The sequence below is a fragment of the Streptomyces africanus genome, assembly GCF_002150735.1.
GTDB classification, from domain to species: Bacteria; Actinomycetota; Actinomycetes; order Streptomycetales; family Streptomycetaceae; genus Streptomyces; species Streptomyces africanus.
Map to the genome: position 1 here is coordinate 1 of NZ_MUKA01000080.1, position 55,710 is coordinate 55,710.

52 protein-coding genes and 1 pseudogene (1 of these 53 only partly in view) are annotated in these 55,710 nt (G+C 71.8%); 30 read left to right on the forward strand and 23 right to left on the reverse strand.

Features of this window, described 5'->3' with window-relative positions; translation table 11 throughout:
* From CCL05_RS12665 to CCL05_RS12715, 11 genes are all read left to right on the forward strand, one after another.
* A partial coding sequence (locus CCL05_RS12665) for an ABC transporter ATP-binding protein (RefSeq protein ID WP_086560610.1) occupies positions 1-690 on the forward strand: 690 nt, incomplete at its 5' end.
* Entirely contained in the window at positions 687-1,457 is a 771-nt protein-coding gene (locus CCL05_RS12670) for an MlaE family ABC transporter permease (RefSeq protein WP_010036858.1), read from the forward strand. The genes CCL05_RS12665 and CCL05_RS12670, both read left to right, overlap by 4 nt.
* 3 nt (positions 1,458-1,460) lie before the next feature.
* Positions 1,461-2,264, forward strand: coding sequence for an MlaE family ABC transporter permease (locus tag CCL05_RS12675; protein WP_086560611.1), 804 nt, complete (start codon positions 1,461-1,463; stop codon positions 2,262-2,264).
* A gap of 8 nt (positions 2,265-2,272) precedes the next feature.
* A complete protein-coding gene (locus CCL05_RS12680) occupies positions 2,273-3,514 on the forward strand; it encodes an MCE family protein (RefSeq protein WP_086560612.1) in 1,242 nt (413 codons plus the stop codon).
* Positions 3,511-4,548, forward strand: coding sequence for an MCE family protein (locus CCL05_RS12685; protein ID WP_086560613.1), 1,038 nt, complete (start codon positions 3,511-3,513; stop codon positions 4,546-4,548). Before CCL05_RS12680 ends, CCL05_RS12685 begins: the two co-directional genes overlap by 4 nt.
* A complete protein-coding gene (locus CCL05_RS12690; RefSeq protein ID WP_425275911.1) occupies positions 4,545-5,711 on the forward strand; it encodes an MCE family protein in 1,167 nt (388 codons plus the stop codon). Before CCL05_RS12685 ends, CCL05_RS12690 begins: the two co-directional genes overlap by 4 nt.
* Entirely contained in the window at positions 5,708-6,832 is a 1,125-nt protein-coding gene (locus CCL05_RS12695; RefSeq protein WP_086560614.1) for an MCE family protein, read from the forward strand. Before CCL05_RS12690 ends, CCL05_RS12695 begins: the two co-directional genes overlap by 4 nt.
* Positions 6,829-8,133 (forward strand): MCE family protein, encoded by a 1,305-nt coding sequence (locus CCL05_RS12700; protein WP_086560615.1) that lies wholly within the window; start codon positions 6,829-6,831, stop codon positions 8,131-8,133. Before CCL05_RS12695 ends, CCL05_RS12700 begins: the two co-directional genes overlap by 4 nt.
* Positions 8,130-9,407 carry an MCE family protein gene (locus tag CCL05_RS12705; protein ID WP_086560616.1) on the forward strand — a complete coding sequence of 426 codons (1,278 nt, stop codon included), beginning with the start codon at positions 8,130-8,132 and terminating at the stop codon, positions 9,405-9,407. Before CCL05_RS12700 ends, CCL05_RS12705 begins: the two co-directional genes overlap by 4 nt.
* On the forward strand, positions 9,404-9,892 hold the full coding sequence (locus CCL05_RS12710; protein WP_244204256.1) for a hypothetical protein: 489 nt from the start codon (positions 9,404-9,406) through the stop codon (positions 9,890-9,892). Before CCL05_RS12705 ends, CCL05_RS12710 begins: the two co-directional genes overlap by 4 nt.
* Before the next feature lie 67 nt (positions 9,893-9,959).
* On the forward strand, positions 9,960-10,736 hold the full coding sequence (locus CCL05_RS12715) for a hypothetical protein (protein WP_086560618.1): 777 nt from the start codon (positions 9,960-9,962) through the stop codon (positions 10,734-10,736).
* 22 nt (positions 10,737-10,758) lie between these two features.
* On the opposite strand, the gene CCL05_RS12720 is transcribed toward CCL05_RS12715, so the two are convergent.
* Both CCL05_RS12720 and CCL05_RS12725 read right to left on the reverse strand, forming a co-directional pair.
* On the reverse strand, positions 10,759-11,106 hold the full coding sequence (locus CCL05_RS12720; protein ID WP_086560619.1) for a MazG-like family protein: 348 nt from the start codon (positions 11,104-11,106) through the stop codon (positions 10,759-10,761).
* A gap of 44 nt (positions 11,107-11,150) precedes the next feature.
* The gene (locus CCL05_RS12725; RefSeq protein WP_086560620.1) at positions 11,151-11,708 is read right to left on the reverse strand and encodes a DoxX family protein; all 558 of its coding nucleotides are present in this window, start codon (positions 11,706-11,708) and stop codon (positions 11,151-11,153) included.
* A 165-nt stretch (positions 11,709-11,873) separates the two neighbouring features.
* Between CCL05_RS12725 and CCL05_RS12730 the strand changes: the two genes are divergently transcribed.
* From CCL05_RS12730 to CCL05_RS12740, 3 genes are all read left to right on the forward strand, one after another.
* Positions 11,874-12,200 carry a hypothetical protein gene (locus CCL05_RS12730; protein ID WP_020269661.1) on the forward strand — a complete coding sequence of 109 codons (327 nt, stop codon included), beginning with the start codon at positions 11,874-11,876 and terminating at the stop codon, positions 12,198-12,200.
* 61 nt (positions 12,201-12,261) lie between these two features.
* Complete coding sequence (locus tag CCL05_RS12735) at positions 12,262-13,248, forward strand: aldo/keto reductase (RefSeq protein WP_086560621.1); 987 nt, start codon at positions 12,262-12,264, stop codon at positions 13,246-13,248.
* Positions 13,249-13,396: 148 nt separating this feature from the next.
* Complete coding sequence (locus CCL05_RS12740; RefSeq protein ID WP_086560622.1) at positions 13,397-14,539, forward strand: D-alanyl-D-alanine carboxypeptidase family protein; 1,143 nt, start codon at positions 13,397-13,399, stop codon at positions 14,537-14,539.
* A gap of 280 nt (positions 14,540-14,819) precedes the next feature.
* On the opposite strand, the gene CCL05_RS12745 is transcribed toward CCL05_RS12740, so the two are convergent.
* Positions 14,820-15,578, reverse strand: a complete 759-nt coding sequence (locus tag CCL05_RS12745) for an SDR family oxidoreductase (RefSeq protein ID WP_086560623.1) — start codon at positions 15,576-15,578, stop codon at positions 14,820-14,822.
* A gap of 133 nt (positions 15,579-15,711) precedes the next feature.
* Here CCL05_RS12745 and CCL05_RS12750 point away from each other — a divergent pair, with 133 nt between their 5' ends.
* On the forward strand, positions 15,712-17,352 hold the full coding sequence (locus tag CCL05_RS12750; RefSeq protein ID WP_086560624.1) for an alkaline phosphatase D family protein: 1,641 nt from the start codon (positions 15,712-15,714) through the stop codon (positions 17,350-17,352).
* Between the two features lie 7 nt (positions 17,353-17,359).
* Here the strand turns inward: CCL05_RS12750 and CCL05_RS12755 are convergent, their stop codons facing one another.
* The gene (locus CCL05_RS12755; RefSeq protein WP_086560625.1) at positions 17,360-18,394 is read right to left on the reverse strand and encodes a Gfo/Idh/MocA family protein; all 1,035 of its coding nucleotides are present in this window, start codon (positions 18,392-18,394) and stop codon (positions 17,360-17,362) included.
* Positions 18,395-18,479: 85 nt separating this feature from the next.
* Between CCL05_RS12755 and CCL05_RS12760 the strand changes: the two genes are divergently transcribed.
* Positions 18,480-19,799: a multidrug effflux MFS transporter gene (locus tag CCL05_RS12760; RefSeq protein WP_086560626.1), complete on the forward strand. Its 1,320-nt coding sequence runs from the start codon at positions 18,480-18,482 to the stop codon at positions 19,797-19,799.
* Complete coding sequence (locus CCL05_RS12765; RefSeq protein WP_425275912.1) at positions 19,730-20,926, forward strand: serine hydrolase domain-containing protein; 1,197 nt, start codon at positions 19,730-19,732, stop codon at positions 20,924-20,926. Before CCL05_RS12760 ends, CCL05_RS12765 begins: the two co-directional genes overlap by 70 nt.
* 27 nt (positions 20,927-20,953) lie before the next feature.
* Here CCL05_RS12765 and CCL05_RS12770 read toward each other — a convergent pair whose 3' ends face one another.
* A complete protein-coding gene (locus CCL05_RS12770; protein WP_158102446.1) occupies positions 20,954-22,192 on the reverse strand; it encodes an ABC transporter substrate-binding protein in 1,239 nt (412 codons plus the stop codon).
* Positions 22,193-22,345: 153 nt separating this feature from the next.
* On the opposite strand from CCL05_RS12770, the gene CCL05_RS12775 reads away from it, so the two are divergent.
* A complete protein-coding gene (locus CCL05_RS12775; RefSeq protein ID WP_086560628.1) occupies positions 22,346-23,332 on the forward strand; it encodes a small ribosomal subunit Rsm22 family protein in 987 nt (328 codons plus the stop codon).
* Here the strand turns inward: CCL05_RS12775 and CCL05_RS12780 are convergent.
* Together CCL05_RS12780 and CCL05_RS12785 are read right to left on the reverse strand one after the other, a co-directional pair.
* On the reverse strand, positions 23,278-24,669 hold the full coding sequence (locus tag CCL05_RS12780; RefSeq protein WP_086560629.1) for a S28 family serine protease: 1,392 nt from the start codon (positions 24,667-24,669) through the stop codon (positions 23,278-23,280). The genes CCL05_RS12775 and CCL05_RS12780 overlap by 55 nt on opposite strands.
* Before the next feature lie 116 nt (positions 24,670-24,785).
* Positions 24,786-24,995 carry a DUF6243 family protein gene (locus CCL05_RS12785; protein ID WP_208641477.1) on the reverse strand — a complete coding sequence of 70 codons (210 nt, stop codon included), beginning with the start codon at positions 24,993-24,995 and terminating at the stop codon, positions 24,786-24,788.
* A 108-nt stretch (positions 24,996-25,103) separates the two neighbouring features.
* Between CCL05_RS12785 and CCL05_RS12790 the strand changes: the two genes are divergently transcribed.
* Positions 25,104-25,745, forward strand: coding sequence for a TetR/AcrR family transcriptional regulator (locus tag CCL05_RS12790; protein WP_086560631.1), 642 nt, complete (start codon positions 25,104-25,106; stop codon positions 25,743-25,745).
* Here CCL05_RS12790 and CCL05_RS12795 read toward each other — a convergent pair.
* Positions 25,724-26,680, reverse strand: coding sequence for a glycerophosphodiester phosphodiesterase (locus tag CCL05_RS12795; protein ID WP_086560632.1), 957 nt, complete (start codon positions 26,678-26,680; stop codon positions 25,724-25,726). The genes CCL05_RS12790 and CCL05_RS12795 overlap by 22 nt on opposite strands.
* 210 nt (positions 26,681-26,890) lie before the next feature.
* On the opposite strand from CCL05_RS12795, the gene CCL05_RS12800 reads away from it, so the two are divergent.
* Positions 26,891-27,625, forward strand: coding sequence for a bifunctional DNA primase/polymerase (locus CCL05_RS12800; RefSeq protein ID WP_086560633.1), 735 nt, complete (start codon positions 26,891-26,893; stop codon positions 27,623-27,625).
* Positions 27,626-27,654: 29 nt separating this feature from the next.
* Here the strand turns inward: CCL05_RS12800 and CCL05_RS12805 are convergent, their stop codons facing one another.
* From CCL05_RS12805 to efeO, 4 genes are all read right to left on the reverse strand, one after another.
* The gene (locus tag CCL05_RS12805) at positions 27,655-28,656 is read right to left on the reverse strand and encodes an SCO2278 family lipoprotein (protein WP_086560634.1); all 1,002 of its coding nucleotides are present in this window, start codon (positions 28,654-28,656) and stop codon (positions 27,655-27,657) included.
* Positions 28,657-29,024: 368 nt separating this feature from the next.
* Entirely contained in the window at positions 29,025-29,870 is an 846-nt protein-coding gene (gene efeU / locus CCL05_RS12810; protein ID WP_086560635.1) for an iron uptake transporter permease EfeU, read from the reverse strand.
* Positions 29,871-29,875: 5 nt separating this feature from the next.
* Positions 29,876-31,120, reverse strand: coding sequence for an iron uptake transporter deferrochelatase/peroxidase subunit (efeB, locus tag CCL05_RS12815; RefSeq protein WP_086560636.1), 1,245 nt, complete (start codon positions 31,118-31,120; stop codon positions 29,876-29,878).
* A 14-nt stretch (positions 31,121-31,134) separates the two neighbouring features.
* Positions 31,135-32,283, reverse strand: a complete 1,149-nt coding sequence (gene efeO / locus CCL05_RS12820) for an iron uptake system protein EfeO (protein ID WP_086560637.1) — start codon at positions 32,281-32,283, stop codon at positions 31,135-31,137.
* Positions 32,284-32,473: 190 nt separating this feature from the next.
* Here efeO and CCL05_RS12825 point away from each other — a divergent pair, with 190 nt between their 5' ends.
* Positions 32,474-33,118, forward strand: a complete 645-nt coding sequence (locus CCL05_RS12825; RefSeq protein ID WP_086560638.1) for a PhzF family phenazine biosynthesis protein — start codon at positions 32,474-32,476, stop codon at positions 33,116-33,118.
* A 67-nt stretch (positions 33,119-33,185) separates the two neighbouring features.
* Here the strand turns inward: CCL05_RS12825 and map are convergent, their stop codons facing one another.
* Positions 33,186-34,043: a type I methionyl aminopeptidase gene (map, locus tag CCL05_RS12830; protein WP_086560639.1), complete on the reverse strand. Its 858-nt coding sequence runs from the start codon at positions 34,041-34,043 to the stop codon at positions 33,186-33,188.
* 58 nt (positions 34,044-34,101) lie between these two features.
* Here map and CCL05_RS12835 point away from each other — a divergent pair, with 58 nt between their 5' ends.
* Complete coding sequence (locus CCL05_RS12835; RefSeq protein WP_086560640.1) at positions 34,102-34,332, forward strand: hypothetical protein; 231 nt, start codon at positions 34,102-34,104, stop codon at positions 34,330-34,332.
* An 83-nt stretch (positions 34,333-34,415) separates the two neighbouring features.
* On the opposite strand, the gene CCL05_RS12840 is transcribed toward CCL05_RS12835, so the two are convergent.
* A complete protein-coding gene (locus CCL05_RS12840) occupies positions 34,416-35,018 on the reverse strand; it encodes a hypothetical protein (protein WP_086560641.1) in 603 nt (200 codons plus the stop codon).
* 186 nt (positions 35,019-35,204) lie between these two features.
* On the opposite strand from CCL05_RS12840, the gene npdG reads away from it, so the two are divergent.
* The gene (gene npdG / locus CCL05_RS12845) at positions 35,205-35,924 is read left to right on the forward strand and encodes an NADPH-dependent F420 reductase (protein WP_086560642.1); all 720 of its coding nucleotides are present in this window, start codon (positions 35,205-35,207) and stop codon (positions 35,922-35,924) included.
* 73 nt (positions 35,925-35,997) lie between these two features.
* Complete coding sequence (locus CCL05_RS12850) at positions 35,998-36,177, forward strand: hypothetical protein (RefSeq protein ID WP_086560643.1); 180 nt, start codon at positions 35,998-36,000, stop codon at positions 36,175-36,177.
* A 4-nt stretch (positions 36,178-36,181) separates the two neighbouring features.
* Here the strand turns inward: CCL05_RS12850 and CCL05_RS12855 are convergent, their stop codons facing one another.
* The gene (locus tag CCL05_RS12855; protein ID WP_086560644.1) at positions 36,182-36,982 is read right to left on the reverse strand and encodes a site-2 protease family protein; all 801 of its coding nucleotides are present in this window, start codon (positions 36,980-36,982) and stop codon (positions 36,182-36,184) included.
* Positions 36,983-37,085: 103 nt separating this feature from the next.
* Here CCL05_RS12855 and CCL05_RS12860 point away from each other — a divergent pair, with 103 nt between their 5' ends.
* Positions 37,086-37,823, forward strand: coding sequence for a DUF6578 domain-containing protein (locus CCL05_RS12860; RefSeq protein ID WP_086560645.1), 738 nt, complete (start codon positions 37,086-37,088; stop codon positions 37,821-37,823).
* Between the two features lie 692 nt (positions 37,824-38,515).
* Positions 38,516-41,800: an AfsR/SARP family transcriptional regulator gene (locus CCL05_RS12865; protein ID WP_086560646.1), complete on the forward strand. Its 3,285-nt coding sequence runs from the start codon at positions 38,516-38,518 to the stop codon at positions 41,798-41,800.
* A gap of 21 nt (positions 41,801-41,821) precedes the next feature.
* On the opposite strand, the gene CCL05_RS12870 is transcribed toward CCL05_RS12865, so the two are convergent.
* From CCL05_RS12870 to panB, 3 genes are all read right to left on the reverse strand, one after another.
* On the reverse strand, positions 41,822-42,637 hold the full coding sequence (locus tag CCL05_RS12870; protein WP_086560647.1) for an ABC transporter permease: 816 nt from the start codon (positions 42,635-42,637) through the stop codon (positions 41,822-41,824).
* Positions 42,634-43,653, reverse strand: a complete 1,020-nt coding sequence (locus CCL05_RS12875) for an ATP-binding cassette domain-containing protein (RefSeq protein WP_167409553.1) — start codon at positions 43,651-43,653, stop codon at positions 42,634-42,636. The genes CCL05_RS12870 and CCL05_RS12875 overlap by 4 nt, the downstream gene beginning before the upstream one ends.
* A gap of 132 nt (positions 43,654-43,785) precedes the next feature.
* A complete protein-coding gene (gene panB / locus CCL05_RS12880; RefSeq protein ID WP_086560649.1) occupies positions 43,786-44,661 on the reverse strand; it encodes a 3-methyl-2-oxobutanoate hydroxymethyltransferase in 876 nt (291 codons plus the stop codon).
* 201 nt (positions 44,662-44,862) lie between these two features.
* Between panB and CCL05_RS12885 the strand changes: the two genes are divergently transcribed.
* The 4 genes and pseudogenes from CCL05_RS12885 (at position 44,863) to CCL05_RS12900 (ending at position 49,779) form a co-directional block, all read left to right on the forward strand.
* Positions 44,863-46,464: an MFS transporter gene (locus tag CCL05_RS12885; RefSeq protein WP_086560650.1), complete on the forward strand. Its 1,602-nt coding sequence runs from the start codon at positions 44,863-44,865 to the stop codon at positions 46,462-46,464.
* Between the two features lie 64 nt (positions 46,465-46,528).
* Complete coding sequence (locus CCL05_RS12890; protein WP_086560651.1) at positions 46,529-47,167, forward strand: TetR/AcrR family transcriptional regulator; 639 nt, start codon at positions 46,529-46,531, stop codon at positions 47,165-47,167.
* 277 nt (positions 47,168-47,444) lie between these two features.
* Positions 47,445-48,405: pseudogene (locus tag CCL05_RS12895) on the forward strand (endonuclease/exonuclease/phosphatase family protein); the annotation flags it as partial.
* Positions 48,406-48,561: 156 nt separating this feature from the next.
* Positions 48,562-49,779 (forward strand): MFS transporter, encoded by a 1,218-nt coding sequence (locus tag CCL05_RS12900; RefSeq protein ID WP_086560653.1) that lies wholly within the window; start codon positions 48,562-48,564, stop codon positions 49,777-49,779.
* Positions 49,780-49,912: 133 nt separating this feature from the next.
* Here the strand turns inward: CCL05_RS12900 and CCL05_RS12905 are convergent, their stop codons facing one another.
* The 5 genes from CCL05_RS12905 to CCL05_RS12925 form a co-directional block, all read right to left on the reverse strand.
* Complete coding sequence (locus CCL05_RS12905) at positions 49,913-50,479, reverse strand: O-methyltransferase (protein WP_425275913.1); 567 nt, start codon at positions 50,477-50,479, stop codon at positions 49,913-49,915.
* A 19-nt stretch (positions 50,480-50,498) separates the two neighbouring features.
* Positions 50,499-51,206 carry a haloacid dehalogenase type II gene (locus CCL05_RS12910; protein ID WP_086560655.1) on the reverse strand — a complete coding sequence of 236 codons (708 nt, stop codon included), beginning with the start codon at positions 51,204-51,206 and terminating at the stop codon, positions 50,499-50,501.
* 128 nt (positions 51,207-51,334) lie between these two features.
* Positions 51,335-53,089 (reverse strand): NAD+ synthase, encoded by a 1,755-nt coding sequence (locus CCL05_RS12915; RefSeq protein WP_167409554.1) that lies wholly within the window; start codon positions 53,087-53,089, stop codon positions 51,335-51,337.
* Between the two features lie 77 nt (positions 53,090-53,166).
* Positions 53,167-55,110, reverse strand: a complete 1,944-nt coding sequence (locus tag CCL05_RS12920) for a S53 family peptidase (protein WP_086560657.1) — start codon at positions 55,108-55,110, stop codon at positions 53,167-53,169.
* A gap of 159 nt (positions 55,111-55,269) precedes the next feature.
* Positions 55,270-55,710, reverse strand: partial view of a DUF305 domain-containing protein gene (locus CCL05_RS12925; RefSeq protein ID WP_086560658.1) — the 3' portion only. 177 nt of this gene lie beyond the right edge of the window; only the last 441 of its 618 coding nucleotides appear in the window; its start codon lies off the right edge, out of view — the gene reads right to left on this strand; it ends in the stop codon at positions 55,270-55,272.

The window sequence follows — 55,710 nt, forward strand, 5'->3', positions numbered from 1 at the left end:
AAGCTCTTCGGCGTGCTGTTCCAGGACGGCGCGCTGTTCGGCTCGATGAACCTGTACGACAACATCGCCTTCCCGCTGCGCGAGCACACCCGTAAGTCCGAGAGCGAGATCCGGCGCATCGTGCTGGAGAAGATGGACATGGTCGGTCTGATCGGGGCGGAAGGGAAGCTGCCCGGTGAGATCTCCGGCGGGATGCGGAAGCGGGCCGGGCTGGCCCGGGCCCTCGTCCTCGACCCCGAGATCATCCTCTTCGACGAGCCCGACTCGGGCCTCGACCCGGTCCGCGTCGCCTACCTCAACCAGCTCATCGTCGACCTCAACGCCCAGATCGACGCGACCTTCCTGATCGTCACGCACGACATCGCCTCGGCCCGCCAGGTGCCGGACAACATCGGGCTGCTGTTCCGCCGCGAGCTGGTGATGTTCGGGCCGCGCGAGGAGCTGCTGGCCAGCGACGAGCCCGTCGTACGGCAGTTCCTGAACGGCCGGATGCAGGGCCCGATCGGCATGGCGGAGGAGAAGGACGCGGCGCAGGTCGAGCAGGAGCTCGCGCAGATCGACGACAGCGCGCACGTCCAGGAGCTGACTCCCCGCCTGCTGCCGGGAGCAGGCATCACCCGGCCGCCCCGCTGGCAGGCGATCGCACGGCGCGAAGCCCAGCTCCACCACAAGGAGGTGGCCGGCGCATGAGCCTGTCACCGGTCGGGGCGCTGCGGCACTCGGGCAGCCTCTTCGCGATGGCGCTGGACGTCGTCCGGACGATCCCCCGACGGCCCTTCCAGGCGCGGGAGTTCATCCAGCAGACCTGGTTCGTCGCGAGCGTCACGATCCTGCCGACGGCCCTGGTCTCCATCCCGTTCGGGGCGGTCATCGCGCTCCAGATCGGCAGTCTGACCCGGCAACTCGGCGCCCAGTCCTTCTCCGGGGCCGCCTCCGTGCTCGCCGTGCTGCGCGAGGCCTCGCCGATCGTCACCGCGCTGCTGATCGCGGGCGCCGGCGGGACGGCGATCTGCGCCGACCTCGGGGCCCGGAAGATCCGCGACGAGATCGACGCGATGCAGGTGCTCGGCATCGACCCCATCCACCGGCTGGTCGTCCCCCGCGTGCTGGCGTCGATGCTGGTGGCGGTGCTGCTCAACGGCCTGGTGTCGGTGGTCGGCGTGGCGGGCGGCTACTTCTTCAACGTCGTCCTCCAGAACGGCACCCCGGGCGCCTACCTGGCCTCCTTCACCACGCTCGCCCAGCTCTCCGACCTCTGGGCGGCCGAGGTCAAGGCACTCGTCTTCGGCGCGATCGCCGGGATCGTCGCCTCCTACAAGGGGCTGACCGCGAAGGGCGGACCCAAGGGCGTGGGCGACGCCGTGAACCAGTCGGTGGTGATCACCTTCATGTTGCTGTTCGTGACCAACTTCGTGATGACCGCCGTGTACTTCCAAGTCGTTCCCCAGAGGGGCTGAGGCATGGCGCTGTTGAAAGGCCTGGAGGAGCTGGGCGCCCAAATCTCCTTCTACGGGCGCTCGCTGGCGTGGACCGGCCGCACCCTTCGCCGCTACAAGAAGGAGATCCTGCGGCTGCTCGCCGAGGTGAGCTTCGGCCGGGGCGCGCTCGCCGTCGTGGGCGGCACCGTCGGCGTCATCGCCTTCCTGTCGTTCTTCACCGGCACGGAAGTGGGGTTGCAGGGGTACGCCGCGCTCAACCAGCTCGGCACCTCCAACTTCGTGGCGTTCCTCTCGGCGTACTTCAACACCCGTGAGATCGCTCCGCTGGTGGCCGGGCTAGCGCTCTCCGCGACCGTCGGCGCCGGGTTCACCGCCCAGCTCGGCGCGATGCGGATCAGCGAGGAGACCGACGCGCTGGAGGTCATGGGCGTGCCCTCGCTGCCGTTCCTCGTGACGACGCGGATGATCGCCGGGTTCGTGGCCGTCGTCCCGCTGTACGTGATCGGCCTGCTGTCCTCGTATCTGGCCGCCCGCACCATCACCACCGGCTACTACGGGCAGTCGGCCGGCACCTACGACCACTACTTCCAGCAGTACCTGCCCCCGGCCGACGTGCTCTGGTCCTTCGGCAAGGTGCTGGTCTTCGCCGTTCTGATCATCCTGGTGCACTGCTTCTACGGCTACTACGCGAGCGGCGGCCCGGCGGGCGTCGGCGTCGCGGTGGGCCGTGCGGTGCGGACCTCGATCGTGGCGATCAACGTCCTGGACTTCTTCCTGTCGCTGGCGATCTGGGGCGCCAGCACGACCGTACGGATCGCGGGGTGAGCCGCCGTATGAGGGTGCTGAGACTGCGGTTGTACGGCGTCGTCTTCATCGCCGTGCTCGCGTTGCTGCTGTCCCTGTCCGTCGCCGTCTACCGGCAGGCGTTCACGCCGGTCGTGCGGATCACGCTGGAGGCCGACAGCCTCGGCAACCAGCTCGATCCGCGGGCCGACGTCAAGCTGCGCGGGCTGCTGGTCGGCGAGGTGCGCGAGGTGCGGGCCGACGGGACGAAGGCGACGCTCGACATCGCGCTGAATCCGGAGCACGTCGCCCGGATCCCATCCGACGTGCACGCGCGTCTGCTGCCCAAGACGCTGTTCGGCGAGAAGTACGTCGACCTGGTCACGCCGCGCGGCTCATCGAGCCGCCCCATTCGCGCCGGGGACGTCATCACCCAGGACCGCACCCGCGTCGGCATCGAGGTCCAGCAGCTGATGAACGACCTGCTGCCGCTGCTGCGGACCGTGCAGCCCGGCAAGCTCAACGCCACGCTCTCCGCGTTCGCCACCGCCCTGGAGGGACGCGGCGACCGGATCGGCGACAACCTCACGCGAGTGGAGGCCTACCTGCGCCGCCTCAATCCGCACCTGCCGTCCCTGAAAGAGGACATCGCACGCTTCGCCGACGTCGCCGAGGTCTACGGCGACGCCGCGCCCGACCTGATGGAGATCCTGCGCAACACCGTCACCACCAGCCGCACGATCGTCGAGCAGAAGGACCGGCTGGCGGCTGCGCTGAAGACCACGGCGACCGTCGCGGGCACCGGCGAGGACTTCCTCGACGCCAACGGCGACCGGCTGATCACCCTCGGCCAGGTCTCCCGCCCCACGCTGGAGCTGTTCGCCCGCTACTCCCCGCAGTACCCCTGCCTGCTGGCCGGTCTGGTCCGGCAGGAGAAGGCGTCCGAGGAGGCCTTCCGGGGCGGAAAGATGCACATCACGCTGGAGGTCGTACGGGCGCAGGGTGCCTACGAACCGGGTGAGGAACCGCGCTACGGCGAGCGGTCCGGCCCCAACTGCCGTGACCTGCCGCACCCTCCGGTGCCGGCGCCCGGCGCCCACCTCGACGACGGTTCCAAGAAGCCGGGTACGGCCTCGGGCGGCCCGCTCGGCGTCTCCGCCACCCGGGCCGAGCAGCGGGCCGTCGGCTCGCTCATGGCGCCGGTGCTGGGCGTGCCCGCGGACGAGGTGCCGCCAGTCGCGACGCTGCTGTTCGGGCCGATGGCGCGCGGGACGGCGGTGAGCGTCGCATGAGCACCACAGGAGCCCGGCAGACCGCCGCCCCGCTGATCAAGTTCAGTCTCTTCGCGCTCGTGACGGTGCTGGCCACGGCCCTGCTCGCCGCCACCATCGTGAACATCTCCTTCACCCCCGAGCGCGAGTACCGCGCGGTCTTCAGCGACGTCACCGGGCTGGAGGAGGGCGACGACATCCGGGTGGCCGGAGTGCGGGTCGGCGAGGTCGAGGGCATCCGGATCAAGGACCGGACGCTGGCCGAGGTCACCTTCACGGTCAGCCAGGACCGGCCGCTGCTCACCAGCACGGGCGCCGTCATCCGCTACCGCAACCTGGTCGGGCAGCGCTACGTCGCGCTGACCGAGGGCGCCGGCGACGGCACCCGGCTGCGCCCCGGCGGCACGATCCCCCTCGCGCGCACCCAGCCCGCGCTCGACCTGAACGCGCTGCTGAACGGCTTCAAGCCGCTGTTCGCCGCGCTCAGCCCGAAGGACGTCAACCAGCTCGCCACCGAGATCATCAAGACCCTCCAGGGCGAGGGCGGCACCGTCAACAGCCTGCTGACGCACACGGCGTCGCTCACCACGACACTGGCAGGCCGCGACAAGCTGATCGGCTCGGTGATCGACAACCTCAACACCGTGCTGAAGACGCTCGACAAGCGCGGCGCCCGCTTCTCCGGACTGCTCAAGCAGCTGCGCCGGGTCATCTCGGGCCTGTCCGCCGACCGCAAGCCGATCGGGCAGTCCCTGGTGAGCATCGGCGATCTGACGGAGGCCACCTCGGGCCTGCTGAAGGACGCGCGCCCGCCGCTCAAGGACGACATCGGGGAGCTGACCGACCTCACCGGGACGCTGAACGACAACGAGAAGACCGTGGAGGGCGTGCTGAAGAGGCTGCCGAACAAGCTGGGCGAGCTGACGGGGACGGCGTCCTACGGCTCGTGGTTCAACTTCTACCTGTGCGACTTCGACGGCCGGATCGTGCTGCCGAAGACGAAGCAGGTGCTCACGCCCGAGATGCACGTGGCGAGGGCGAGGTGCGGGGCATGAGCCGCACGCGCCGCCCGGAGCCGCTGGTCAAGGTGCGGGTGGAACCACCGAAGCTGCCTCGCGTGCGACTGCCGGAGGTACGGCTCCTGCCGCGCCGCAAGCCGCGCCCGCAGCCGCTGATCAAGGTCCGTGTCGAGCCGCCGAAGCTGCCGAGGATACGGCTGCGCCGTCCGCACCTGGGCCCCTTCCGCGAGCGGAACCCCATCGTCATCGGCGCGGTGGGCCTCACCGTCCTCGCGCTGCTGACCGTGGCCGCGTTCAACGCCGACCGCCTGCCGGTGATCGGCGACGGCGAGACGTACAGCGCCGCCTTCGCGGAGGCGGGCGGCCTCAAGCCGGGCGACGAGGTGCGGATCGCCGGGGTCAAGGTCGGCAAGGTCGAGGGGGTCGACCTGGACGGCGACCACGTCAAGGTCACCTTCAAGATCAAGGACCGGTCCGGGTTCGGCACCGAGACCGGCGCGTCGATCCGGGTCAAGACGATCCTCGGCGCGAAGTACCTCGCCCTGCACCCCAAGGGGCGAGGCCAGTTGGAGCCCGGCAGCGAGATCCCGCTGAAGCGGACCGTCCCCGCGTACGACGTCGTGCAGGCGTTCAGCGATCTCACCACCACGACGGAGAAGGTCGACACCGACCGGCTGGCGAAGGCGCTGGACACCATCTCCACCACCTTCGAGGACTCACCGCAAGAGGTACGGGCCTCCCTCAAGGGCCTGTCGAAGATCTCCCGGACGGTGGCCTCGCGCGACAAGGCCCTCGGGGAGCTCCTCGACCACGCGAACGGCGTGACGGGCGTACTCGCCGACCGGTCGGGCGACTTCACCGCCCTGGTCGAGGACGGCGACAAGCTGTTCAAGGAGATCAGCAAGCGGCGGGCGGCGATCCACAAGCTGCTGAAGACCTCCGCCGCGCTCGGCATCCAGCTCTCCGGCCTGGTCCAGGACAACGAGAAGGAGATAGGGCCCGCGCTCAAGGGCCTCAACACCGTGGTGAAGATGCTCGAACGGAACCAAGCCGGCCTGGAGCGGAGCATCAAGCTCCTGGCCCCCTACGTGCGGGTCTTCACCAACACCCTCGGCAACGGCCGCTGGTTCGACTCCTACGTCCAGAACCTGGTCGCCGCCCCGGTGGTGCCGCGGACGCGGACGGGAGGCGCGCGATGAGCGACCGCTGGAAGAAGTGCGCGGCCCTGCTGACCGCCCTGGCCCTGATCGCCGCGCTCACCTACGTCCTGTGGCCGCGGACCGAGCTGGCCCGCGTCACGGCGTACTTCCCCCGCACCGTCGGCATCTACCCCGGCTCGGACGTCCGCGTGCTGGGCGTGCGGATCGGCCAGGTCAGGAAGATCACGCCGGAGGGCGGCCGGGTGCGGGTGGAGCTGGAGTACGACGCCGACCGCAAGGTCCCGGCGGACGCGCAAGCGGCGATCATCAACTCCTCGGTGGTCAGCGACCGTTACGTGCAGCTGCTGCCGGTGTACCGGAGCGGTCCGGTGCTGCGGGACGGGGACGAGATCCCCGAGTCGCGTACGGCCGTACCGGTCGAACTGGACCGCGTCTTCGACAGCCTGCACACCACGGCCGAGGCGCTCGGCCCCGAGGGCGCCAACAAGGACGGCGCCCTGTCACGGCTGCTCGGCGTCAGCGCCGACAATCTCGACGGCCAGGGGAAGAACCTCCACCGGACGGTCGCGGACCTCTCGGAGGCGGTCACGACTCTCTCCGACGGCCGCACGGACCTGTTCGGCACGGTCCGCAACCTCCAGGTGTTCACGGCGGCGCTGGCGGCCGACGACAAGAGCGTGCGGTCGTTCAACAGCAGCCTCGCCAAGGTCGCCGGGCAACTCGCGGGCGAGCGCAAGGACCTGGCGGCGGCGCTCAAGAACCTCGGCACGGCCCTCGGTGACGTGTCCGCCTTCGTGAAGAAGAACAAGAAGTCCCTGACCTCGAACGTGGAGGGCCTGAGCAAGGTGACCAAGGTGCTCGTCACCCAACGGGCGGCGCTGGAGGAGCTGCTGGAGGTCGCGCCGACGGGCATGTCGAACCTGAACAACGCCTACAACCCCGCCGCCGGCACCCTCGACACCCGCAACAACCCCGACCACCCGCAGGATCCGGCCTCCCTGCTGTGCTCGATCCTGAAGACGACAGGGGAGAAGACCGACTGCAAGGACCTGAGGGACCTCTTCGACTCCCTGCCCGAAGTGCCCGAAGTGCCCGAGGGCACCGCGGCCACCGGCACGGTCGACCGCACCCTCGGCGGAATCCTGGGGGCGCGCGCATGAGGCCACTGCGCAAGGGCGGGGCCGTCGCGTGGACGGCCGTCGGGACGCTGCTGCTGTCCGGCTGCGAGTTCAACGGCTGGTACGACGTCCCGCTCCCCGGCGGAGCCGCCGCCGACGGCCACGCCTACCACGTCACCGTCGAGTTCCGCGACGTCCTCGACCTGGTGCCGCAGTCGGCCGTCAAGGTCGACAACGTCACCGTCGGCGCGGTGGAGAAGGTGGAGCTGGCGGGCTGGCACGCGAGGGTCCGCCTGCGGGTCGCCGACTCGGTGAAGCTGCCCGCCAACGCCGTCGCCGGGCTGCGGCAGACCAGCATGCTCGGCGAGAAGTACGTGGCGCTGGCCGGGCCGCCGGACAGCACGCCGGTCGGCCGGCTCCGCGACGGTGATGTGATCCCCCTGTCCCGCAGCGGCCGCAACCCGGAGGTCGAGGAGGTGCTGTCCGCGCTGTCCGCCCTCCTCAACGGCGGCGGCGTCGCCCAGCTCAAGACGATCACCACGGAGCTGAACAAGGCCCTGGAGGGCCGGGAGAACCGGGTCAGGTCCCTGCTCAAGGAGCTCGACACCTTCATCGGCGGCCTGGACGACCAGCGCCGGGACATCGTCCGCGCGCTGAAGGCCGTGGACCGGCTGGCCAAACGGCTGGGCAAGGAGAAGACGACGATCGCCGACGCCGTCGACGCGATGCCGCCCGCCCTGAAGGTCCTGGCCGACCAGCGCCGCGACCTGACGAGGATGCTCACCGCCCTGTCCAAGCTGGGCAGGACCGGCACCAAGGTGGTCAACGCCTCCCACGACGACACGGTCGCCAACCTCAAGCGGCTGCGGCCGATCCTGCGGCAGCTCAACAAGGCGGGCAGCGACCTGCCCAACTCCCTGGAGCTGCTGACGACATACCCGTTCCCGCGCAACGTGGTGGACGCCATCAAGGGCGACTACGTCAATCTGCACATCACGGCGGACCTCGACCTGCCCGGGATCTACGGCAACCTGACGGACGAGCCGGGCGGCGGGAGCGGCGGGAACACTCACATACCGGAGCTTCCCGAGGCCCCGGACCTGCCGGACGTACCGGATCTCCCGGACGCACCGGATCTGCCGGACGTGCCGAAGCCCACCGCGCTGCCGAGCGGTCCGAGCGTGCCGTCGCGTCCGTCGGCACCCTCGGGCGATGACGACCCGCTGTGCCCGCCGGTGTGCACCGCCCGCTACGGCGCCGGCGGCCACCGCACCGGGGGCGACTGGCCCGAGGGGATCGACCTCGACCTCGCCGAGCTGATGCTGAAGGGGGTCCAGCCGTGATCACCCGTACGGTCAAGACGCAACTGATCGCCTTCGCCACCCTCACCGCCGTAGGAGTGTCGTACGTCGGCGCCGAATACACGGGCCTGGTGGACGAGGTCCTGGACCGCGGCTACACCGTGCGGGCCGACTTCGCCGACTCCGGGGGCGTCTTCCCGGGCGCCGAGGTCACCTACCGGGGGGTGCCGGTGGGCAAGGTCGGCGCACTGCGCCTGGCCGGCCAGGACGGCGTCTCGGTCGCGCTCGACATCGAGGACGGGGCGCCGCGCATTCCGGCGGACACGCTGGCGGTGGTGGCGAACCGTTCGGCGGTGGGTGAGCAGTACGTCGACCTCCAGCCCCGCACCTCCCGCGGCCCGTACCTGCTGAACGGCAGCACGATCCCGCGCGAGAGCACGCGGGTGCCGCTGTCGACGACGGACATGGTCCTCAGCCTGGACCGCCTGGTGAACTCGGTCGGCAAGGACGACCTGGGGGTCACGGTCGACGAGTTGGGTCAGGCGTTCGCCGGTACCGGCCCGGACCTGAGCCGCCTGGTGGACTCGGGCAACACCCTGGTCGAGTCGGCGTCCGAGGCGCTGCCGGAGACGACCGCCCTGATCGAGGACTCACGCAAGGTCCTCAAGACGCAGGCCGACCAGGGCTCGTCGATCAAGTCGTTCGCACGCGATCTGGCGACGCTCTCGGCCCAGTTGAAGGCAAGCGACGGGGACCTGCGCAAGCTGATCGGCAACGCGCGGCCGGCGGCCCAGGAGCTGAACTCGCTGCTGAAGTCGACCGGGCCGCAGCTGTCGGTCCTGCTGGCCAACCTGATCAGCGGCGGCCAGGTCACGCTGGCCCGACTCCCCGGCGTCGAGCAGGCCCTGGTCACCTTCCCGCTGATGGTCGCGGGCAGCTACACGGTCGTCCCGGGCGACGGCACCACCCACTTCGGCCTGGTGCTGAACGCCGACGACCCGCCGGCCTGCACCCAGGGGTACGGCACGGCCCGCCGCGACCCCGCGGACACCAGCACACGCGAGGCGAACACCGGCGCCCGCTGCACGCTCCCGCGCGGCAGCCAGTCGTCGGTACGGGGCGCGCAGAACGCCCCGGGTGCGTCGACCGCGGGCGGCGGAGCGAACCAGGCGGCGTATGTGACCCCGTACGACCCGGAGACCGGCACCACCACCGGCCCGGACGGAAACGACGTCGAGATCGGCTCGACGGGCGGCCAGCAGGCCGTGTTCGGAAAGGAGTCGTGGCAATGGCTGCTCGTTGGCCCCGTGGCATGAGGCCGGTGCGCCCCGGAGTGATGACGGCGGGACTCGTGGCGGCGACCGTCCTCACCACGGCACTGTCACTCTGGATGGCCTTCTGCCTCCACGAACAGCGCGAGGCGGACCAGCGACGCCAGGGCATCCTGGCCGCCGCCCGCCAGTCGGCGCTGAACTTCACCTCCCTCGACTACCGGCACTACGAGCGCGACAGCACGAACGTACTGGCCGGCGCGACCGGCGACTTCAAGAAGCAGTTCACCGCGCAGACGGACCAGTTGACGAAGCTGGTGGCCCGGAACAAGTCCGTGTCGGAAGGCCAGGTGCTGGAGGCGGGCATCGTCCGCTCCGACCCGGATTCGGCCCGTGTGCTGGTGGTCGCCGACAGCAAGGTGACCAACACCGCCGTGCCCGAGGGGGAGGCGCGCACGTACCGGCTCCAGCTCGACCTCGTGCACAAGGACGGCCGCTGGCTGACGTCCGACGTCGAGTTCGTCGGCTGACGTACGGCCCGATCCGCCGACCGACAAGCACCGGCAAGCACCGACGAGGAGCACGAGGAGTACCACCATGCCGAAGACGACCACCGGCCGCGCCCCCGGCACCCGCCGCACCATGACGGCGGCCGCCCGCGCGGCGGCGAAGCGAGCGGAGCGCGGCCATGGCGCAGCGGGCGCGGCGACGGCCGGCGGCGAGGGGTCCCCGCGCCGGGCCGAGCGGCCGTCCGCCGGACGCACCGTCCTCGTCGAGGCCCCGAAGGACGGCTGGGACGACCCGCCGGAGCCGTCGCCGGAGTCGTTCGACGAGGAGGGGCCGGCAGAGCGGAGCGAGCCCGGCCCCGGCGGCCGCCGGAGGCTGCTCACCCTGGTCCTGGCCGCGCTGCTCGTCGTCGGCCTGGTCGCGCTCGCCGCCCTGGGGTGGCAGTACCGCGACGACCGCCTGACGGAGAGCGCCCGGACCGAGGCGCTCGCGGCCGCGCGAGAGGCGGCCCCGGTCGTCCTGTCGTACGACTACCGCCACCTGGACAAGGACTTCGCCAGGGCCCGCGCCCACCTGACCGGCGACTTCCGCGACGAGTACGGCAAGACCACGAAGACCGTGGTCGCCCCGACGGCCGAGAAGTACCACGGCGTGGTGAAGGCCACGGTCGCCGCCCCCGGCTCCGGCGGCACCCCGGCCGCGTCCGTCGTCTCGGCCTCCCCCGACAAGGTCGTGGTCCTGCTCTTCGTCAACCAGGTCACCCAGAGCACCCAGGTGTCGGGGTCCCGCGTGGACCAGAACCGGGTGCGGATGACCATGGACCGCACGGGTGAGGGGTGGAAGGTGAGCGCGGTGGACGCGCTGTGATGATGTCCCGGGGGAGTTCGGATCACCCCGCTGCCGAGGCCAGTGACCGCTCCCGCACCCGCTCCAGATGCCGTCCGAACACCTCCCGTGCCTCCGGCGTCAGCGTCCGCAGCGCCACCAGCGCGGTGATGACGACATCGCACAGCTCCGCCTGCACGTCGTCCCACGTGTGCGTCACACCCTTGCGCGGGTTCTGCCCCGTCGCCCCGATCACCGCCTCCGAGACCTCGCCGACCTCCTCGGACAATTTCAGGATGCGCAACAGCACGCCCTCGCGGCCCTCGACCGGGCGGTGGGTGTCGAGCCACTCGGACAGGGTGTCGATGGTGGCCCACAGGTCGGGCACGGGCGGCGGCGTCTGGTCACTCATGGCGGCAGCCTGCCATGAGGGTCTGACAGTGCCCCCTGCCGCTGCTACTCCATGTACTCCTCTTCGAACAGCGACTCCTGCTCGCCCTCCTTCGCCTTCCGCAGCCGCCGATTGCGCGCCCCCACGACCAGCGCCGTCCCCGCCGCCGTCGCCGCGAACGCCGCCGGGATCATCCAGCCCCGGTTCACGGCGTGTCCGAGCGCGTGGTCCAGGGAGAGCCGGCCCGGGCCGGTGACGGCGAGGCCGGCGGCCGTCAGGCCCAGGGACGCCGCGTACTCGTAGCCGCCGCCCTGGTTGAAGAAGCCGTTCGGCGCGTGCACCGCCGCCGCGCCCGCCATCGCACCGGCCGCCGCGGCACCGGCCGCCGGTGTGGCCAGGCCCAGGGCGAGGAGGGTGCCGCCGCCGGTCTCGGCGAGGCCCGCGGCCGTCGCGCTCGCCTTGCCGGGGACGTAGCCGACGGACTCCATGAACTGGCCGGTCCCCTCGATGCCGTGCCCGCCGAACCAGCCGAACAGCTTCTGCGTGCCGTGCGCGGCCAGCACACCGCCCGTCCCCAGCCGGAGCAGCAGCAGGCCCAGATCACGTCGGTCGTAACGCCTCACGTCGTCTCCCGGAGCAGACAGCAGATACAGAACACTCCCCGTCGCGTTTCCACCGTCGCACCCCTGACACCCCCTGACACCCCCAGACACCCGCCGGACCCGCCCGGGACGCCGTTCGGGTGGCACCGGTGGCGTGGTCCGGTGGCCGGTACGAGGCTGACTGGCATGACGATTCAGACCACGCGTCTCAGCGACCCGGCCGTCCGCGCCTTCGTGACCGCCGTGAACAACCACGACCGCGAGGCCTTCATGGCGCTTCTCGCGCCGGGCGCGACCATGGCGGACGACGGCTCCGACCGCGACCTCGCCGACTGGATCGACCGGGAGATCTTCTCCTCCCACGGCCACCTGGAGGTCGACAACGAGTCCAACGGCGGTCGCGCCCTCATCGCCCGCTACAGCAACGACACGTGGGGCGAGATGCGCACACGGTGGAGCTTCACCGTGGACGACGACGGCAGGATCTCCCGCTTCGAGACCGGCCAGGCCTGAAAAAATCCCCTCCCGCCGGGGGCTTGTGTTCGCGTGCGCTCCAACTCCTAGCCTCCCGGTCATGGAAACCACACGGTCGCTCGGACGCAGCGGCATCGAAGTGAGCGCCCTCGGCTTCGGCTGCTGGGCGATCGGCGGCGAATGGCAGGACACGGACGGGCAGCCGCTCGGCTGGGGCAAGGTCGACGACGAGGAGTCGGTACGGGCGGTGCGGCGCGCCCTCGACCTGGGTGTCACCTTCTTCGACACCGCCGACACCTACGGCGCCGGACACAGCGAACGCGTGCTGGGCCGGGCCCTCGGCAAGCGCCGGGCCGAGACGGTCGTCGCCACCAAGTGGGGCAACGTGTTCGACGAGGACACCCGGACCCGCACCGGCGGCGACGCCTCCCCGGCCTACCTGCGCCGCGCCCTGACCGCGTCCCTGGACCGGCTCGGCACCGACTACGTCGATCTCTACCAGTTCCATCTCTCCGACGCGGACACCGAGCAGGCCGCCCTGCTCCGGGACGCGTGCGAGGAACTGGTCCGCGAGGGGCTGATACGGGCCTACGCCTGGAGCACCGACGACCCGGCACGCGCCGCCGTGTTCGCCGAGGGACCGCACTGCGCCGCCGTCCAGCACACGCTCAACGTCCTCCAGGACGCGCCCGCGATGATCCGGCTGTGCGAGGAGGCGGGCCTGGCGAGCATCAACCGCAGTCCGCTCGCCATGGGGCTCCTCACCGGCAAACGCCGGGCCCGGCAGCCGCTGGAGGCCGGTGACATCCGCAGCAGGCCCCCGGCCTGGCTCCAGGGTTTCGGTGACGGATCCGGCGCCGACCCGGAGTGGCTCGCCCGCATCGACGCCCTCAGGGACGTCCTCACCAGCGAGGGCCGCACGCTCGGCCAGGGCGCCCTGGCCTGGCTGTGGGCGCGCAGCCCGCGCACCATTCCCATCCCGGGCTTCCGTTCGGTCGCCCAGGCGGAGGAGAACGCGGGAGCGCTGGAGAAGGGGGCACTGACCGGCGCGCAGCTGGCCGAGGTCGACCGGCTGCTGGGGCGGTGACCGGCCGGCTGCTCGGGCGGTGACCGACCGGCGCCGGGCTGGGCGGTGTCCGGGCTCAAGCCGAGCAGCCCTGATCATTGCGGGACCTTGGGCGAGTCTTTGAACGTTCCGTGCTCGCCGGGGCGGTTCCGCTTCGTAACGTCGCGGGATGTGTGACTCCGCCCGGCTGACCAGACGTTCCGTGCTCGCCCTGGCCGCGGCCGCCCCGGTGGCCGCCGCCGCACCTGCCCGGGCCTCCGGGCCCGTGCTCGGCGGCGACCGCCTCGGCAGCGACGCGGTGCAGGCGGGCAGCACCGCCGCACCGCCCGGGAGGCTCACCGCACGGTCCTGGCTGGTCGCCGACCAGGACAGCGGCGAGGTGCTGGCCGCCTACCGGGCACACCGGCGGCTGCCGCCCGCCTCCACGCTGAAGATGCTGTTCGCCGACACGCTGCTCGACCGGTTCCCGCCCGGCAGCCGGCACACCGTCACCGCCGCCGACCTGGCCGGCATCCCGGCGGGCTCCAGCCTCGTCGGCATCCGGGCCGGGAGCACGTACACCGTCCGCCAGCTCTGGCAGGGCGTCTTCCTGCGCTCGGGGAACGATGCCGTGCACGTCCTCGCCCATATGAACGGCGGTGTGGCGGGGACCGTCGCCGAGATGCGGGCCAAGGCGCGGGAACTCCAGGCCCTCGACACGCACGTGGTCAGCCCGGACGGCTTCGACCACCCGGGGCAGTTGTCCTCGGCGTACGACCTGACGCTCTTCGCCCGGCACGGACTGCGCGACCCCGGCTTCCGCGCGTACTGCCGTACGAGAACGGCCGACTTCCCGGCCGGGGGCGGGAAGACGTTCCAGATCCAGAACACCGACCGGCTGCTGGGCGGGGCATGGGGCCTGCGGGCCTATCCGGGGCTGATCGGTGTGAAGAACGGCTACACGACCCAGGCCGGCAACACCTTCACCGGCGCCGCCACGCGGGCCGGGCGCACCCTGCTCGTCACCGTCATGCACCCCGCCGACAGCGCCGACGCCGTCTACGAGGAGGCCGCCGCCCTGCTCGACTGGGGTTTCGCGCACGGTGCGTCGGCACGGGCGGTGGGCACGCTGGTCGAGCCGGTGAGCGCGGGACAGGGGCCGGAGCCGCCGCCCGGGCGAGGCACCGCCGCCGCTGGTACGGTCGCGCCCGGACCCTCGGCGGGGCGGCTCGTGGAAGGCGCCGGTACCGCGGTCGCGCTCCTGGCGGGCGGGGCCTGGGCGCTGCGCCGGCGCGTGGCGCCCAGGCCCGCGAAGGGACGGCACCGCGAATGACGCCCAACGGCCCTACGGCACCCCGCCCTTGACGTCGGGCGGCAGTCGTTCCACTCGTACCGGTGCGTACCCCGCGGTCCCACGCGGGGTCCACCCCCACCCGGTGCCATGGAACGACTGCCGCCCACCCCCCCTGGATGTGGCCGACGGAAGCTGTCTGCTCCAACTGTGAAGCTTTCGTGTAGGAGATTTGAGCATAAGCGCACGACTGGCCGCAATAGGGCGGACGTTCACATTCCGTTTGTGCAGGTTGACGAGTTGACGAATGCACGTACCCGGGTCAGCCGCGCCCGACGTACGGCATCGCCGTGGCCAGTACGGTCGCGAACTGCACGTTCGCCTCCAGCGGCAGCTCCGCCATGTGCCGGACCGTGCGGGCCACGTCGGCGACGTCCATGACCGGTTCCGGGGCGACCTCGCCGTTCGCCTGCAGGGCTCCCGTCTGCATACGGGCCGTCATGTCGGTCGCCGCGTTGCCGATGTCGATCTGCCCGACGGCGATCCGGTACGGCCGCCCGTCCAGTGACAGCGACTTGGTCAGACCGGTCAGCGCGTGCTTGGTCGCGGTGTAGGCCACCGAGTGCGGGCGGGGCGCGTGCGCGGAGATCGAACCGTTGTTGATGATCCGCCCGCCCTGCGGCTCCTGCTCCTTCATCTGCCGGTACGCCGCCTGCGCGCACAGGAACGCCCCGTTGAGGTTGGTGTCCACCACGTGCCGCCACGCCTCGTAGGGCAGCTCCTCGACCGGCACGCCGCCGGGCCCGAACGTGCCCGCGTTGTTGAACAGCAGGTCGACCCGCCCGAAGTGCTCGACGGTGGCGGCGAACAGGGCGGTCACGTCCTCGGGCCGCGAGACGTCCGTCCGCACGGCGAGAGTGGCACCCTCGGGCACCAGGGCCGCCGTCTCCTCCAGAGTCTCCGCCCGCCGCCCCGCCAGCGCCACCGACCAGCCGGCACGGAGCAGTTCCACGGCGACCGCACGGCCGATGCCGGATCCCGCCCCGGTCACCACCGCGATCGCATTCTCCTTGGCATTCATGGGCCCGCAGCGTACGGGAGGCCCACCATGCGGAACTCATCCGTTCGTCATGCGAGTGCTGTGTACGTGTCAACCAGGTGACGTCCCCGGCCACTCCAATGCCTCCTGCAGCCATTCGTCAGGGGAGGACCGGATGACACCCGCAGCACACCCGTCCCAGCACGCCCCCGAACTCCGCGCGGCAGCCCGGCACATCGGCCGCCGCCGCTTCCTCACCGCCACCGGCGCCGCCGCCGCGCTGGCCTTCGCGACCAACCTGCCGTCCCCGGGAGTCGCGGCCGCCGCCGAACTCGACGCCGCGCGGATCACCGACAACCCGTTCACGCTGGGCGTCGCCTCCGGCGACCCGCTGCCGGATTCCGTCATCCTGTGGACCCGCCTCGCACCCGCCCCGTTCCAGGCCGACAGCGGACTGCCCGACGAACGCGTCACCGTCCACTGGGAGCTCGCCCACGACGAGCGGTTCCGCAGCATCGCCCGGCGCGGCACCGCCACCGCGCACCCCGAGTTCCACCACACCGTCCACGTCGAGGTGAGCCACCTGGACGCCGGACGCGTCTACTACTACCGCTTCCGCACCGGCCGTTGGGCCAGCCCGACCGGCCGCACCCGCACCGCCCCGGACCCCGGCAGCCGCGTCCCGGAACTCACCCTCGCCGCCGTCTCCTGCCAGGCCTACCACGACGGCTACTACACGCCCTATGCCCACCTCGCCGCCGACGACGTCGACCTCGTCCTCCACCTCGGCGACTACCTCTACGAGTACGCCGTCAACTCGGTGGGCGGCCAGCGCAACTACACCGACCGCACACTGCCGGACCTCTTCAACCGCGAGACCCTGACCCTGGAGGACTACCGCCTGCGGTACGCCCTCTACAAGTCCGACCCCGACCTGAGCGCCGCGCACGCCGCGCACCCCTTCGTCGTCACCTGGGACGACCACGAGACCGAGAACAACTACGCCGACGACATCCCCGAGAACAGCGTCCCGCCGAAGGAGTTCCTGCTGCGCCGCGCCTCCGCCTACCGCGCCTACTGGGAGAACCAGCCGCTGCGGCAGCCGCAGCGCCCCGCCGGGCCCGACATGCGGCTCTACCGCCGGCTGCACTGGGGCCGGCTCGCCCAGTTCGACGTCCTGGACACCCGCCAGTACCGCTCCGACCAGGCCTACGGCGACAAGGCGCACGTCCCCGGGCCCGAGTCCGACGACCCGGCGCGCACCATGACCGGGGCGACGCAGGAACGGTGGCTGCTCGACGGCTGGCGCTCCTCGCGGGCGCTGTGGAACCTCGTTCCGCAGCAGGTCCTGTTCGCCCGGCGGCACATGGACGCCACCACTCCGTCGCGGGTGTCGATGGACGCCTGGGACGGCTACAGCGCCTCACGCCGGCGCGTCCTCGACGGGGCGAAGGCCGCCGGCGTGGAGAACCTGATGGTGTTCAGCGGCGACGTGCACGCGGCGTACGCCTTCGACATCAAGGACGACTTCGACGACCAGAACTCCGCGACGCTCGGCACCGAGATCGTGGCGACGTCGATCTCCAGCGGCCGGGACGGCGCCGACAAGCCCGCCACCTGGGACACCTACACGTCCGCCAACCCGCACCTGAAGTTCTTCAACGGGCGGCGCGGCTACGTCACGGTCGCCCTGGGACGGGAGTCGGCGCGGGCCGACTTCAAGACCGTGCCGTACGTGACCCGGCAGGGGGCGCCGGTCGCGACGGCCGCGTCCTTCGTGACGGAGGTGGGGGAGCAGGGGCTCAAGCCGGCGTGAGCGGGGCTCAAGCCGGCGTGAGCTCGGCCGTGAGGTCCTCGTCCGGGGTCTCGCCCGGGTAGCGGACGCCGACACGGTCCCGGATGGCGTCGAGCGTCCGCATCACGGCGAGCGTGCCGTCGAGCGGGACGAGCGGGGACTCGGTCTCGCCGGCGCGCAGGGCGCGCATCACCTCGGCGGCCTCGTGCCGGAGGCTGTTGCGGGGCCCGTCCGCCGGGTCGGCCGTAAACTCCTCGGGGTCGCGGCCGTCCCGGTGCAGTACGAAGCGGTCCGGGAAGAAGAAGCCGTGCGGGATGTCGATACGGCCCTGGGAGCCGGTGACCGAGGCGGAGGTCGCCGTGCCGCCCACGATGGAGCAGTGCACCGAGCCGAGAGCGCCGCTCTCCCAGGAGAGCACTGCTCCCGTCTGGAGATCGACGCCCTCATCGGAGAGCACCGCTCTCGCCGCGATGTCCGACGGCTCCCCGAGCAGCAGCTGCGCGAACGACACCGGATACACGCCCAGATCGAGCAGCGCGCCCCCACCCAGCTCGGGGTTCCGCAGCCGGTGCGAGGGCGGGAACGGCCCGGCCAGCCCGAAATCGGCCTGGACCGTGCGCACTTCGCCGATCGCGCCGTCGTCGACCAGCGACTTCAGCCGCCGCACCAGCGGATTGCAGTACATCCACATCGCCTCCATCAGGAAGCGCCCGTGCTCCCGCGCCAGCGCGACGAGTTCCGCCGCCTCGCGCACGTTCAGCGTGAACGGCTTCTCGCACAGCACGTTCCGCCCGGCCGCCAGACACAGACCGGCGGCGGTCCGGTGCGCCGTGTGCGGGGTGGCGACGTAGACGACATCGATGTCCTCGTCCCGGGCGAGCGCGTCCCAGTCGCCGTACGCCCGCGGGATCCCGAACCGCTCCGCGAACGTCTTCGCCGACGCCTCCGACCGGGACGCCACCGCCACGACCTCCGCGTCCGGCAGGTCGATCAGGTCCGCGGTGAACGCGCCCGCGATCCCCCCGGTCGCCAGGATGCCCCACCGCACCGTGTCCGCCGTCATTCCCGCCCCGCCTTCACCTCGTAACCCGAGCAGCCCGTACGAGCTGAGAGCATAGGTGGCGATCGACTCGAAAAGGGAGGGACTCATGCCCGAGGGTGGGGCGTCCATACCGAACACCGCGCAGGGGGCCGCAGCCGGGGCGGAGCCCCCCGGCCTCACAGCGCACCGCCGCACCGGGCTCCTGGTCACCTTCCTCCTCGGAAGCCTGACCGCCGTACCTCCGCTGGCGATGGACATGTACCTCCCGTCGCTGCCGGAGGTCACCCGCTCCCTGCACGCCCCCGCCGCGACCGTCCAGCTCACCCTCACCGCCTGCCTGGCCGGCATGGCGCTCGGCCAGCTCGTCGTCGGGCCCATGAGCGACCGCTGGGGACGCCGCCGCCCCCTGCTCGCCGGGCTCGGCGTCTTCGTCGTCGCCACCGTCCTGTGCGCGCTCGCGCCCACCGTCGAACTCCTCGTCGCCTTCCGGCTGGCGCAGGGCCTCGCGGGCGCCGCCGCGATCGTCATCGCCCGGGCCGTCGTCCGCGACCTGTACGACGGCATGGCCATGGCCCGCTTCTTCTCCACCCTCATGCTGATCTCCGGGGTCGCCCCGATCGTCGCGCCGCTCATCGGCGGGCAGGTCCTGCGCGTGACCGATTGGCGGGGCGTGTTCGTCGTCCTCACGGCCATCGGCATCCTGATCGGGGTCCTGGTCTGGACGAGGCTGCCCGAGACCCTGCCGCCCGCCCAGCGCCACAGCGGCGGCGTCGGCGAGGCCCTGCACGCGATGCGCGGCCTGCTCTCCGACCGCTCCTTCGCCGGCTACACCCTCACCGGCGGCTTCGCCTTCGCCGCACTGTTCGCCTACATCTCGGCGTCCCCGTTCGTCATCCAGGAGATCTACGGCGCCTCCCCGCAGACGTTCAGCCTGCTGTTCGGCGTCAACTCGGTCGGGCTGGTCCTCGTCGGCCAGATCAACGGCAAGGTCCTGGTCGGCCGGGTCAGCCTGGACCGCGTCCTGGGGATCGGCCTGACCATCGTCATCACCGCGGCGACCGCGCTGCTGCTGATGTCCCTGGGCGTGTTCGGCGAGGTCTCTCTCGCGCCCGTCGCCGTCGCGCTGTTCGTCCTGATGTCCGCGATGGGCACCACCCTGCCCAACACCCAGGCACTCGCCCTGATGCGCACCAAGCACGCCGCCGGCTCCGCGTCCGCCCTGCTCGGCACTTCGTCGTTCCTCATCGGCGCGGTCGCCTCCCCGCTCGTCGGCGTCGCCGGGGAGGACACGGCCGTCCCGATGGCCGTCGTCCAACTGGCCGCGGCCCTGGTGGCACTGGCCTGCTTCGTGGGAATGTGCCGACCCTGGAAGACGGACGGGAAGACGGACGGCAGGCGCGCGAGCGTGGAGGGAGCAGGGAGCTGAGCGCACCACGACTGCGCCACGGCACGCCGGAACGGGCCGGGCTCGACCGCGGGGAACTGCGTCACCTGGTCCGGGAGGTCCACGTCCTCACCACCGGCCGGCGCCCCTGGGCGCCGGGCGCGGTCCTGGTCGTCGGCCGCGGCCCGGTGATCGCCGTGGAGGAGGCGGCGGGCTGGGCCGTGCGGTACTCGGCCTACGACGAGGACACCGACACCGGCGTGGAACTGCCCGCCGAGGACCGGGTCCCGATGACCGTCGACACCCCCTTCGACCTCGCGTCCCTGACCAAACTGTTCACAGCCGTGGCCGCCGTGCAGCAGATCGAGCGCGGCACCCTGGGCATCGACGCGCGGGTGGGGGCGTACCTGCCCGACTTCACGGCGGCCGCCCGGCACGGCATCACCGTACGGCAGCTGCTCACCCACACCTCCGGGCTGCGACCCGACCTCCCCCTGTACGACTGCGCCGACGACGCCGGGCGGCTGGCCGCGCTGCAGGCGGAAGCGCCGGTCGGGGCACCGGGCACGTACCGCTACTCCGACCTGAACATGCTGCTCCTCCAGCACCTCCTGGAACGCCTCACCGGCCGCACGCTCGACGTCCTCTTCCGCGACGGCATCACCCGGCCGCTGGGCATGACGGCGACGGAGTTCGGGCCGTGCCCCGGGGCGGCGGCGACGGAGGACCAGCGGCGGCCGTGGGCCAAGGCGGACCGGGGGATGCTGCGGGGTGAGGTGCACGACGAGAACGCCTGGGCGCTCGGGGGAGTGGCGGGCCACGCGGGCCTCTTCTCCACGGGCCGGGACCTCGCGGTGTTCTGCCGCACCCTCCTCGCCGGCGGCTCCTACGGCCCCGCCCGCATCCTCGGCCCCGACTTCGTCGAACTCCTCTTCACCCCGCCCGGCCTGGGCTTCTCCATCGACCAGCGGTGGTTCATGGGCGACCTGGCGGGCCGCGGCGCGGCGGGCCACACGGGCTTCACGGGCACGTCCCTCGTCCTCGACCCGGCGACGGAGACGTTCCTCATCCTCCTCACCAACGCGGTCCATCCTCGTCGTCGCCACCCGGACAGCGCGCCGAGGGCGGCGGCGGGGTCGCGGGTGGCCAGGGCGTTGCGGGGGATGTGAGAGCGACCGGACTGCAGGGACCGGCCCTCAGCCGCGTCCGGCCTGTCTCTGCACCTGCTCCAGGACCTGTTCCGCGGAACTCGTCCCGTTGAAGAGCTGGGCCCCGTACTGGTTGAGCAGGCGGTTGACCTGCTCCCAGTTCTTCGTCGTGCGCAGCGGAATCGACATGGCGTTGGCGGCTTCGAGGACCTCTCGGGCGCCGGCGAGATGGGCGCTCTCGTACCACGCGTGCTGGGCCGACTCACGTGACGGATAGGCACGTCCCACCCCGCCGAGCCACTCCAGTTGCTTCTTGGCCGTCATCAGTGTGATCGCCTTGAACGCCCGCTCCGGGTCCGGGCAGGACTTGGAGATGCCGAATCCGGAACCGGCCGAGTACGTCCTGCTTCCGTCCGGGCCGGCGGGAATCGTGGTCAGGCCCACCTGGAAGCCGGCCTGGTTCTTCAGGTTCAGCAGCGCCCACGGCCCGCTGGCGCTCATGGCGACGTCGCCGCTGAGAAACATGCGCTCGGCGAAGAACGCGGCACCGGACTTGGGCAGGTGGGGAGCGACCTTCTCCTTGGCCGCCAGGTCGGCGTACCACTGCACGCCCTTGGTCATGGCGGCGGTGGTCAGTCGCAGCTTGCCCGCCGCGTCGGTGGGTTGCGCACCGGTCCTGGTCAGCACCATGGGGAACATCCACAGATCCTGAGGCGCCGCCACGAACCCGTACTTCCGGTCTCCGGTCAGCTTGTGTGCGACCGACTCGAACTCGGCCAGCGTCCATCCCGGCTTGGGCTCCGGCACCCCGGCGTTGCGGAACATGCCCTTGTTGTATGTGAGGATCACCGGGCCGAAGTCGTACGGCAGCGCGTACTGCTTCCCGTTGGCACTCAGCCCCTTCATGATGGACTTGTCGAAATCCGTCACATCGAACTTGTTCTTGGCGATCAGATCGTCGAGCGGCAGCATGCCCTGGGTGTAGCCCGCGGTGCGCAGTGACTGCATCGAGACGATGCAGGGCGCGTCGCCCTTGTCGAAACGGGTGCCGAGTTTGGCGAAGTAGTCGTCGAAGGACGAGGTCTCCAGCTTGATCGTGATCTGCGGATCGTCGCGGGACACACGGTCAGCGAGTTCACGCCAGACCTGATGTTCCTCACCGCCGTCGGCCCACATCGACCAGGTCAACGGCTTCGAGTCGCCACCGTCGGCGCCGCACGCCATCACCAGCGTCCCGGCCAGTGCCAGGGCGACGGCTGCCCGCAGTGCGGTGAGCGGCCCTTTCACGGCATGTCCAGACTTCCCCTTTGGGGGCATATGCACGGATTATGGCATGGTTCACCTGGGCACGCCCGTCAGTGCTCACCGTCCGGGCGGCTCGCCGGAGAACCGGTCCGGACGGGTGAGTCCCCGGGCTCGGGGCCCTCGTAGAATCGCCGGGTGAACGCCCCCGCACCCCCGGCCGAAACCCTCCGCGCCGCCCTCGCCGGTCTGCTCGACGGGCTGCCGCCCCGGCAGGCCGCGCAGGCGGTCGAGCGGCTGATCGCCAGTTACCGCGGGGCCACCCCGACCGACGCGCCGATCCTGCGGGACCGGGCGGATGTGGCCGCCTACGCGGCTTACCGGATGCCCGCGACCTTCGAGGCTGTGCGGTCGGCGCTGGAGGCGTTCGCCGAGGCCGCGCCCGCGTGGGTGCCGGGATCGCACACCGACGTCGGCGGCGGTACGGGTGCCGCGGCCTGGGCGGTGAGCGCGACCTGGGGCGGGGAGCGGCCCGTCACCGTGCTCGACTGGGCCGAGCCCGCGCTCGCCCTGGGCCGGGAGATCGCCGCGGCCGGCCCGGCCCTGCGGGACGTACGGTGGCAGCGCTCTCGGATCGGAGCGGCGCTCACCCTGGAGAGCACTGATCTCGTCACCGTGTCCTATGTGCTCAACGAGCTGACCGCCGCCGACCGCGCCGCCCTCGTCGACGCCGCCGCGGCCGCCGCCCAGGCCATCGTGATCGTCGAACCCGGCACCCCGGACGGCTACGCCCGCGTCATCGAGGCCCGCGACCGGCTGGTCGGCGCCGGCTTCCACGTCGCCGCCCCCTGCCCGCACAGCGCCGCCTGCCCCATCGCGCCGGGCACGGACTGGTGCCACTTCTCCGCCCGGGTCAGCCGTTCCTCCCTGCACCGCCAGGTCAAGGGCGGCTCCCTCCCCTACGAGGACGAGAAGTTCAGCTACGTCGCCGCCGCCCGCTTCCCCGTCACCCCGTCACCTTCCCGTGTCGTGCGGCGCCCGCAGATCCGCAAGGGCCAGGTCCTCCTCGACCTGTGCGAGACCGAACCGTCCCTGCACCGCACCACCGTCACCAAACGCCACGGCGACCTCTACAAAGCGGCCCGTGACGCGGACTGGGGCGACGCCTGGCCTCCGGCACCCTGACCGGCCCAGCGGGACAACGCCTCCTGCGCCGACGCCCGGTCGGCGGGGGAGAGGGCGGCGATGTCGACGCTGTGGTTGCCGTCCGGCACCCACAGGACCCGTGAGTCGGCCCCGCCGGGGTGGAAGTACTCGGCCACGCTGGGGTCCTGGGTGCCGTAGACGAACAGCATGCGGCTGCCGCGGCGGCGGACCCAGCGGTCGATGTCCGGCATGGCCGCCGGGTCGAAGACCATGGGGATGTCCCTGGGGACGAAGTTGCGCGCCGCGATGCCGTCGGGGTGGCGCAGCAGGTCCGCCACGTGGGCGGTGGGGACATCGCCGTACCCCAGTTGCGTGCCGATCTGGTACCAGTACGGGACGTACCGCCGCGCCGCCGTGTCGGCGTACAGGGACAGCCCCGCCCATTGGTCCAGCCACGCGTACAGCTCGTCGGTCGTCGCCTCCGGGCCGGGGATCGCGGCGACGTCGGTCGGCGTCGCGCGCTGCCAGAACATGAACAGCACACGCAGCACGGCGATTTCGAACGCCTGGTCGGCGCTGCCGATGATGCGGAAGGCGTCGCCCTGGGCGGTCGCCCAGGCCTCGTAGCGGGCGACCATCTCGGCCCGGCGCAGCAGCATCTGCCGCTGGGCGGCCTTGACGGCCTCGCGGTCGGGGGCGGTGCCGACGGTCTCCAGGAAGCGGAGGTAGGCGGAGTCGTCGCGGTCGTCGACGTTGTTCGGCGCCGAGTAGACCACCGTGCCGTCCACGTCGTGGGGGTGGAAGCGGCGGTGGTAGACGCTCGCCATGCCGCCCTTGCTGCTGCCGGTGGAGATCCACGCGCCCGGGTAGAGCCTGCGGAAGAGGCGGACGACGTGGTGGTGGTCGTCGGCGGCCTGGCGGATCGTGAGGTGGGCGTAGCCGGGCCCGGCAGGGAGCGAGGCGCCGAAGTACCGGTGTTCCACCTGGAGTTGGTTGGCTCCGAGCAGGATCGTCGGTTCGCTCCGCCAGGGCGTGAGGACGGCGTGGTAGCCGGTGGTGGTGAGCACCATGGGCCGGTCGGCGGCGGTGTGCAGCAGGGTGAGGCGCTGCTCGAAGGTGCCGGCCGCGGGGTTCGTGTGGTCGACCGGCTGGCGCAGGCCGAGGACGAAGTGCCGGTAGCCCGGTTCGGCGTCCTGCCGCTCCTCGATCAGCCGCAGGCCGGGCAGTGCCCGCAGCGCGTCCGCGATGTCGCCGGTACCGGGACGGGCCGCCCCGGCCGCCGCCCGGGCGGGCAAGGCCGTCGTCGCGGCGAGACCCGCCGCCGAGGCGGCCGTCGCCGCGGAGGTGAGCAGTCGTCGTCTCGTCCATACGCGCATCGTGAGTCCTCCCGGGTGTCCGTCGGCCGCGGTTTCTCGGCCGCTTCAGTACATCCGCCGGACGTCCCGGGAGGATCCCGCGCGCGAGGGGACCGCCTCCCCCCCGCGGGGGAGGCTCACGACGACTTGTCGGTCGTACGGTCCTCCTGTCCTTCCTGCTGCTGCCGTTTCTCCTGAAGCTTGCGCAGCAACTCGCGTTTCTGGGCCTGCGGATCGAGGCCGCCGCCGATCCGGCCGCCCCGGCCGCCGCCGCGCAGCGCCTTGCGGCCGAGCTTCTGGCGCGATCCGCCGACACCCAGCATGTTTCCGGCTCCGCCTCGGGTCATGTGGGGGTTCCTTTCCTGACTCTCCTCCGCGACGAGACGGTTCGTCTCGTACGTGGTGTTCCACTGTCCGCGAGACGCTCCGTCTTGTCAACCTGATAAATTCGAGCCATGGCCGCACAGAAGTCCGCCCAGTCCGCCCCCGGCAAGCCCGCCCCCGACTCCACCCGGCGCAGTGAGAAGTCACGTCGCGCCATCTACGAAGCCGCTCTCGCGCTCGTCGTCGAGGTCGGCTACCCGAAGACCACCATCGAGGGCATCGCCGCCCGCGCCGGCGTCGGGAAGCAGACGATCTACCGCTGGTGGTCGTCGAAGGCGGACGTGCTGATGGAGGCGTTCCTGGACCTGGGCGAGCAGTCCCTGCGGGAAGCGGGGCCGGTGCCGTACGCCTTCCCCGACACCGGCGACCTCGCCGCCGACGTCAAGGGCGTCCTGCGCGCCACCGTCGACCAGATGCGCGACCCGAGGTTCGAGGCGCCGTCCCGCGCGCTGGCCGCCGAGGGCGTCGTGAACGAGCAGCTCGGCCGCGAGCTCGTGGCCAAGCTGATGCAGCCCTCACTCGACCTCTACATCGGCCGGCTGCGTGCCGCCCAGGACGCCGGGCAGGTGCGGCCCGACATCGACCCGCGCATCGCCCTGGAGTTCTTCATCTCCCCGCTCGCCCAGCGCTGGCTCCAGCACACGGGCCCGATCTCCTACGAGTACACCGACACCCTCGTCGACTACGCCCTTCACGGCCTCGCGCCGCGCTGAAAGCCGCGCAGGAAGCCGCGCTGAAAGCCGCGCCGAGGGCCGCGCTGAGAGCCGCGCCGATCGGCCCGCGCGAGGCGCCCCGGCGCGTCCGTGATCACGCCGTCGCAGCCCAGCGCCAGGACGCGGTCCCGCTGCGCGTCCGTCACCACGGTGTGCGCCCACACCCGCCGGATCCCCGACCGCACCGCCCGCGCGAGATCCGTGTCACGCGCCCGGTGGTCCACGTCCAGCAGGTCCACGAACGACCGCCAGCGCTCCGGACGGTCCGTGCGCAGTTGCCGCGCCGAGCGCCACAACTGCGTGAGCAGGCCGAGACGGTGGACGCGCCGGGCCACCTCGGGGTCGTTGGAGTTCACGAACACCGAGCGGGTCAGGCCACGGGCCCGGATCAACCCGGCCAGCCGGTTCAGGCTGCGCGGGTCCTTCGCCTCCAGCATCAGCACGATCCGCCCGCCGAAACGGTCCAGCACCTCGGCGACCGTCGGCGGCCGTTCCGACCGCCAGCTGCCGGGCAGCTCGTCCTTCGGGCGCAGCCGTACGCCCTGCCACTCCCGGGCGTCGAGTCCGCGCACCTCGCCGCCGAGGTAGGTGGTGCGGTTCAGGGTCTCGTCATGGAACACCACGGGCGTCCCGTCCCGCAGCAGCCGCGTGTCGAAGTCCAGCACGTGCGCCGTACCGCGCTCGTATGCGGCCGCCAGCCCCGTCATGCTGTTCTCGGGGACCTCGCGGGCGCCGCCGCGGTGGGCGACGTAGGTGATCCGGGGGAGCGCGGCCACGGTCAGCGGGCCGGTGCCCCACTCCAGCGGGTGGGTGCGCCCCGCGGGCGGACGGATGCCCGCCGGCAGGACCGGGGCGGCGCCGGCCGGTCCCGTGAGGGTCAGCGAGACCACCGAAACCGCGGAGGCGAGGCCCGTCAGCGCGATCCTTGTGACCATGGCGACTACGGTAGGGCGCCATGTCATGGCAAAGCGGGCAATGACACCCGATCACGGTGCGGAGTACCTCTCGCCCTGCGGGCATATGCCTCGCCCCACCGGTACCCGTCTCGGCCCTCCTGCCCCGGATGTGGGCACTGGCCCCCCGGCGCGCGGCAAGATGGGACCATAAGGCATGCTGTTCCGCACGACAGCGAGGCGAGGGGATAGATGAGCGCGGAGTACGGCGGCAGGACCGGCCTACAGGGCAAACTCACCCAGTGGCTGCGCGCCGGGCGCCGGCCCAAGGAGACCGCCGGTGACGGCGGCCGGGAGGCCCTGCTGCTCGCCGCCGCCGGAGCGGGACTGCCGCTCGCCCCCGCCGCCCACCCGGCCGGCTACCGCTGCTCCTGCGACCGCGTCGGCTGTCCCACCCCGGCCCGGCACCCGGTGTCCTTCGCCTGGCAGACGCAGTCGACCACCGACCGCGCCCAGATCGAACGCTGGGCCCGCCATCAGCCGCAGGCCAACTTCATCACCGCGACCGGCATGGTGCACGACGTCCTCGACGTGCCCCTGGATGCCGGTCGCAGTGCGTTGGAGCGGCTGCTCGTCGCAGGTGTCGAGGTCGGGCCCGTCGCCGAGAGCGACGACGGCCGCATGCTGTTCTTCACCCTCACGCGCGGGACGCCCGAGGACGAGGACGAGTGGTGGCCGTGCGAACTGGACTGCCACCCCGAGACGATGGACGAGCACCCCGGGCTGCGGTGGCACTGCCGCGGCTCCTACGTCCTCGTACCGCCGGCGCGGCTGCCCGGCGAGGACCAGACGGTGCACTGGGTGCGCGGTCCCGAGCATCCGCTGCCGGATCCGCTGACCCTGCTGGAGACGCTCACCGAGGCCTGCGCCCGGTACGCCGGTGAGGACGCCGACCACGCCGGGGCGGCCTGGCCGCTGCGGCACTGAGCCGACCCGGGCTTGGTCCTGCCTTGCCTTTACGAGCCCTCCGCCGAGGTCATTCCCTGGATCCGGCCGAGGATCGTCACCTTCGGGCTGCCGCTGCCCTTCGGCGGGTCCAGGGCCACCTCGTTGGAGACGAACTCCATCAGGAGGGACTGCTTGACCTCGCCGTCCGTCAGCGCGAGGACGTCCTTGTTGGGGATGGGGAACGTCGTGCCCGCGTAGGCCGTCTGCTTCTCGTAGTGCCGTGTCGTGAAGAACACCAGTGCGCCGCCGTCCGCCGTGCGCAGGGCGAGGGGCTGGTAGTCGCCGTTGGTCAGCGGCTCGTCGATGTACTGGGTGACCAGGCCCGGCTTCTTGGCGTTCTTCGCGCGCAGGGCGCGCCACTGGCTGGTGTGGGAGCCGTCGGCGAAGGTGTCCCCGCCGCTCTTGAGGTAGGCCGTGTAGTCCTGGCTCAGGTCGCGGGGGGTGGCGGCCAGGCCGGACGAGTTCACCGGGACGGACTCGGCCCAGCCGTTCGCGTCCTTCTTGAACTGCGGGACCTTGCCCGGTGCGACGAGGGTGAGGTACGCGACCTGGAAGGGGTCGTCCAGGCTGCTGCGGGTGAACACGAGCAGCCAGCGGGCGGCGCCGCCCTTGTTGCCGGCCGCGTCGACGAGGAACCAGCGGGGCCAGCCGGCCTTCTTGGGGATCGTGTACTTCGCGTCCGTCAGCTTCAGGGGCGTGTGGTTCGGGTTGCCGTCCGGGTTGTTCGTCTTGCCGGCCTTCAGGCGTGCCGAGTCGATGTCGGCCAGGGCGCCGGTGGTGTGGTCGGCGTCCAGGGAGGCGTCGTAGGCCTCGTCGGCCGCGTTGTACGCGGTCGTGAACTCCTGGAGGGCCTTGGCGGCTTCGGCGCGGGTGGTGGACGGGAGGATCTCCCGTTCGCCGTGCACCACGACGCATCCGCTCGCCGTCAACGACAAAGCGGTCACCGAGGCTGCTATGAGGGCGCTCCGGGCGGACCTGCGGAGCGTTCGAGGGTCGCGATCCCTGCTCATCGGGTTCCTTCACCTTCCCCTTTCCGGAGGCGAACCCTACCGGGTGCCTCCGGCGGTTGGGCGGGGGGTCTGCGCCTGCGGCTGGCTCGTGGGTCGGGGCCGCGCCGGGGGGTGTCCGTCCTCGGAACGGCGCGATGGGGTCGGATACCGACTGACTGGCGTTGACGCGCCAACCGCTGCGGGCGGACACCCCCCGGCACGTCCCCTTGCCGCCGTAGGCGACCGCGGGTGCGTCGTGGCCGCCGTAGCTGCGGGCAGTCGTGCCTCCCCCAGTGCCTTAAGGGCCTGGGAGGTGCCCCCAGGCGGCACGGGTGGGCGCAGCGGCACCTCGTCGCGCCGAGTTGCGCAGCGCCCCCGCCTCAGCGGCGTCAGACCTTGTCGCGTACCGGTGTCGGTGTCGTCCGGCGGCGTCCGAAGTCCGTCGGGGCCAGGAACAGGGCCAGGGTCGGGATCAGGTACAGCAGCCACACCGTGACCTGGAGGACCGTCGGGTCGGGCTGGAAGTTGAAGATGCCCTTCAGGAGGGTGCCGTACCAGCTGGACGGATCGACGGTGTCGCTGATGTCGAACGCCAGGTTCTTCTCGCCCGGCAGGAAGCGGGCCTCCTGCAAGTCGTGGAAGCCGTACGCCAGTACACCCGCCGCGACGACGACCAGCATGCCGCCGGTCCAGGTGAAGAACCGGGCGAGATTGATGCGCAGGGCGCCCCGGTAGAACAGCCAGCCCAGGAGGACCGCCGTCAACAGGCCCAGGGCGACGCCGAGAAGGGGACGCGGGCTGCCGTCGCTCGCCGCGTGGACCGACGCCCAGACGAACAGGGCCGTTTCCAGGCCCTCCCGGCCCACCGCCAGGAACGCCGTGGCGACCAGCGCGCCCGTACCCATGGCGAGGGCCGCGTCCAGCTTGCCGTGCAGTTCGGACTTCAGGTGCCGGGCGGTGCGCCGCATCCAGAACACCATCCACGTCACCAGAGCGACCGCGAGGATCGACAGGGACCCGCCGAGGGCCTCCTGCGCCTCGAACGTCAGCTCCTGGGAGCCGAATTCGAGGGCGCAGCCGAAGCCGAGCGCGAGGGCGAGCGCGATGCCGATGCCGATCCAGATCGGGCGCAGCGCGTCCCTGCGGTCCGTCTTGACCAGGTAGGCGATGAGGATGCAGACGACGAGGCTCGCCTCCAGGCCCTCGCGCAGACCGATCAGGTAGTTGGAGAACAACAGGCTCAGGCCTCCTTGGAGAACAGCGTCCGGCCCCACCAGTCGTCCTTGTCACGGACGCCCGGCGGGATGGCGAAGAGCGCCGAACCCACGTGCTGGATGTACTCGTTGAGCGCGTCCGTGGCCAGGTTGCGCTGGATCGGGATGAAGCCCTTGCGGACGTCGCGCTGGTAGGCCAGGAAGAACAGGCCCGCGTCCAGGCGGCCCAGTCCGTCCGTGCCGTCGGTGAAGGAGTAGCCGCGGCGCAGGATCGTCGCCCCGTGGTTGGCGTCGGGGTGTGCGAGCCGGACGTGCGCGTCGGGCTTCATGGCCTTCAGGAACGGCTCGTCGCGCTCCTTCGCCTTGCCGACCGGGGCGCCCTCGCCCTTGTCCCGGCCGAAGATGTCCTCCTGCTCCTGGAGCGAGGTGCGGTCCCAGGTCTCGATGTGCATGCGGATGCGGCGGGCGACGAGGTAGGAGCCGCCCCGCATCCAGGCCGGGTCGTCCGTGTCGTCCACCCAGACGAACTTCTTCAGGCGGTCCGTCTCCGTGCCCGCGATGTTGCGGGTGCCGTCCTTGAAGCCCATCAGGTTGCGCGGCGTCTGCGCCTCGGGTGTCGTCGACGACGTCTTGCCGAAGCCGAGCTGCGACCAGCGGATGACGACCTTGCCGAAGCCGATGCGGGCCAGGTTGCGGACGGCGTGCACGGCGACCTGCGGATCGTCCGCGCAGGCCTGGACGCACAGGTCGCCCCCGCTGCGGTTCTTGTCCAGGTTGTCGCCCGCGAACTTCGGCAGGTCCACGAGGGCGGCCGGCCGTTGCTCCGCCAGGCCGAACTTCTCGAAGAGGCTCGGGCCGAAGCCGATCGTGAGGGTCAGGCGGGAGGGCTTGAGGTCCAGGGCCTCGCCGGTGTCGTCCGGGGGCGCTTCGGGGAGGCCGCCGAAGCCGCCCTCGCCCACCGGGCGCCCGGCCGTCATACGGCGGGCGGCTTCCGTCCAGTCCTTCAGCAGCTGGACGAACTCCGCCCGGTCGTCGGTCGTCACGTCGAACGCCGCGAAGTGCAGCCGGTCCTGGACCGGGGTGGCGATGCCCGCCTGGTGCGGGCCGTGGAAGGCGATCGCGGTTCCGGTGTCCGGCGCGGGCTCGTCGTCGGTGCGGGCCATCGCCACGGCTCCGCCCGCCGCGGCGGCGCCGAGGGCCAGGCCCGCGCCGCCCCAGCCGAGCAGGGCGCGCCGGGAGGGGGAGTGGGAGGGGGTGTCGTTGTCCGTCATGGCGGGCGGCCCCTCTACTTCGCGACGGCGGCGGCGAGCTTCGACAGGGGCTCCGCCAGCGCGTTGACCGCGTCCGAGAGCTCCTTGCGGTCGGCCTTGCCGACCTTGTCGTAGGAGGTGAAGTCGTACGACGTCGTGTCCGGGCGGTACTTGTCGAGCAGCGTGTTCAAGGTGGCGAACTGCTTGTCCAGTTCCGTGGTGAGGGCCTTGTCGTTCTCCTGCGCGACCGGCTTCAGCAGCTCGTAGGACTTCTGCGCGCCCTCGACGTTGGCCTTGAAGTCGACCAGGTCGGTGTGCGAGTAGCGCTCCTCCTCGCCGGTGACCTTGCCGGTGGCGACCTCGTCGAGGAGTTCCTTGGCGCCGTTGGCCATCGAGGTCGGGGTGATGTCGGCCTTGCCGACCCGCTCCTGCCAGTCCTTCAGGTCGGTGATGAGCCGGTCGGCGAGCTCCTTCTCCCGGTCGCCGATCTTCTTGTCCTGCCAGAGGGCCTTCTCCAGGCGGTGCCAGCCGGTCCAGTCCTTCGCCGGGTCCTGGCCGGCCTCCAGGCCGTCCTCGCGGACGTCGACCTTGGGGTCGATGTCGCCGAAGGACTCGGCGACCGGCTCGGTGCGCTCCCAGCCGATGCGGGAGGGCGCGTAGGCCTTCTTCGCGGCGTCCAGGTCGCCGTCCTTGACGGCCCGGGCGAAGGTCTCGGCCTTGGGCAGGGTCCCGTCGGCCTGCTCCTGCGTGTAGGCGCGGTAGGCCGCCACGGCCTCGTCCAGGCGCGGGTCGCGCTTGACCGCCTTGCCGCCGGTGGCCTTGACGGCCTGGCGGATGCCCTTGCCCTTCATGCCGGGCTTGCAGGCGATCTGGTATTCGCCGGCCTTCACCTCGGCGGTGACCCGCTGCTTGGTGCCGGGGCCTATGTTCTCCCGCTCGGTGACCACGCGGTCGTCGGGGAAGAGCACGTAGACCTCGGTGACCTTGGAACCCTTGTTCTCGACGGCCAGTTCGACGTGCCCGGCGGGGAACTCCTTCTTCGACACCTCGCACTTGTCGTCCGTGGCCGTCACGTGGACCACATGGTCGCCGTCCTTGGCGTTGCTCTTCTCCGTACAGCCGGTGACAGCGGTCAGAGCCGCCGCTGCGGCGATCACGACGGATACAGGGCTGGCGGGTCGCATGAAAGCTCCAGGTTACGGGGAAGGTGAGGCTCACCTAAGCCAGATAAGGATTACCTGAGTGGCTCAAAATCGCTGCCATGAACTAGTCAAGGGGAGGTCAAAAGTCGCGCTTCGGGAGGATCGGCCGACGGCCGGTGCTGCTCGGCCGCCTGGGACGACCTGGCCGCCCGGGCGATGTTTGAATGCCCCCGTGACTGACTACGACGTGCTCCGCGTCTTCTGTGGCCCGGACGGTGGATACGGCAATGAACTCGGTGTCGTACGCGAGGGCTCCGTGCTGCCCGGGCGGAGCGAGCGGCAGGCGTTCGCCGCGAAGCTCGGGTTCAGCGAGACCGTCTTCGTCGACGACCCCGAGCGCGGGGTGATCGACATCTACACGCCCACCCTGCGCCTGCCCTTCGCCGGGCACCCGTGTGTCGGGACGGCCTGGCTGCTCGACGTGCCCGAACTGGTCACACCCGCCGGGGTGGTCGGTGCCCGGCAGGACGGGGAGTTCTGCTGGATCGAGGCGCGGGCGGAGTGGGTGCCGCAGCGCACCCTGCGGCAGTACGGCAGCGCCGCCGAGGTCGACGGCCTGGCCGTGCCGCCGCCGGGGGAGTGGGTGTACGCCTGGGCGTGGCAGGACGAGCCCGCCGGACGGGTGCGGGCCCGGGCTTTCCCCGGGCGCGGGGACGGGATCGACGAGGACGAGGCGACCGGGGCGGCGGCCCTGCTGCTCACCGACCGGCTCGGCCGGGCCCTCAACATCACCCAGGGCGCGGGTTCCCAGATCCTCACCGCACCCCAGCCGGGCGGCTGGACCGAGGTCGGCGGCCGGGTGCGCCTCGAACGCTGACCCGGGCGCGCGCGAGATCGACACCGGGACCGCCGATCCGGAGTACCGCCTGTCCCCGCCGGCCGGTCTACGGCAGCGTGAGGATCTCCGCGCCCGAGTCCGTCACCACCAGTGTGTGCTCGAACTGGGCCGTCCGCTTGCGGTCCTTGGTCACGACCGTCCAGCCGTCGTCCCACATGTCGTACTCGTGCGTCCCGAGCGTCAGCATCGGCTCGATCGTGAACGTCATCCCCGGCTGGATGACCGTCGTCGCGTGCGGGCTGTCGTAGTGCGGGATGATCAGGCCCGAGTGGAACGACGAGTTGATGCCGTGGCCGGTGAAGTCCCGGACCACCCCGTAGCCGAAGCGCTTGGCGTACGACTCGATGACCCGGCCGATGACGTTGATCTGCCGGCCCGGCTTGACCGCCTTGATCGCCCGGTCGAGGGACTCCCGGGTCCGCTCCACCAGCAGCCGCGACTCCTCGTCGACGTCACCGACCAGGTAGGTGGCGTTGTTGTCGCCGTGCACGCCGCCGATGTACGCCGTCACGTCCAGGTTGACGATGTCGCCGTCGCGCAGGACGGTCGAGTCCGGGATGCCGTGGCAGATGACCTCGTTGACGCTGGTGCACAGCGACTTCGGAAAGCCCCGGTAGCCGAGCGTCGAGGGGTAGGCGCCGTGGTCGCACATGTACTCGTGCGCCACCCGGTCCAGTTCGTCGGTGGTCACCCCGGGGGCGATCAGCTTCGCGGCCTCCGCCATCGCCCGGGCGGCGATCCGGCCGGCGAGCCGCATCGCCTCGATCGTCTCGGGCGTCTGCACCTCCGGTCCGGTGTACGGCGTCGGCGCGGGCTTGCCGACGTACTCGGGGCGGCGGATGTTTCCGGGCACGGGACGGGTGGGGGACAGCTCCCCCGGTACGAGCAGCGACTGGCCAGACATGCCAGCGAGTCTAACCAGCGGCCATGGGGGAACATGACGATGGCGAGAGGAGCTGGTCATGGCCCTGTTCAAGAAGCGGACGGTCGGCAAACCGGGTGAGTGGTACTACTGCCTGGAACACAAAAAGGTCGAGGAGGGGCCGGAATGCCCCAACAAGGACCGGTTCGGCCCGTACGCCTCCCGCACGGAAGCCGAACACGCGATGGAGACCGCCCGCGCACGCAACCTGCAGTGGGAGAACGACCCCAAGTGGCACGACGCCCCGGCGGGCGGCCGTAACGAGGAGTAGGCGCATCCCGGCGGCTGCGCGCGCCCCGCGCAGCCGCACCACCGGCGCGGAGCACCGTCCTGGGACGGCCGGTCCCGCCGCCCCTACCAGCGCGCCGGCGGCGGGGCCGTCAGGTGTTCCGCCAGTCTCGCCACCCTGTCCCGGAAGCGGCGCCGGCCGCGCGGTGTCGGCAGGGCGTTCTCCCCGGCCGCCGCGCTGACCAGGTGCTGCACCGTGTCCAGGTCGAGCTCCGAGCCGTCGGGGACGGCCAGACACTCGTGGGCCATCGCCGGCAGCTCGCCCTCACCGGGGCCGAGGCACAGCACCGTCGCCCCGGCGCGCCGGGCGTCGGACACCCGTTCAAGGAGGGGTGAGGCCGGGCCCTCGGGGGACACCACCAGCAGCGTCTCGCCCCGCCGGGCCGCCTCCAGCCGCCCGAGGCCGACCGCCAGATGCGCCGGGTCCGAGGGGCGCGCGTCATGCCGTACCAGCGTCGGGGCCAGCTCCGGGGTGCCCGACCACGCCGCCTCGTCCACCAGGTGCGCCGCCAGGTGCCACGGCTCGAACTCCGGCGTGCCGACGAGCAGCAGCCCGCCGCCGTGCGACACCACCGACCCCCGCAGCGCGCCGGCGAACCGCCGCGTGGCGCCCAGCCACTCCGTCCCGACGAGCACTTCCCGCAACAGCGCGACCCGTACGGCATCCATACGACCGCATCCTGCCCGAACCGGTCACGCGTGACGCGGAATTCACCACGGATTAGCCCGGCTTGGGCAGAGGGACCGGTCATCCGTACCCTCGTCGAACGCCCGGGCACCTTGCTCGTCTTCCGGCGGGTGTCCGTGACGGAGCTGACCTGAGGCGATGGCGGCGGCGGACGTAGAGTCAGGGCCATGACCTCTACCGACAGTGCTGCCACCGACAACGCCCAGAAGGCCCCCGTCAAGGACCCCTGGGACCTGCCCGACGTCTCCGGACTCGTCGTCGGGGTGCTCGGCGGGACCGGGCCGCAGGGCAAGGGCCTCGCCTACCGGCTCGCCCGGGCCGGACAGAAGGTGATCATCGGCTCGCGGGCGGCCGAGCGCGCACAGGCCGCCGCGGAGGAGCTCGGTCACGGCGTCGAGGGCGCCGACAACGCCGAGACCGCGCGCCGCAGCGACATCGTGATCGTCGCCGTGCCGTGGGACGGCCACGGCAAGACGCTTCAGTCACTGCGCGAGGAACTGGCCGGCAAGCTCGTCGTCGACTGCGTCAACCCGCTCGGCTTCGACAAGAAGGGCGCCTACGCGCTCAAGCCCGAGGAGGGCAGCGCCGCCGAGCAGGCCGCCGCCCTGCTGCCGGACTCCCGGGTCACGGCCGCCTTCCACCACCTGTCGGCCGTGCTGCTCCAGGACCCGGAGATCGACGAGATCGACACCGACGTGATGGTGCTCGGCGAGGTCCGCGCCGACGTCGAGATCGTGCAGGCCCTCGCCGGGCGCATCCCCGGCATGCGGGGCATCTTCGCCGGGCGGCTGCGCAACGCCCACCAGGTGGAGTCGCTGGTGGCGAACCTGATCTCCGTGAACCGCCGGTACAAGGCGCACGCGGGGCTCCGCGTCACCGACGTGTGAGCCGGTGAGTCCATGGGGGACACTGGACGGCACCAGCAGTGCCCGCAGTGTCCCCCGACAGGAGCCGACCGACATGCCCCGCCTCGCCCTCTATGCCCTGATCGTCTGCGTCCTCGCCGTGGCCGCGGCCGTCGTCTCCTTCACGCGGGGCAGCTGGCTGGGGATCGTCTGGGTGCTGCTGGCCGGCCTGTCGTCCAACATGTGCTGGTACTACGTGAAGCGCGGCAAGCAGGAGAAGTCCGTCACGGGCTGACGCCTCAGGGAGCGGCCGAGCAGAACTCGTTCGAGCCCTGCCAGAAGCGGTACAGCTCCTGACCGCAGTACGTCTCGAAGTCGCTGATCCCCAGCGACTTCAGGAGCGAGTCGACCACGTCGAAGAACACGCCGTTCACCGCCGGCAGCCACAGCAGCGCGAACACGAACAGCAGGCCGAACGGCGCGAACGGTTCCACCTGCCGCCGGATGTTGTACGACAGCCACGGCTCGATGACGCCGTAGCCGTCCAGGCCCGGCACCGGCAGGAAGTTCAGCAGCGCGGCCGTCACCTGGAGCAGCGCGAGGAAGGCCAGGGCGAACCGGAAGTCGGCCGGCACGCCGTCCAGCGCGTCCAGCCAGAACGGGGCCGTGCACACGACCGCGAACAGCACGTTCGTCAGCGGACCGGCGGCCGAGATCAGGCTGTGCTTCCAGCGGCCCTGGATCCGCCCCCGCTCGATGAACACGGCCCCGCCGGGCAGCCCGATCCCGCCCATGATCACGAAGATCACCGGGAGGACGATGCTGAGCAGCGCGTGCGTGTACTTCAGCGGGTTCAGCGTGAGGTAGCCCTTCGCGCCGACCGAGATGTCGCCGCTGTGCAGGGCGGTGCGCGCGTGCGCGTACTCGTGCAGGCAGAGGGAGACGATCCAGGCCGCCGTCACGAAGAGGAACACGGCGACCCCGGGCTGCTCCGCGAAACCGGTCCAGGTCGCCCACCCCGTGACCGCCGTCACGGCCAAGATCCCGACGAAGACGGGACTGATCCGCCGCTCACTGTGGCGGCTGGTGGCGGTGGTCATGGGACTCCCTGCACTCTCGGACACGCGATGGGACGCCCGACGGTACCGGGCGCACGGGGAAAACGTCTCGCGTGGGGCGGTCGGTTCCGGAGAGGGTGGGCGCATGGGGCTGTGGCATGTGTTCTACGCGGACTGGCAGATGGAGTGCTGCGGTACGCCGTTCTCGGTGGGGGAGGACGTGAGCTGGCCGCTGATGCTCGTGGACTCCGGCAGCGTGCTGGGCGGCGGCTGGCACGACCAGCTCACCAAGGTCGCCGGGCCGGTGGAGGACGTGGGTGGCGTCCGGGTCGTGCGGGAGGAGACGGGCCTCACGGCGGCCCTGGCCGCGGACCCCGACTCCGAGGAGGACCTGCGGCCCAAGCCGGGGGACTGGATCCGCTCGGTGGGGATGCTGTCCGTCGAGCGGCACGGGGCGGTGTGGCCGCAGGCCGCGGGACGGGTGCGGTCGGTGCAGGTGCTGACCCAGGTCTACGCCGAGAGTGCGCCGGGATCGCGCTCCTGGGAGCCGGTGCGCGGGGAGCGCGGGCTGCGGGCGGTGGACCGGTGCCCGAAGTGGTTCACCGAGACCGAAGGGGAGCGGGGCGCCGACGGACGGGGACGGCACTCGCGTGAACCGGGAGTGGTGGTGACCCTGGACGTGCCGGGCACGGACTCCTGGCTCTCCCACGCGGTCCGCGAGGCCCGGGGCATCCCGCACCAGGACGCGGAGCCCGGCGCGGAGACGGCGGGGCTTTCGGCGGCGGACCTGGCGGCTCTGCTGCAGACACTGAGCACGGTGGCCGGTCCACGGGGGCGCCCGGGGCGGTCGCGGTCCGGCGGGCGACGCGGCCGACATGCCTGACCGCTGCCGCGCCCGCCGCCGCGGCGGCCGGGCACGGGCGGGGTTCGGCCGGGGTGGTTGGGCCGGTGGGTGTCAGGGACTGTGGTCGGGCCGATGCGGCTCGCTCGTCGGGGGGTTGCCGTGGCGGTCGGTATGGGCGGGGCTCGTGGGGCCGGTGTCCGGCACCCGGCCCCCGGTGCCCGGTGCCCGGGGACCGACGGCCTGGCCGGTGGTCCGGTTGCGCGGGTCGAAGGCCGGGGTCCGTGCCGGCCGTGGTCGGGCGCCTGCCGGTGGCTCGGGGCGCGGTCGCCGCGGGTCGGTCCGGTTCGCCGTGGGCCTGGCGGGCTCGGGTGCGTGGCAGGCTGCGGTTCTCTGTTCGTCGTCCTTGGTCCGTTCGCCGGGTCCTGGCTCCGGCGGGCGGTCAGCTTCGGGGTGCGGGCCGACGCGCAGCCTCAGTCGGTGCCTTGTCCGGTCGGTGTCCGTGCCGTCCTGGCCGTCGTTGTGGGCCCGGCGGGCCCGGGAACATGGCAGGCTGTGACTTTCTGCCTGTCGCCCTCGGTCCGTCGTTCGCCGGGCCTTGGCCCTGGACGGGAACCGTTCCGGCCGTCGCCCCCCGTACTGCCCGCGGCCGGGGTGCAGGCGGTCGCCGGCCGGTCCGTGCCCGCCGCGCCGTAGAGCAACCGTCGTGACCCGCCCTCCTACCACCGGAGACAATGGACCCCGTGCGCTATCGCATCCTCGGCACCACGCAGGCGCTCCGCACCGACGGCACGGTCGTCCCGGTGGGCGGGGCGCGGTTGCGTGCGCTGCTGACCGTGCTGGCCCTGCGGGCCGGCCGTACCGTGCCCGTGGGGCTGCTGGTCGACGAGGTGTGGGGCGGGGATCCGCCCGCCGACGCCCCGGGGGCGCTCCAGGCGCTGGTCGGACGGCTGCGGCGGGCGCTCGGCGCGGAGGCGGTCGCCTCCGACGAGGGCGGGTACCGGCTCACTGCCGCGCCCGACGACGTCGACCTGCACCGGTTCGAGCGGCTGGCCGGTGAGGGGCTGCGGGCCCTGGCCGACGGCGACCCCGCCAAGGCGGTCATGCTCCTGGACGACGCCCTCGCCCTGTGGCGCGGCCCGGCACTGGCCGACCTCCCCGACCGCGCCGCCGAGGCGGCCCGCCGGGACACCCGCCGCCTGGACGTGCTGCGCGCCCGCCACAGCGCCGCCCTCGCCCTCGGCCAGGCCGACCAGTCCCTGCCCGAACTGACGGCCCTGTGCGACAGCCACCCCCTCGACGAACCCCTCCAGACCCTGCGCCTGCGCGCCCTGCGCGACACCGGCCGCACGGCGGAGGCGCTGGACGCGTACGAGGAGGTGCGCCGGCTGCTCGCCGACCGGCTCGGGGCCGACCCGGGCCCGGAACTGCGCAGCCTGCACGCGCAGTTGCTGACGCCGGGAGACGAAAGCCCCGGGCCCGCGCCCGCCGCGGACACCCCGGCCGTGGGCAACCTGCGCGCCCGCCTGACCTCCTTCATCGGCCGCGAGACCGACATCGAGACCATCCGGGACGATCTCGCCGCCGCCCGCCTGGTCACGCTGCTCGGACCGGGCGGGGCAGGCAAGACCCGGCTGTCGCAGGAGGCCGCCGAGGCCGTACGGCACGCCATGCCGGGCGGCGTCTGGCTGGCCGAACTCGCCCCGGTCGACGACCCCGCCGCCGTACCGGAGGCCGTGCTCACCGCCGTCGGCGCCCGCGAGACCGTGCTGTACGGCGCCGGCGCCGAAGGCATCCGGGCCGCCGTGACCGACCGGCTCGACGACCCCGTCGCGCGGCTCGCCGAGCACTGCTCCAGACCCCGCATGCTGCTGATCCTCGACAACTGCGAGCACGTCGCCGACGCCGCCGCCCGACTCACCGAGGAACTCCTGGAGCGGTGCCCCGGCCTGACCGTCCTCGCCACCAGCCGCGAACCCCTCGGTGTACCGGGGGAGGTGCTGCGGCCCGTGGAGCCGCTGCCCGAGCCGGTCGCGCTGCGGCTGCTCGCCGACCGGGGCGCGGCGGCCCGGCCCGGCTTCCGGATCGACGACGACCCCGAGGCGTGCGCGGAGATCTGCCGGCGCCTCGACGGGCTGCCGCTGGCCATCGAACTGGCCGCCGCCCGGCTGCGGATGCTGACACCGCGCCAGATCGCCGACCGGCTCGACGACCGCTTCCGTCTCCTCACCTCCGGCAGCCGCACCGTCCTGCCCCGGCAGCAGACCCTCAGAGCCGTCGTCGACTGGTCCTGGGAGCTGCTCGACGAGGACGAACGGGACGTCCTGCGGCGGCTGTCGGTGTTCGCGGGCGGCTGCGACCTGCCCGCCGCCGAGGCCGTGTGCGGCCCGGTCGCCCTGGAGGCGCTCGGCTCACTCGTCGACCGCTCCCTGGTCGTCGCCACACCGCCCGGCGACTCGGCCGACGGCGAGATGCGCTACCGGCTGCTGGAGACGGTCGCCGAGTACGCCGCCGAGCGGCTGGAGGAGTCCGGACAGCGCGCCGACGCCGAGCGCGCCCACCTGACGTACTTCCGTGAACTCGCCCGCACCACCGACCCGTTGCTGCGCGGCCCGGACCAGCTCGCCGCGATCCGCCGGCTGGAGCGGGAGTACGAGAACCTGCGCACCGCCCTGCGGCACGCCGTCGCCCTGCACGACGAGCAGGAGGCGCTGTGCCTGACGCTGTCCCTCGTCTGGTACTGGCAGATGCGCGACCTGCGCATCGAGGCCCGCAACTGGTGCCGCGAGGTCATGGCCCTCGGCCCCGACCCCTTCACCGAGCCCGTCCGCCGCGCGGCCCCGGTGTCGCAGCGCTGCACCGACGCCCCGCCCCCGATGACCGGCGAGGCGCTGTGGGAGGCCCGGCGCGGTGTCCATCTGGCCCATCTCGCCTGTATGGACACCGAACTGGACGCCTGGCAGAACCCGCGCTCCCAGCAGAAGCTGCGGACCATCGCCCTGGCCTACGAGCCCGGCCTGCCGCAGAACTGCCGGCTGCCCGGCCTGCTCTGGTTCTTCGCCGTGATGCTGACCGGCGACATGGACCGGCTGCGCGTCATCATCGACGCCGCCATCCGCACCTGCCGGGAGACCCCCGGGTTCGACTGGGAGCTGGCCTCCGCCCTCCAGATGCGGGCCAACTTCCTCGCCAACCGCACCGACTGGGCGGGCGACGCCGCGCGCGACGCCGACGAGTCACTGGAGATCTACCAGCGCCTCGGTGACGCCTGGGGCACCGCCGAGGCCCTCTCGGCGCGCGCCGAGGCCCGCGAACGCAAGGGCGACTACACGAGGGCCGCCGCCGACTACGAGGCGGCCATCGCGCACGCCGAACGCGTCGGCGCCCGCGCCCAGGCGGCCGTCCTCGCCGCCCGGCTGGGCGGCGCGCTGCTGGAGGCGGGCGAGGACGAGCGCGGCGAGCGGCTGCTGCGCGAGGTGATCGCGGCGCGCGAGGACGCGCACAGCGAGGCCATGCCCGCCGCCCGCCTCTTCCTGGCCGGCTGGCTCGGCATGACGGGCCGCGTCCCCGAGGCGCGGGAGCAAGTGCGGCGGCTGCGCCAGGACTTCCGCATCGCCCACTTCATCATCTTCGACGCGTACATCCTCGGCACGGAGGCGTGGCTGGACGCCACGGAGGGACGGTACGAGGAGTGCCTGGACCGGATCCGCAAGGCGCTGGAGCGGGCCGCCGACCCGCTGTCCGAGGCCATCGCACCCCATATGCGCTCGGGCTACCTGGTCATCGGCGCCTCGGCCCTGGCAGCCCTCGACGGCGGGCGGCGGGCCGTGGACGCGGCCCGCTGCCTGGGCGCCTTCGACGCCATCCTGCCGCCCGGCCACGTCGCCCAGCGGCAGGAGCGCGAGACCCGCGAGCGCACGGAACGGCAGCTCCGTGCGCTGCTCGGCGACCAGGCGTACGAGACCGCGTACGCGCAGGGCGGCGGCCTCTCCCTGGAGGAGGCCATCGCCCTGCTCTGACGCGGATCGGGCTCCTTCCGGTCAGTTCTTCGTGCGGAACTTGTGGATCGCGACCGGCGCCATCACCGCGGTGATCGCCACCGACCAGCCGAGCGTCACCCACAGGTCGTGCGCGACGGGCCCGCCCACCATCAGACCGCGCGCGGCGTCCGCCAGCGTCGACAGCGGGTTGTAGTCGGTGAACGCCTGCAGCCAGCCCGGCATCGACGTCGTCGGCGCGAAGATCGACGAGCCGAACTGGAGCGGGAACAGCACCAGGAAGCCCATCGCCTGCACGGACTGCGCGTTCTTCAGGATCACGCCCAGGGTGAGGAACACCCACATGATCGACGAGGCGAACGCCGTGGACAGCGCCACGGTCGCGAACAGTCCCGGCCAGTTCGTGATCTCGAAGCCGACCGCGACGGCGACGATCATCAGCACGGCGGTCGCGAACAGCATCCGCAGCAGTTCCACGGAGATCTTCGCGAACAGCACCGAACCGCGCCCGATCGGCAGGGACCGGAAGCGGTCCATGACACCGGAGTTGAAGTCCTGGCTGAAGCCGGTGCCGACGCCCTGGGACAGCGTCATGCTCATCATCGCGATCATGCCGGGGATCACGTACTGCACATAGCGGTCCTGCCCGCCGCCCAGGGCCTGCCCGATCGAGCCGCCGAAGACGAACACGAACAACAGGGTGAAGATGACCGGCATCAGCAGGGCGTCGGCCATGGACTCCGGGTCCTTGCGGATCCACAGCAGGTTGCGGCGGATCAGGGCCCCGGTGTGACGCAGATGGCCGCGCAGCGAGATATGGGCGTCGGCCTCGGCGTCGTGGACGGTGACGGCGCTCATACGGCGGCCTCCTGAAGGTCTTCGGCGGGCATGGCGTCCTGCGGGGCACTGGCGCGGTGGCCGGTGAGGGACAGGAACACCTCGTCCAGGCTGGGCAGTTCGGTGGTGAGGGAGGCGAGCGTGATGCCGCGCGCGGAGACCGCGCCGACCACGGCGGTCAGCTGCTCGTCGCTGAGGATCGGCACGAGGACGTCACCCCGTTCGGTGTCCACGGTCGTGGTGGCGAGCCCGGTGATCCCCAGCTCGTCCAGCACGCCGGCGAGGGGCCGCAGCTGCGCCGGATCGGCCGGGCGGATCCGCAGCGCCCGGCCGCCGACCTTCGCCTTCAGCTCCTCGATGGCGCCGCCGGCGATGACCTGGCCCCGGTCGACGACCGTCAGCTCGGAGGCGAGCTGCTCCGCCTCCTCCATGTACTGGGTGGTGAGCAGCACGGTGACCCCGTCGCCGACCATGCGCTTCACCTCGTCCCACACCTCGTTGCGGGTGCGCGGGTCGAGCCCGGTGGTCGGCTCGTCCAGGAAGAGCACGGCCGGCCGCCCGATCATGGACGCGGCCAGGTCCAGCCGCCGCCGCATGCCCCCGGAGTACGTCGCCGCCGCCCGCTTGGCCGCCTCGGTCAGCGAGAAGCGCTCCAGCAGCTCGTCGGCCCGGCCGCGGGCGTCCTTGCGGGGCAGGTCGAGCAGCCGCCCGATCATGTACAGGTTCTCCCAGCCGGAGAGCTTCTCGTCCACGGAGGCGTACTGCCCCGTGAGCCCGATCACCCGCCGCAGCTGCCGGGGCTGCCGTACGACGTCGTAGCCGGCGACGGTGGCCCGGCCCGTGTCGGGAGCGAGCAGGGTGGACAGGATCCGTACCAGGGTCGTCTTCCCGGCCCCGTTCGGCCCGAGGACCCCCATGACGGTGCCCTCCCGCACATCCAGGTCGACCCCGTCCAGTGCCTTGGTCTCGCCGTAGTGCTTCACCAGCCCCCGCACGGTCACAGCGGCGCCGCCGGTGTTCTTGTCGATTCGCGTCATGCCCCTGACGGTGTCAGCTGCCACCGACAAACCGCCGACAGGTCACCGACAGGGGCCCTGCGACCACCGACAGAACGCGGCAGCCCGCCGACGGGGGAAGATCGGCGGGCTGCCTTTGGTACCGCAGTGGCTCTAGTGGACGGAGTGCTCCTCCTGCGGGAACGTTCCGCCGACGACCTCATCGGCGAACGCCTTCGCCGCGTTCCCCATGACCTCACGCAGATTCGCGTACTGCTTCACGAACTTCGGCACGCGCCCGCCGGTCAGACCCAGCATGTCCGTCCACACCAGCACCTGCGCGTCCGTCTCGGCGCCCGCGCCGATCCCGACGGTCGGAATGTGCAGCACCCGCGTCACCTCGGCCGCCAGCTCCGCCGGAACCAGCTCCAGCACCACGGCGAACGCGCCCGCGTCCTGCACGGCCTTCGCGTCCCGCAGCAACTGCTGGGCCGCTTCCTCGCCCCGGCCCTGCACGCGGTAGCCCATCGCGTTGACGGACTGCGGGGTCAGGCCGATGTGCGCCATGACCGGGATGCCGGACTCGACGAGCAGCCGGATCTGCTCGTGCGACCGCTCGCCTCCCTCCAGCTTCACGGCCTGCACGCCCGCCTCCTTCACCAGCCGGGTCGCCGAGCGCAGCGCCTGCACCGGGCCCTCCTGGTAGGAGCCGAAGGGCAGGTCGCCGACGATCAGGGCGCGCGAGGTGCCCCGTACGACCGCCGCCGACAGCAGGGTCATCTCGTCGAGGGTGACGGGCACGGTCGTCTCGTACCCGAGGTGGCAGTTGCCCGCCGAGTCGCCGACGAGCATGACCGGGATCCCGGCCTCGTCGAAGACGGACGCCGTCATGGCGTCGTAGGCGGTGAGCATGGGCCACTTCTCGCCGCGCTCCTTGGCGGCGGCGATGTCCCGCACGGTGATGCGGCGGGTGCCCTTGCCTCCGTACAGCGTCTTGCCGCCGTCGGAGGGCTTCTTCTGAGCGGACTGGGCAGCCGGAAGCTGCGTCATTGCACGGCTCCTCACACGTCATCTCGAGGCGCCCTGACGGCGTCCCCGGACCACGTCCATGGTGGCACCTCGTGTCATCGACGGCTAGGGGAGCCCCTGTGAGTTCCGCCCGGTGGCCGGAAGCACAGCGTCCGTAAGGGCTCGGTAAAAGTATTCCAATACGAGACGGTCTCGTATCGAAATGGTCCTACGCTCGGCGGCATGACTACTCCTGCCGACCGCGCCGCCCCCACCGGCCCCCGCATACCGGAAGCGGTGCACCGGCGCCGCTGGGCGATACTCGGCGTGCTGATGCTCAGCCTGCTGATCGTCGTCCTCGACAACTCGATCCTGAACGTCGCCATCAAGACGATCTCCACCCCCGCCCCGACCGGCCTGGGGGCCACGCAGAGCGAGCTGGAATGGGCGATCAACGCCTACACCCTCGTCTTCGCGGGCCTGCTGTTCAGCGCCGGTCTGCTCGGCGACCGGCTGGGCCGCAAGAAGGTGCTGCTCGGCGGTCTGGCCGTGTTCGGTGCCGGCTCCGCGCTCGCGGCCTTCTCCGGTTCGCCGGGGGAGCTGATCGCCTTCCGCGCCGTGATGGGCCTGGGCGCCGCGTTCGTCATGCCGGCCACCCTCGCCGTCCTCATGAACGTCTTCGAGCGCGAGGAGCAGCCGAAGGCCATCGGCATCTGGGCGGGCGGCGTCGGACTCGCCATCGCCATCGGCCCGATCACCGGCGGTGTGCTCCTCGACCACTTCTGGTGGGGCTCGGTCTTCCTCATCAACGTGCCGATCGTGCTGCTCGCGCTCGCGCTGATGCTGTGGCTGGTGCCCGACTCCCGGGACCCGAACCCCGGCCGCCTCGACCCCGTCGGCGTCGTCCTGTCCGTCGTCGGCCTGGTGCTGCTCGTCTACGGCATCATCAAGGGCGGCCAGCTCGCCGACTTCACCGACGCCACCGTCCTGGCGACGATCGGCGCGGGGCTCGCGGTCCTCGTCGCCTTCGTGGTGCTCGAGAAGCGCAGCGACCACCCGTCCATCGACGTCACGTACTTCAAGAACAAGGTCTTCTCGGCCGCCATCGCCGCCATCGCGCTGGTCTTCTTCGCGCTGATGGGCGTGACCTTCTTCTCGGTCTTCTACACGCAGAGCGTGCGCGGCTACTCGCCGCTGCAGACCGGTCTGCTGATGCTGCCGCTGGCCGCCGCCCAGATGATCTTCGCGCCGCGCGCCCGGCTGCTGGTCGACCGCTTCGGCAACCGGGCCACCACGACCGCCGGACTGCTGGTCATCGCCGCGATGCTCGCCGCCTTCGCCACGCTGGAGGCCGACACCCCCATCTGGATCCTGGAAGTGATCTTCTTCCTGATGGGCACCGGCATGGCGCACATCATGACGCCGGTCAGCGTCGTCATCATGCAGGCCCTGCCCCGCGAGAAGGCCGGCTCGGCCTCCGCCCTCAGCAACACCTTCCGGCAGGTCGGCGGCGCCCTCGGCATCGCCGTCCTCGGCTCGGTGCTGTCCACGGCGTACCGGACGGGCATCGAGGACAAGCTCGGCCAGCTGCCGCCGGCCGCCCGGCACACCGCGGGGGAGTCCATCGAGGCCACCCTCGGCGTCGCCGCCAAGCTGGGCCCGCAGGGCAAGGCCCTGGTCACCCCGGTCTACGACGCGTTCCTGCACGCGATGCACATCACCGCCCTGTGGGGAGCGGGCGTCGCACTGATCGGCGTGGTCATCGTGGCGCTGTTCCTGCCCGGCCGGCCGCCGGCGCCCCAGCAGGGGGAGGAGGAGAAGGAGCTGTCGGACGCGCGGTCGTAGAACCGCGCGAGAATGCATCCCCACCCCGGCCCACCCCGGCCCGCTCAGGAAAGGACCATGCGACGTGAGCCTCGCCGAAAGGCAATCCCGGCACGACGGCCCCGCGAGGGGCCGCCCCAGAAGCGAGGCCGTCGAGCGCGCCATCATCGAGGGCCTGATGAAACTCCTGGAGGAGGGCGTGTCCCTAGCGGAGCTGTCCATCGAGCGCGTCGCCCGGACCGCCGGCGTCGGCAAGGCCACCATCTACCGCCGCTGGAGCGGCAAGGAGGAACTCTTCGTCGACGTCCTGCGCGCCGTCGAACCCCCCGAGCCCCCGCTCCCCGGGACCTCCATGCGTGACGACCTCGTGGCGCTGCTGGAACAGGCGCGCCGGCGCGGCCTGGCCAACCGCTCGTCGGCGATCCTGACCAATGTGCACGCCCAGATGAAGAGCAGCCCGAAGATCTGGGCGGCGTACGAGGCCATGGTCCTCGCACCGCGCCGCCGGCTCGGCCTGGAGATCCTGCGCCGGGGGCAGGAGAACGGCGAACTGCGCACGGACGTCGACCTCGAACTGCTGGGCGACCTGTTCATCGCCCCCGTGCTCGTGCGCTCCGTCCTGCGCCCGGACGCCGACCTCCCCGAGGACCTCGCCGCCCAGGTCGTCGACACGCTCCTCGAAGGCCTACGCCCCGTCAGTTCCGCAGCGGCTCACCGGTCCTAGTGTGCGCGTTTCGTCACAGACGGCGCTTACTGAGGGCCTGGCCGGAACTCCTCGCGCGGGCTCGAACGTCATCGCCCCCGTACGGCCGTCGAAGGACGGCGGGAACGGAACGGATCATCCCCTAGGGTCGTAGACACGGGGGCGATGGTGTGCACGGCGGGCAGTGAGGCGACGGTATGGCGCAGCAGGCGTACATGACGGAGACGGACAACGGCGGCTCGGGGCCCGAGCCCCGGGGAGACCGGCTTCGGCGCCTGTACGACCGGCTGCTCGGCGGCCGGTTCGGCGACCGGCTCCGCGACCGGCGGATCTGGCGGCGCGGCCTCGTCCTGGCCGCGTGCGCGGTGCTGCTGGCCGTGGTCATGATGCTGCACTCGCGCATCCCCAACACGATCGGCAACCTGGGCAGCCTCACCGAGACGTTCCTGCCCTGGCTCGGTCTCCTCATCCCGGTGCTGCTCCTGCTCGCCGTCATCCGCAAGTCCGCGACCGCGCTGATCGCGGTGCTGCTGCCGGCGCTGGTCTGGCTGAACCTCTTCGGCGGCCAGCTCACCGACAAGACCGCCACCGGCGGCGGCCTCACCGTGGCCACGCACAACGTCAACGCGGAGAACCCCGACCCGGCCGGCACCGCCCGTGACGTGGCCGCCTCCGGCGCGGACGTGCTGGCGCTGGAGGAGCTGACGGCGTCCGCGGTCCCGACGTACGAGCGGGCGCTGGACTCGACGTACCCGTACCACTCGGTGCAGGGCACGGTCGGGGTGTGGAGCAAGTACCCGCTGACCGGCGTGCGGGCCGTCGACATCGACCTGGGCTGGACGCGGGCGATGCGCGCCACCGTGACCGCCCCGGCCGGGCAGGTCGCGGTCTACGTCGCCCATCTGCCCTCGGTGCGCGTGAAGATGGAGGCCGGGTTCACGGCCCGGCAGCGCGACCGGAGCGCCGACTTCCTCGGCGAGGCCATCGCCCACGAACCGCTGAAGAACGTCGTCCTGCTCGGCGACCTGAACGGCACCATGAACGACCGCGCGCTCAACGCCGTCACCTCCCAGATGCGCTCCACGCAGGGCGCCGCCGGCAACGGCTTCGGGTTCAGCTGGCCGGCGTCGTTCCCGATGGCGCGCATCGACCAGATCATGGTCCGGGGCCTGAAGCCGGAGAGCTCATGGACCCTCCCTGAGACCGCCAGTGACCATCTGCCCATCGCGGCGCGTGTGAGTGTCACCACAGGCGGCTGAGGAAAACCGCAGCTCAGAGCCTATTCGGCAGGAGTCGGCAACCGAGGCTTCACCTCTGCGCGACCTCACGGAATAGTGGGCCTGCGAGACTTTGTTCCGTACTTGAACATACGAAGTCGCAAGTACGAACCCCCGTAAGTCTCGAAAGGCTCCCTCATGCCCCTGGCCCTGCTCGCCCTCGCCGTGGGCGCCTTCGGCATCGGTACCACCGAGTTCGTGATGATGGGGCTGCTGCCCGACGTCGCGAACGACCTCCACATCTCGATACCCAGCGCCGGCCACCTGGTGTCGGCGTACGCGCTGGGCGTCGTCATCGGCGCCCCGCTCCTGGCCGCGGTCACCGCCCGGATGTCCCGCCGCACGGTCCTGATGGGGCTGATGGGGCTGTTCGTCGCGGGCAACGCGCTGTCGGCCCTCGCCCCCGACAACGGCTGGCTGCTGGCCGCCCGCTTCCTGAGCGGTCTGCCGCACGGCGCCTTCTTCGGCGTCGGCGCCGTCGTCGCGACGAACATGGTCGCGCCCGAACGCAAGGCGCGCTCCGTCTCCCTGATGTTCCTCGGCCTGACGGTCGCGAACGTCGTGGGTGTGCCCGTCGCGACCCTCATGGGTCAGCAGCTGGGCTGGCGGGCGACCTTCCTCGGCGTCAGCGCCATCGGCCTGGTGGCCATCGCCGCGCTCGCGTTCCTGATCCCGCACGACCACGAGCACGCCACCGCCAAGGGCCTGCGCGGCGAACTGGCCGCCCTGCGCTCCGTCCCGGTCTGGCTGTCGCTCGGCACGACGGTCGCGGGCTTCGGCGCCCTCTTCGCGGCCTACAGCTACATCACGCCCATGCTCACGGACGCCGCCGGCTACGCCGACGCCAGTGTGACCCTGCTGCTGGCCCTGTTCGGCGTCGGCGCGACCGCAGGCAACCTGCTGGGCGGTCGCCTGGCCGACCACTCCCTGCGGGGCACCCTGTTCGGCGGCCTCGGCGCTCTGATGGCGGTGCTGGCGCTGTTCCCGCTGCTGATGCGCACGGAGGTCACCGCCGCCGTCGCCGTGATCCTGCTCGGCATGGCGGCATTCGCCACCGGCTCCCCGCTCCAGCTGATGGTCATGGACAAGGCCGCGTCGGCCCCGTCCCTGGCCTCCTCCGCCAACCAGGCGGCCTTCAACCTGGCCAACGCCGGCGGCGCCTGGATCGGCGGCCTCGCCCTGGCCGCGGGCTTCGGGGTCACCTCCCCGGCCCTGGCCGGCGCGGCCCTGGCCGTGCTCGGCCTCGGCGTGGCGTCGCTGGCGTACGCGGTGGACCGGCGCAGTGCGCCGGCCGGCGGGCGCGAGCGGATCGTGGCGAGCCATGTCCCGCAGGAGGCGGAAGCGGTGCGCCACTGACGAAAACCTCCGCCGGTACGCCGGCGCGGTGACTCGGGCGGCAGTCCGCGGGTGTGTCCCTGCGGGCTGCCGCCCCTTTGTGTACGGGACCGCCCGGTACGGCAACCGAGAGGCGGCGTCGCCTTCCTCGCGGTCAGACGCGGCGTGCCGCGACAACCGCCGAACTGGACGGCGTGGTGAGGACTTCAGTGGCGTCCAGGGCCGGGTGGGTGAGGTAGAAGAGGCGGAGCTCGTCGACCTCGCCCTCGAACCGGGGCGGCCAGTCCGCCGACGGCGTGAAGTCGTCCAGGACGAGGATGCCGCCGGGTGCCAGCAGCTCGACGACCCGTTCGGGGGCGTCCCGCTTGCCGCCGCCGTCGCAGAAGAAGACGTCGAACGGGGCGTGCCCCTCCAGCAACCGCCAGTCGCCGGTCAGCACGCTGACGCGGTCGTCGTCCGCGAAGACCCCCGCCGCTCGCCGGGCCAGCTCCTCGTCCCGCTCCACGGTCACGAGACGCGCACCGGCCCCGAGGCCACTGTGCAGCCAGGCGGTGCCCACCCCCGAGCCGGTGCCGCTCTCGGCGACGACCCCGCCGGGCTTGGCGGCGGCGGCCAGCCTGAGCAGCCTGCCCACTTCGGGGATGCAGCTTTTCTTGAACCCCGCCTCGGCGGCGAGCCGCTCGGCGACCACCACGCGGTCCGGAACCTCACGCTCTGCCATGACCAGCCCCCTGTCGGTGTCAGGTCGACGCTACCTGACGTCCTGTCAGCGAGCTGACCAGTTGGGCGAGTTCGTCGAACCACCCGTCGAACGCGTCGGCGCTCGACGGCGGATCCCCGACGGGCCGCCGTACATAAGCGGTCCGCATGCCGACCGCCTGTGCTCCGCGCAGGTCCCAGGCGTGGGCGGCCACCATGAGGACGCGTTCCGGTGGGCAGCCGGCGGCGTCGAGCGCGAGCCGGTACACCTCCGGCGCAGGCTTGTACGCCTGGACGGCATCGGCGGACAGGGCTTGGTGCCAGCGCAGCCCGGCGTGCGCGTTGAGGCGCAGCAGCGCCGTGCGGCCGGCGTTGGAGAGCCCGACCAGCGGGAACCACCGCGCCAGTTGTTCGAGACTGGCGACGGAGTCGGGCCAGGGCGGCAGCCGCCGCCCCGCTGTGGCCAGCCGGGCGATGACCGCGGGGTCGGAGAGCCCGGCCCGCCCGGCCACGCGCCGCGCCGCCTCCGCGTCGAGGGTCTCGGTGCTGACGTACGCACGGAGCCCTTGCCGAATGCGTCGCTGTTCCTCCTCGCAGTGCTGTTGCCACAGGGCGAGCAGGTCGTCGACGGCCGCCTCGCCGGACGCGGGCAAGGCCTCGCGTATCGCCGCCCGAAGCCCCCTGGGCTCGTCGACGAGTGTGCCGAGGACATCGAAGACGACGACCTCGATGTCACGGATCCCGGTCACGTGCCCCCGCCTTCGCGCTGCTGCCGTCACCGCCTGAAGCGGTGGCGATGCTGTCACCGCCTCCGTCACCGGTCAAGCCGGTGACGCAGGTGTCACGTTGGTGAGCGGCGACGCGGCGCGAAAGGCTGTCAGAGCGACTCCCGCCACGCGTTAGTGATCGGCAGGCGGCGGTCCTTGCCGAAGCCCTTCGCCGAGATCTTGGTGCCCGGCGGGTACTGCCGTCGCTTGTACTCCGCCGTGTCGACCATGCGCAGCGTCTTCGTGACCAGCTCCCGGTCGAAGCCGGCCGCGACGATCTCGTCGGCGCCCCGGTCCCGGTCGACGTAGAGCTCCAGGATCGCGTCCAGCACCGGGTAGTCGGGGAGCGAGTCCGTGTCGACCTGGCCCGGGCGCAGTTCCGCGCTCGGAGGCTTGGTGATGGAGTTCTCGGGGATCGGCGGGGTCTGGCCGCGGTCGCGGGCGGCCCGGTTGCGCCACTCGGCCAGGCGGAAGATCAGCGTCTTGTAGACGTCCTTGATGGGGCCGTAGGCGCCCACCGAGTCGCCGTAGAGCGTGGAGTAGCCGACCGCCAGTTCCGACTTGTTGCCGGGGGCCAGGACGATGTGGCCCTCCTGGTTGGAGATGGCCATGAGCAGCGTGCCGCGCAGGCGGGACTGGAGGTTCTCCTCGGCCAGGCCCGTCAGGCCCAGCGCGCCCATGTACGCGTCGAACATCGGCTCGATGGCGACCGTGCGGTAGTTCAGGCCGGTGCGGCGGGCCAGTTCGGCGGCGTCGTCCTTGGAGTGGTCCGAGGAGTACTTCGACGGCATCGACACGCCGTACACGTTCTGCGCGCCCACCGCGTCGCACGCGATCGCCGCGACCAGCGACGAGTCGATGCCGCCCGACAGGCCGATCAGGACCGACTTGAAGCCGTTCTTCGCGACGTACGCCCGCAGGCCCACGACCAGCGCCGAGTAGACCTCCTCGTCGTCGTCGAGGCGGTCCGCGTAGCCACCCGTGAGCTCCGGCTCGTACCGGGGCAGCGGGTCCTCGGAGAGCACCACCCGGTCGATGCGCAGGCCGTCGTCCACCACGCCCGTGGGGGCGTCCGCCGACGCCGCCGGCAGGTCCAGGTCCAGGACGACGCAGCCCTCGGCGAACTGCGGCGCCCGCGCCACGACCTCGCCGTCCCTGTCCACGACGATCGAGTCGCCGTCGAACACCAGCTCGTCCTGGCCGCCGATCATGGCGAGGTACGCCGTCGTGCAGCCGGCCTCCTGGGCCCGCTTGCGGACCAGCTCCAGGCGCGTGTCGTCCTTGTCGCGCTCGTAGGGCGAGGCGTTGATCGAGACCAGCAGACCCGCCTGCGCCGAGCGCGCCGCGGGCACCCGGCCGCCGTCCTGCCAGAGGTCCTCGCAGATGGCCAGGGCGACATCCACGCCGTGGACGCGCAGGACCGGCATGCTGTCGCCGGGCACGAAATAGCGGAACTCGTCGAAGACGCCGTAGTTCGGCAGGTGGTGCTTGGCGAAGTTCAGGACCACCTCACCGCCGTACAGCACGGCCCCCGCGTTCTGCGGCGCGCCGGCCGGCTGGCCGTACTTCGGCTGGGCGGTCGCGCAGCGGTCGAGGTAGCCGACGATCACCGGCAGCTCGCCGAAGCCCTCGTCGGCCAGGCGGGCGGCGAGGCTGCGCAGCGCCGCCCGGGAGGCCTCCACGAAGGACGACCTGAGGGCCAGGTCCTCGACGGGATACCCGGTCAGCGCCATCTCGGGGAACGCCACGAGATGCGCTCCCTGCTCGGCGGAGTGCCGGGTCCAGCGGACGATCGACTCGGCGTTCTGGGCGAGGTCGCCGACGCTCGAGTCGATCTGGTTCAGGGCGAGACGTAGTTGAGGCACGGGCCCAGTGTAATCGTCAGAGCGACGCAATAGGGTGGTGTGGGCCACCCCACACCACCCCTGTCCCCTTGCGGAGGTCAGCGGCTCCGGTACGACTCCACGTAACCGCTCGCGGGCGTGCCCACGCCGGTGACGTCGTCGTAGCCCTTCACGGCGGACAGCGAGCTGTCCTTGCCCAGGCTGCGCACGGACGTGGCCAGGCCGCCCGTGGCGTCGTAGCCGTTCACGAAGTCGACGCGGGCCACGGCCAGGCCGGAGCCCGTCGGGTTGTCGGTGACGTCGTGGTAGGCCTTCGAGCCGGCCTTCGCGTAGATCGCCGGGTTGGCGAACCCGATCGCCTTGCCGCCGCGGGCCTCCTGGGCCAGGGCCTGGACGGCCGCGATGACCGGCGCCGCGAGCGAGGTGCCGCCGATGCGGTACTCGCTGTACGCCTGCGTCTTCCCGTCGGGCATCGTCTGGGTCTGGCCGACCAGGAAGCCGGTGTTCGGGTCGGCGATCGCCGCGATGTCCGGGACGACACGGTTGCCGTCCGCGCTGTTGGCCTTCGCCAGCGCCGACGGCACGACGCCCTTCTGGTACGAGGGCTCGGCGACGGTCCTGCTGGTGCCGCCGCCCGCGCCGGAGGTGAACGCGCCGGGGAAGTCCGTCCAGCTCTTGCCGTCGGCCGACAGGCTCGCCTTGTCGGTGCCCCAGCCGGTCTCCCACAGGTACGTGTCGCCCTTGCCGACGGCCAGCGAGGTGCCGCCGACGGCGGTCACCCACGCCGAGTTGGCCGGCGAGTCGACCTGCTTCGTCCCGGAGCTCGCGACCTCGTCGCCGTCGTCACCGGAGGAGAAGTAGAAGCCGATGCCCTCGACCGCGCCCAGCTGGAAGACCTGGTCGTAGGCGGCCGCGAGGTCGGGCGTCTGTGCGGCCTCGACCTCGCCCCAGGAGTTGGAGACGATGTCGGCCAGGTGGTGGTCGACGACCTTGCCGAGCGCGTCGAGCAGGTCGGCGTCGGTGCAGGACGCGGCGCCCACGTAGGTGACGTCCGCGGCCGGCGCGACCGCGTGCACGGCCTCGACGTCCAGGGTCTCCTCGCCGTACCAGCCGGAGGCCGAGCAGTCCTTGGTGTTCGTGTACTTCTTCGGCAGCACCTGGTGCAGCTGGCCGGTCTTCCAGGCCGCGTCGCCGTGCTTGCCGGCGTAGGTGGCCGCGTCGTAGGCGATCGTCGGCGAGGCGTACGCGTCCGTGATGGCGACCCGTACGCCCTTGCCGGTGCGCGTGCCCGCGCCGTAGGCGGCCCGCAGCTGCTTGCCGGTGTAGCCCTTGACCGCGTACGGGACCTTCGTGCCGTACGCGTCCGGCAGCGTGCTCGCGGTGTTCGAGCCGTAGTACGAGGAGAACGGCCCGGCGTTGCGGAACACGGTGTCCGGCGGCGGCAGCCGGTCGTCGTGCGTGACCATGTGCGGGGCGTTGTCCAGGCCGGTGACGGTCAGCACGGCGCCGGCCAGGTCCGCCGGGACGGAGGCGGTGCTCGCCGGGGCGCGGTAGGTCTTCGCGCCCTTGGCGAAGTTGTGCAGCTGGGCGCCGAACGCCTTCTCCGCGGCGGCCACGTCACCGGTGACGGAGACGTAGTGCGCCGTGACGCCGGTGACCTTCAGGCCGGCGGCCGTCAGCCAGGCCTTCACGGCCGCCACCTGCGCCTTGGTCGCGCCGAAGCGGGCCTGCGCCTGTCTGGCCGTCAGGTACTTGCCGTACGAGGCCGACGTCGGGTCGGAGACGGCCCTGGCGTACGCGGCGAGGCCGGACGCGTCGCGACCCCGGAGATAGACCCGGGCCGACACCCCGGCGCCGTCGGAGACGGCACCCTTGTCGGCCCTGGCCGTGGCCCAGGCGGGCTTGGTCCCGGCGAGCAGGTCACGCAGCGGGTGGTCGGCGGCGTGCGCCGCGGGTATGCCGAGCGCCAGCGCACCGGCGAGCATCGGCAGTGTCGCTGCCATGCTCAGCCCGGCGCGCACCTTGGCGCGGTTGGATCTCATGGAACCCCCTGTGCGGTTCGTCGCGAGTGGATCACTCGACGGTCGCCACTCTCGCGATGAACGGTTCATGCCAGGGGAATGCGCACCCCAAGAAGCGCCCTGCGGAGGCCAAGAAGAGCCCAAGAGGCCGTAAGAAAGGGCGATTTGGGGGCTTACGCCCTAGGTGCGCGGCGTCGCGCCCCGCTCCTTCAGCAGGTCCGCCATCAGACCGATCTCCGACTGCTGCGCGTCCACCATGCCCTGTGCGAGCCGCTTCTCCACGCCGACCGCGCACTTCTCGACGCAGCCCTCGGCCATGTGGATGCCGCCCTTGTGATGGTCCGTCATCAACTGGAGGTAGAAGATCTCGGCCTGCTTCCCGCTCAGCGTGCCGAGCTTCTTCATCTCGGTGTTGGTCGCCATGCCCGGCATCAGCGCGCCGTCCTTGCCGGAGGCCATGCCCATGTCCATCCAGGTCATCGGCGCCTCGGAGGACACCTTGGGCAGCCCCCACAGGTCGAGCCAGCCGAGCATCATGCCGCGCTGGTTGGCCTGCGTCTGCGCGATGTCGTACGCGAGGCGCCGCACCTCCTCGTCCTTGGTGCGGTCGCGCACGATGTA

Excerpts from the sequence above, each read along its gene's own strand:
- CCL05_RS12680 (WP_086560612.1), top strand. The coding sequence starts at position 2,273 with ATGAGGGTGCTGAGACTGCGGTTGTACGGCGTCGTCTTCATCGCCGTG.
- CCL05_RS12840 (WP_086560641.1), bottom strand. The coding sequence starts at position 35,018 with ATGGATGCCGTACGGGTCGCGCTGTTGCGGGAAGTGCTCGTCGGGACG.
- CCL05_RS12695 (WP_086560614.1), top strand. The coding sequence starts at position 5,708 with ATGAGCGACCGCTGGAAGAAGTGCGCGGCCCTGCTGACCGCCCTGGCC.
- CCL05_RS12790 (WP_086560631.1), top strand. The coding sequence starts at position 25,104 with ATGGCCGCACAGAAGTCCGCCCAGTCCGCCCCCGGCAAGCCCGCCCCC.
- CCL05_RS12740 (WP_086560622.1), top strand. The coding sequence starts at position 13,397 with ATGTGTGACTCCGCCCGGCTGACCAGACGTTCCGTGCTCGCCCTGGCC.
- CCL05_RS12885 (WP_086560650.1), top strand. The coding sequence starts at position 44,863 with ATGACTACTCCTGCCGACCGCGCCGCCCCCACCGGCCCCCGCATACCG.
- CCL05_RS12675 (WP_086560611.1), top strand. The coding sequence starts at position 1,461 with ATGGCGCTGTTGAAAGGCCTGGAGGAGCTGGGCGCCCAAATCTCCTTC.
- CCL05_RS12755 (WP_086560625.1), bottom strand. The coding sequence starts at position 18,394 with ATGACGGCGGACACGGTGCGGTGGGGCATCCTGGCGACCGGGGGGATC.
- CCL05_RS12855 (WP_086560644.1), bottom strand. The coding sequence starts at position 36,982 with ATGACCACCGCCACCAGCCGCCACAGTGAGCGGCGGATCAGTCCCGTC.
- CCL05_RS12870 (WP_086560647.1), bottom strand. The coding sequence starts at position 42,637 with ATGAGCGCCGTCACCGTCCACGACGCCGAGGCCGACGCCCATATCTCG.
- CCL05_RS12805 (WP_086560634.1), bottom strand. The coding sequence starts at position 28,656 with ATGAGCAGGGATCGCGACCCTCGAACGCTCCGCAGGTCCGCCCGGAGC.
- CCL05_RS12800 (WP_086560633.1), top strand. The coding sequence starts at position 26,891 with ATGAGCGCGGAGTACGGCGGCAGGACCGGCCTACAGGGCAAACTCACC.
- CCL05_RS12685 (WP_086560613.1), top strand. The coding sequence starts at position 3,511 with ATGAGCACCACAGGAGCCCGGCAGACCGCCGCCCCGCTGATCAAGTTC.
- CCL05_RS12780 (WP_086560629.1), bottom strand. The coding sequence starts at position 24,669 with ATGCGCGTATGGACGAGACGACGACTGCTCACCTCCGCGGCGACGGCC.
- CCL05_RS12730 (WP_020269661.1), top strand. The coding sequence starts at position 11,874 with ATGACGATTCAGACCACGCGTCTCAGCGACCCGGCCGTCCGCGCCTTC.
- CCL05_RS12735 (WP_086560621.1), top strand. The coding sequence starts at position 12,262 with ATGGAAACCACACGGTCGCTCGGACGCAGCGGCATCGAAGTGAGCGCC.
- CCL05_RS12900 (WP_086560653.1), top strand. The coding sequence starts at position 48,562 with ATGCCCCTGGCCCTGCTCGCCCTCGCCGTGGGCGCCTTCGGCATCGGT.
- CCL05_RS12720 (WP_086560619.1), bottom strand. The coding sequence starts at position 11,106 with ATGAGTGACCAGACGCCGCCGCCCGTGCCCGACCTGTGGGCCACCATC.
- CCL05_RS12795 (WP_086560632.1), bottom strand. The coding sequence starts at position 26,680 with ATGGTCACAAGGATCGCGCTGACGGGCCTCGCCTCCGCGGTTTCGGTG.
- CCL05_RS12710 (WP_244204256.1), top strand. The coding sequence starts at position 9,404 with ATGAGGCCGGTGCGCCCCGGAGTGATGACGGCGGGACTCGTGGCGGCG.
- efeO (WP_086560637.1), bottom strand. The coding sequence starts at position 32,283 with ATGCGACCCGCCAGCCCTGTATCCGTCGTGATCGCCGCAGCGGCGGCT.
- CCL05_RS12835 (WP_086560640.1), top strand. The coding sequence starts at position 34,102 with ATGGCCCTGTTCAAGAAGCGGACGGTCGGCAAACCGGGTGAGTGGTAC.
- CCL05_RS12670 (WP_010036858.1), top strand. The coding sequence starts at position 687 with ATGAGCCTGTCACCGGTCGGGGCGCTGCGGCACTCGGGCAGCCTCTTC.
- npdG (WP_086560642.1), top strand. The coding sequence starts at position 35,205 with ATGACCTCTACCGACAGTGCTGCCACCGACAACGCCCAGAAGGCCCCC.
- CCL05_RS12690 (WP_425275911.1), top strand. The coding sequence starts at position 4,545 with ATGAGCCGCACGCGCCGCCCGGAGCCGCTGGTCAAGGTGCGGGTGGAA.
- map (WP_086560639.1), bottom strand. The coding sequence starts at position 34,043 with ATGTCTGGCCAGTCGCTGCTCGTACCGGGGGAGCTGTCCCCCACCCGT.
- CCL05_RS12850 (WP_086560643.1), top strand. The coding sequence starts at position 35,998 with ATGCCCCGCCTCGCCCTCTATGCCCTGATCGTCTGCGTCCTCGCCGTG.
- CCL05_RS12865 (WP_086560646.1), top strand. The coding sequence starts at position 38,516 with ATGGACCCCGTGCGCTATCGCATCCTCGGCACCACGCAGGCGCTCCGC.
- panB (WP_086560649.1), bottom strand. The coding sequence starts at position 44,661 with ATGACGCAGCTTCCGGCTGCCCAGTCCGCTCAGAAGAAGCCCTCCGAC.
- CCL05_RS12785 (WP_208641477.1), bottom strand. The coding sequence starts at position 24,995 with ATGACCCGAGGCGGAGCCGGAAACATGCTGGGTGTCGGCGGATCGCGC.
- CCL05_RS12920 (WP_086560657.1), bottom strand. The coding sequence starts at position 55,110 with ATGAGATCCAACCGCGCCAAGGTGCGCGCCGGGCTGAGCATGGCAGCG.
- CCL05_RS12875 (WP_167409553.1), bottom strand. The coding sequence starts at position 43,653 with ATGACGCGAATCGACAAGAACACCGGCGGCGCCGCTGTGACCGTGCGG.
- CCL05_RS12860 (WP_086560645.1), top strand. The coding sequence starts at position 37,086 with ATGGGGCTGTGGCATGTGTTCTACGCGGACTGGCAGATGGAGTGCTGC.
- CCL05_RS12905 (WP_425275913.1), bottom strand. The coding sequence starts at position 50,479 with ATGGCAGAGCGTGAGGTTCCGGACCGCGTGGTGGTCGCCGAGCGGCTC.
- CCL05_RS12745 (WP_086560623.1), bottom strand. The coding sequence starts at position 15,578 with ATGAATGCCAAGGAGAATGCGATCGCGGTGGTGACCGGGGCGGGATCC.
- CCL05_RS12760 (WP_086560626.1), top strand. The coding sequence starts at position 18,480 with ATGCCCGAGGGTGGGGCGTCCATACCGAACACCGCGCAGGGGGCCGCA.
- CCL05_RS12715 (WP_086560618.1), top strand. The coding sequence starts at position 9,960 with ATGCCGAAGACGACCACCGGCCGCGCCCCCGGCACCCGCCGCACCATG.
- CCL05_RS12750 (WP_086560624.1), top strand. The coding sequence starts at position 15,712 with ATGACACCCGCAGCACACCCGTCCCAGCACGCCCCCGAACTCCGCGCG.
- efeB (WP_086560636.1), bottom strand. The coding sequence starts at position 31,120 with ATGACGGACAACGACACCCCCTCCCACTCCCCCTCCCGGCGCGCCCTG.
- CCL05_RS12700 (WP_086560615.1), top strand. The coding sequence starts at position 6,829 with ATGAGGCCACTGCGCAAGGGCGGGGCCGTCGCGTGGACGGCCGTCGGG.